This window comes from Kitasatospora sp. NPDC033851 (assembly GCF_055576085.1).
On the sequence record NZ_JBVIRL010000004.1, the window covers coordinates 281,700 to 337,965 of the forward strand.

Genomic DNA, 56,266 nt, shown 5'->3' on the forward strand with positions numbered 1-56,266 from the left:
GTGCGTCCCAACAGGGGGAGGAAGCGGTCCGGAGCGTGGAACTGCCCTCGTCCGAAGCGGGCAAGGACGTCCGGGTCCAGATGTTCGGGATCTCCGATCAGCAGCCGTTCCGGCCCGCAGTGCACCAGTAGTGCCCGGACGGTGTCGGGGTCGTCCGCCCACCAGCCGCCGTGGGCACTCCGCGCGACGTGGGCGGGCAGGACGCTCGCGCCCGGCTGCTCGGGGGTGAACCAGTCATGGGAGGGCAGAACGGTGACGGACATCCGTCCAGTACGGCAGACCGGGGTGGGTTGATGTCGGCTCGTTGACGAAAGCCTGGCAGCGACGGGGGTTCTTGCTGACGGAGCATTGGCGTGTGCCGAAAGCCCGGCCCGGTGCCAGGGGCACCGCATCAACAAGACGTCGAGAGCCCGTCAGGGGTTCGTCAGGGAGGGTGAACGAGCTTGCCCCCGGCATCGGGGGTGGCTTTGATGGGGGACATGCACCGCTCGACACGCCACCACGACCGCCCGCCGCATAGTCGGCCGCGGATCGTCGCTGTCGCGGTCGCCATCGCCGTCCGGTAGGACCGAGCTCCTTCCCGCTCGTCACCGGCGGCGTGCACGGGCCCGGTGCCGTTACGTCGTGCCCGTGCCGATCACCGCTGTCCGTCCCCTGCCCGACAGGCTCCGAGAGCAGGGGGCGGACGAGCGTTCTCATCGCATCACACCCTTTCGCACCGGTGGCCCCGTCTGCGCCGCGGCTTCATGCCGCCGTGCCTTCGCACCCCGCCGGTGCCTTTCCACCCTTGGATGGGTCATGTCCGACGCTGTTCTGTCCGCCCGCACCGCCCTCGTCACCGGCGCCTCGTCCGGGATCGGCTGGGAGACCGCCCGGCTGCTCGCCGGGCACGGCGCGACCGTGCTCGTGCACGCGCGCACCACCGGCGAGGCCGAGGCGGCTGTCGCCCGGCTGGTCGACGCGGGTGTCCGGCGCGACCAACTCGTCGAGCTGGCAGCCGACTTCACTCGCCTGTCGGAGGTCGCGGTGCTGGCCGGCACCGTCGTCAAGCACTACCCGGCGCTGGACCTGCTGGTCAACAACGCCGCCACGGTGGCGCCCGAACGCTGCACGCTGACCGACGACAGCAACGAGGTCTCGCTTCAGGTCAACTTCCTGGCCGCGCACCTGCTTTCCAAGCTGTTGCGCGCCCCGCTGTCGGCGGCCGGCGATGCCCGGATCGTCAACGTGTCGTCGTCCCTGCACCGCACCGCCTCGATGAACTGGTCGGACCCGCACCGGGTGAAGAAGTACTCCCGGGTCGCCGCCTACGCGCAGTCGCAGCTGGCGCTCACCATGGCGACCGCCGACATGGCCCCGGCCGGTTCCGGCATCACCGCCGTCAGTGTCAACCCCGGCCTGTGCGACACCGCGCTGCTGCCGCTGTACGGGCGAGCCGGTGCACCGGCGGCGGAGGGGGCGGCGGCCGTGGTCAGGCTCTGCCTGCCGGAGACGGTTGTCGCCAACGGCGCCTACTTCGACGGTGGCGTCATCGCGCCGACCGCGCAGGCCGCCCAGGAGGAGCGCTCGCTGAAGCGGCTGGCCAAGCTCGCCGACCAGCTGGTCGGCCAGGCGGTCTGAACCGCACCACCCGATGCGGCAACCCGACGATCACGAGAAAGAACACGATGTCCAAGCGCGCCCGTAAGAAGAAGGCCCGGCGGAAGAAGAAGTCGAACCACGGCCGCAAGCCCGGGCAGTAGCCCGACAGACCACCCGGTGCCGCGTGCCACCGGCACCGGGTGCACACCTTCGGCCCCTGAGGCCCGCCGTCCGGCTGTGCGGACGGGCGGTGCCTCAGGGGCCGAACCGCTGTACGGGTCATCAAGAACGCGTCAAGGGCGGTGCCGCCGGCATCAAGAGTGCGTAGGAAGCGGAGGGAGGTGCCCCGGGCGGCTTCACGATCGATCAGCATCACGATCGAGGAGCCACGAATGCCAGAAAGCACGATTCCGACTGTCGCGGCCGATCCCGAGCCGCCGGATACCGGCGCGGGCGACGAGCGGCACCTGCTCAGCGCGCTCGGCGGACTGGCGGCGCGTACGCGGTCGCCAAGGCGCACCTGGGCCGCCGGACGGCGCTGACGGCGGCCGCCTTGCTTGTGATCGACTATGTCCTGAATGCCGCGGTCTCGGTCACCGCCGGCGAGGCCGCGCTGACAGGCTCATCGAAACGTTCAGGACAATCCGCGGTCTCGAGTGAATGACGCCGATATAAGGGCCGCGTCAATGTTTCCGGATCACCCGTATGGACGGCATCAGGGACGCGCTGCGCGCCCCTGACGGCTGGTTGGCTGCTCCCGCCGGTCTTCCGCCGGTGCCGTGAGCGGCCCTCGGCCAGGTCGCGGCATCTCCCGAACCACGCTGGTGGAGCCCATGTCCGATCTCATCTACGTCGGTGTCACGGTCGCCGTGTTCGCCGTCATCGCCCTGATCGCGCGGGGGGTGGAGAAGCTGTGAGTGCCGAGAACATCACAGGTCTCATCGTGGCCGTCGCGCTCGTCGGCTACCTCATCCTCGCGCTGATCTACCCGGAGAAGTTCTGACATGAGCTCCACTCTCGCGGGCTGGCTGCAGGCCCTGGCCCTGGTGGCCGCGTTGGTCCTGTGCTACCGCCCCCTGGGCGACTACATCGCCCGCATCCTGACCACCTCGAAGCACCTCAGAGCCGAGCGCGGCATCTACAAGGTGATCGGCGTCGACGGTGACGCCGACCAGCGCTGGCCGGTGTACCTGCGCTCGGTGCTGGCCTTCTCGGCCGTCTCCGTCCTCTTCCTGTACGGCCTGATCCGGCTCCAGGGCTACCTGCTGCTGAACCTGGGCGTCCAGCAGATGGAGGGCCACCAGGCCTGGAACACCGCGATCTCGTTCGTCACCAATACCAACTGGCAGTCCTACGGCGGTGAGTCCGCGATGGGCCACCTGGTGCAGATGGCCGGCCTGGCGGTGCAGAACTTCGTCTCCGCGGCCGTCGGCATCGCCATCGTGGCGGCGCTGATCCGGGGCTTCACCCGCAACAAGACGGACCGGCTGGGCAACTTCTGGGTCGACCTGGTCCGGATCAACCTGCGACTGCTGCTGCCGATCTCGATCGTCTTCGCCCTCGTCCTGGTGGCCAACGGCGTGATCCAGAACTTCCACGGCTTCCACGAGATGACCAACCTCGCGGGTGACGTGCAGAAGATCCCGGGCGGCCCGGTGGCCTCCCAGGAGGTCATCAAGGAGCTGGGCACCAACGGCGGCGGCTTCTTCAACGCCAACTCCGCCCACCCGTTCGAGAACCCGACCGGGTTCACGAACTGGCTGGAGATCTTCCTGATCCTGCTCATCCCGTTCGCGCTGCCCCGGGCCTTCGGCCGCATGGTCGGGGACAACCGCCAGGGCTACGCGATCGCGGCCGTGATGGCGATCTTCTGGGTCGCCTCGGTGGCGCTGATCACCCTCGCCGAGTCGCAGCACTCGGGCTCCGCCCTGCAGGCCGCGGGCGGTGCGATGGAGGGCAAGGAGCAGCGGTTCGGTATCGCCGCCAGCTCGCTGTTCGCCGCGTCGACGACGCTGACGTCGACGGGTGCGGTGGATGCTTTCCACGACTCGTTCACGCCGTTCGGCGGCGGCATCACGATCTTCAACATGATGCTGGGCGAGATCGCGCCGGGCGGTGTGGGCTCCGGCCTGTACGGGATGCTGGTCCTCGCCATCGTGGCGGTGTTCGTGGCCGGTCTGATGGTCGGGCGCACCCCCGAGTACCTGGGCAAGAAGCTCGGCGGCCGGGAGATGAAGTTCGCCTCGCTGTACATCCTGACCACGCCGACGATCGTGCTGGTCGGCACGGGTGTGGCGATGGCCCTGCCGGGTGAGCGGGCCGGGATGCTCAACTCGGGCGCCCACGGCTTCTCCGAGGTGCTGTACGCGTTCACCTCGGCCGCCAACAACAACGGCTCGGCCTTCGGCGGGATCACCGTCAACACCGACTGGTACGACACCGCGCTCGGACTGGCGATGGTCTTCGGCCGCTTCCTGCCGATCGTCTTCGCCCTGGCGCTGGCGGGCTCGCTCGCCCAGCAGCAGCCGGTCCCGGCCACCCCGGGCACCCTGCCCACCCACAAGCCGCTGTTCGTGGGCCTGCTGTCGGGCGTCGTCCTGATCGTCGTCGGCCTCACCTACTTCCCGGCCCTGGCTCTCGGGCCGATCGCGGAAGGTCTCACCTCCTGATGTCCACCCCCACCCTTAGTCCTGCACCGGTCGACAAGACCGAGAACGCGGCACCGCACAGAGTCTCCAGCGGATTGCTGGACCCGAAACTCCTCCTCTCCTCGCTGCCGGACGCGGTGAAGAAGCTCGATCCCCGGGTGATGGTCAAGAACCCGGTGATGTTCGTGGTCGAGGTCGGCTCGGTGGTCACCACGGTCTCCGCGATCGCCAGCCCGTCCGTGTTCGCCTGGTCCATCACGGTGTGGCTCTGGCTGACCACGATCTTCGCCAACCTGGCCGAGGCCGTCGCCGAGGGGCGCGGGAAAGCCCAGGCCGACACCCTGCGCAAGACCAAGACAGAGAGCGTCGCCCGCCGGCTCACCAACTGGCCCGCCACGCAGGACGAGGAGGAGGTGCCCGGCACGGCCCTCCAACTCGGCGACCACGTGGTGGTCGAGGCGGGGCAGGTCATCCCGGGCGACGGTGACGTCGTCGAGGGTGTCGCCTCGGTGGACGAGTCGGCGATCACCGGTGAGTCCGCGCCGGTGATCCGCGAGTCCGGCGGCGACCGCTCCGCCGTGACCGGCGGCACCAAGGTGCTGTCCGACCGGATCGTGGTGAAGATCGCCTCGGAGCCCGGCAAGTCGTTCATCGACCGGATGATCGCCCTGGTCGAGGGCGCCGCCCGGCAGAAGACGCCGAACGAGATCGCGCTCAACATCCTGCTGGCCTCGCTGACCATCGTCTTCCTGGTCGCGGTCGTCACGCTCCAGCCGATGGCCACCTACGCGGGCGCCCCGCAGTCGATGATCGTCCTGGTCGCCCTGATCGTGGCGCTCATCCCGACCACGATCGGCGCGCTGCTCTCCGCGATCGGCATCGCCGGCATGGACCGGCTGGTCCAGCGCAACGTGCTGGCGATGTCCGGCCGCGCCGTCGAGGCCGCCGGCGACGTCAACACCCTGCTGCTCGACAAGACCGGCACCATCACCCTCGGCAACCGCCAGGCCGCCGAGTTCCAGCCGGCCGAGGGCGTGACCGTCGAGGAGCTCGCGAGTGCCGCGCAGCTCTCCTCCCTCGCGGACGAGACGCCGGAGGGCCGCTCGATCGTGGTCCTCGCCAAGACCGAGTACGGTCTGCGGGCCCGCGCCCAGGGCGAGCTGACCCACGCCACCTGGGTGCCGTTCACCGCCCAGACCCGCATGTCGGGCGTCGACCTCGATGAGGCGGACGGCGTCCACTCGGTGCGCAAGGGTGCGGCGGGTTCGGTCACCAACTGGGTGACCGAGAACGGTGGCACAGTCGGCAAGGACGTTGCCGAGCTCGTCGACGGCATCTCCGCCGCGGGTGGTACCCCGCTGCTCGTCGCGTCCCGGATCGGCAGTGCGGCCCCGAAGGCCCTCGGAGTGATCTACCTCAAGGACGTGGTCAAGGAGGGCATGCGGGAGCGGTTCGACGAGCTGCGCCGGATGGGCATCAAGACCATCATGATCACGGGCGACAACCCGCTGACCGCCAAGGCGATCGCGGAGGAGGCCGGCGTCGACGACTTCCTCGCCGAGGCCACGCCCGAGGACAAGATGGCCCTGATCAAGAAGGAGCAGGAGGGCGGCAAGCTGGTCGCGATGACCGGCGACGGCACCAACGACGCCCCCGCCCTCGCCCAGGCCGACGTCGGCGTCGCGATGAACACCGGGACCATGGCGGCCAAGGAGGCCGGCAACATGGTCGACCTGGACTCCAACCCCACCAAGCTGATCGAGATCGTGGAGATCGGCAAGCAGCTGCTCATCACCCGCGGCGCGCTGACCACCTTCTCCATCGCCAACGACGTGGCCAAGTACTTCGCGATCATCCCCGCGATGTTCGCCGGGGTCTACCCGGGCCTGAGCCACCTCAACATCATGGGCCTGCACAGCCCGCAGTCCGCGATCACCTCGGCGATCATCTTCAACGCCCTGGTCATCATCGGCCTCATCCCGCTCGCCCTGCGCGGCGTCAAGTACCGGCCGTCCGACGCCAGTTCGCTACTGCGCCGCAACATCGGGATCTACGGCTTCGGCGGTCTGGTGGTCCCGTTCGTCGGCATCAAGCTGATCGACCTGCTCGTCCAGTTCATCCCCGGCCTCAGCTGAGAGAGGAGTCCACCGCCATGTCCAAGCCCCTGCCCGCCGCCGTGCGGACCCACTTCACGGCCCTGCGAGTACTCCTCGTGCTGACCGTGATCCTCGGAGTCGTCTACCCGCTGCTCGTCACCGGGATCTCCCAGGTCGCGTTCAGCGACAAGGCCAACGGCTCGATCGTGACGTCCGACGGCAAGGAGGTCGGCTCCAGCCTGATCGGCCAGAACTTCAACTTGCCCAAGGCCAATCCGGACGACCAGAAGGAGGAGGCCCAGCCGGACCCGAAGTGGTTCCAGCCCCGCCCCTCCGCGGCCGGGACCGGCTACGACGCCTCCTCGTCCGCCGCCTCCAACCAGGGGCCGAACAGCGAGGACCTGCTGAAGGCCGTCAACGACCGCCGTGCCGCCGTCGCCGCGTTCGACGGCGTCGACCCGGCGAGCGTGCCGGCCGACGCGCTGACCGCCTCCGGCTCCGGCCTCGACCCGCACATCTCGGTGGCCTACGCCAAGGAGCAGGTCAACCGGGTGGCCAAGGCCCGCAACCTGCCGGCCGAAAAGCTGAACCAGCTGGTCGAGAAGTACACCGAGGGCCGCTCGGCCGGCTTCCTCGGGCAGGACGGCGTGAACGTCGTGCTGCTCAACAAGGCGCTCAGCGAGCAGAAGTGATGACACTCCATCGATCTGCCGAGTGACCAGACCGACCCGGGTACGGGGGGCACGCCCCCGCGCCCGGGTCGGTCGCCCATGTCTGCGCACCACCAACCTGCCAGCCACACAAGGAAAGAGCAGCGCCCATGGCTCGCGACCTCGCCCCCGGCACCATGCACCGCCGCGGCCGGCTGAGGGTCTATCTCGGCTCGGCCCCCGGGGTCGGCAAGACCTACCGGATGCTGGACGAGGCCCACCGCCGACAGGACCGTGGCGCGGAGGTGGTGGTCGGGTTCATCGAGTGTCACGGGCGGAGGTTCACCGAAGGGCTGGTGGACGGGCTTGAGGTGATGCCGCGCACCAGACGGACCTACCGGGGGGCCGAGTTCGAGGAGATGGACCTCGACGCGGTGCTCGCCCGCCGCCCGTCCGTCGTCCTGGTCGACGAGCTGGCGCACACCAACATCCCCGGCGGCCGGCACGCCAAGCGCTGGCAGGACGTCGAGGAACTGCTCGCCGCCGGGATCGACGTCATCACCACCGTCAACATCCAGCATCTGGAATCGCTGAACGACGTCGTCCAGAAGATCACCGGCATTCCGCAGCGCGAGACCGTCCCGGACGAGGTGGTCCGCCGGGCCGACCAGATCGAACTCGTCGACATGGCCCCGCAGGCGCTGCGCCGCCGGATGGCCCACGGCAACGTCTACAAGGCGGAGAAGGTGGACGCCGCGCTCTCCAACTACTTCCGGGTCGGCAACCTCACCGCCCTGCGCGAACTCGCCCTGCTGTGGGTCGCCGGGCGGGTGGACGAGGGCCTGCGCGACTACCGGGCCACCCACAGGATCGACCGGGTCTGGGAGACCCGCGAACGCGTCGTTGTGGCGCTGACCGGCGGCCCCGAGGGCGAGACCCTGATCCGCCGCGCCGCCCGGATCGCCGACCGCACCGCCGGCGGCGAGCTGCTGGCCGTCCACGTCTCCCGCAGCGACGGCCTGGCCGGCGCCTCCTCCGGCGCGCTCGCCCAGCAGCGGCAGCTGGTGGAGACCCTCGGCGGCAGCTACCACGTGGTCGTCGGCGACGACGTCCCCACCGCGCTGCTCGCCTTCGCCCGCGCCCACGACGCCACCCAGCTGGTGCTCGGCACCAGCCGCCGCGGCCGGATCAACCGCTTCCTGACCGGCCCCGGCACCGGGCAGACCACCGTGGACGCCTCCGAGGACATCGACGTCCACATGGTCACCCACGAGTTCACCGGCCGCGGCCGGCTGCCCGCGCTCGGCCGCCGCCACTCCCGCCGCCGCACCATCGCCGGCTACACGGCGGGCCTGATCGTTCCCCTGCTGCTCACCGTCGCGCTGTCGCCGTTCCGTAGCACACTCAACCTGACCACGGACGCGCTGATCTTCCAACTCGGTGTCGTAGCCGTGGCGTTGCTGGGGGGTGCGCTGTCAGCCTTGCTGGCCTCGGTCATCGCCTCGGTGCTGCTGAACTACTTCTTCATCCCGCCCCTCCACACCCTGACCATCGACGAGGCCAACAACATCGTCGCCCTGGTGGTCTTCGCCACCGTCGCGCTGACCGTTTCCACCGTGGTCGACCACGCCGGCCGGCTCACCAGCCGGGCCGCCCGGGCCACCGCCGAGGCCGAGACCCTCTCCACCCTGGCCGGCAGCGTGCTGCGGGGCGCCGACGCGGTGCCCGCCCTGCTGGAGAAGTCCCGGACGGCCTTCGGGATGGACTCCGTCGCCCTGCTCGACAGCCTCACGGGAGAGACCATCGCGCGCAGTGATGCCGAGACGGACGGAGACGTCGAGACCGGAAGCCCGGAGGAGGCCACCGAGGTGGCCGTCGGAGAGCGGGCCGTCCTGGTGCTCACCGGCCGCCGGCTGCCCGCCGCCGACCAGCGCGTCCTCACCGCCTTCGCCGCCCACGTCGCCGCCGCCCTGGAACGCGACCGGCTGGCCGTGGTCGCCGCCGAGGTCGAGCCGATCAAGGCCGCCGACCGGATGCGTACCGCCCTGCTCGCCGCCGTCAGCCACGACCTGCGCACCCCGCTCGCCGCCGCCCTCGCCTCGGTCGGCTCGCTGCGCAGCCCCGACGTCGAGTTCTCGCCCGAGGACCAGGACGAACTCCTCGCCACCGCCGACGAATCACTCGTCAAACTCACCCGCCTGGTCGACAACCTGCTCGACATGAGCCGCCTCCAGGCCGGCGCGCTCACCCTCCACATGGCGCCCACCCTGCTGGAAGACGTCCTGATGCGTGCCGTGGACTCGCTGACCGACCCGTACGCGCCCGTCCAGCCGCTGGACCTGGACACCGCCCCGGCGGTGCTCGCCGACCCGCCGCTGCTGGAACGCGTGCTCGCCAACGTGATCACCAACGCGCTGCGGTACAACGCCCCCGGCGCACCCGTCCTGGTCACCGCCAGCCACCACGCCGACCAGGTCGAGATCCGGGTGATCGACCGCGGCCCCGGCATCGACCCCGAGGACCGCGACCGGGTCTTCCTGCCCTTCCAGCGCCTCGGCGACACCGACAACACCACCGGCGTCGGCCTGGGGCTTGCTCTCTCCCGCGGCCTCGCCGAGGCCATGGGCGGCAGCCTGGAGGTCGAGGACACCCCCGGCGGCGGCACCACCATGCTCCTCACCCTGCCGGCAGCACCGGAGACTCGGACCGGGGAACCCGGCATCGCCCTGCTGGAGAGGAGCGCGGACCGGTGAGCCACATCCTCGTCGTCGACGACGAACCGGCACTGCTGCGCACCCTGCGGATCAACCTCCAGGCCCGGCACTACTCGGTGCTCACCGCGGCCACCGGCCAGGAAGCCCTGGACTCGGCGGGCCAAGCGCCACCCGACGCCATCGTCCTGGACCTCGGCCTGCCGGACTTCGACGGCGTGGACGTGATCCACGGCGTCCGCTCCACGCTGACCGTGCCGATCATCGTACTGACCGGCCGGGCCGACATCGAGGACAAGCTCCGCGCGTTCGACGCGGGCGCGGACGACTACCTGACCAAGCCCTTCAACGTGGACGAACTCCTCGCCCGGCTGCGGGCCGTTCTGCGCAGGCCGCTGGGCGGCGTCCCGTCGGCGCCCGAGCCGTCGGCACGGATCGGGCCGCACGAGATCGATCTCGGTGCGGGCACGGTCACCGGTCCGGACGGCCCGGTCCGATTGACCCCGACCGAGTGGCGGATCCTCGCCCTGCTGCTCGCCAACCCCGGCCGGCTGGTGCCCGGCCGGCAGATCCTGACCGAGGTGTGGGGCCCGGAGGCGGAGGGCAACGGCAATTACCTGAGGGTCTACTTCTCCAGCATGCGGCGAAAGCTCGAACCCGAGCCGGGCCGTCCGCGCCACCTGATCACGGAACCCGGGATCGGCTACCGGTTCCAGCCCTGACCCGGAGGTATCCGGGACGGCCGGGACTCGCGTTCCGGTCGATGTCCCAAGCCTTTCGGTCCATGGCTCCTGCACTGGTCAACGGCTCATCCGGGAAGGGGAGTTCAACGGAATTCGCGGGTTCTTGATCGGCCTCGCATGGATCCCGTCAGGATCACCGGCCGAATCGCGGAATCGACGTCCTCCCCTGCCATCGTGCTTTCCGACCGGATCCGTTCGGGTCCGAATTCGAAGGAGAGTACGTGTTGTCGAGGATCAAGCCGGCGGCCGCAGCCGTGGGTATCGCCGCCCTGGCCGTCGCGGGCCTGGCGGGGCCGGCGGCGGCCGACGGGAGCTACGACCCCGCGAAGGAGAACTGCAACGCCGCGAACGTGGTGACGCCGGGCTCCACCGCCTTCGTGTGGTGCATCCAGCAGGCCCAGAAGAGCGGTGAGGCCAAGCGGAGGGCCCGCGAGGACTTCGTCAAGGGGCTGCTCGACATGCTGGTGAACAAGACCGGTGGCTACTACAACGTGATGATCTTCGACATCAAGGGCAACAACGCCTTCGGGGATCCGTGGTACGTCCACAACTACGAGGAGCACTTGGAGGACGTCGACTTCACCTACGACGTCACGTACCACGACCAGACCTCGCGCGAGGATCAGACCTACCGGATCTGGATCTTCCACGGCGGCGGCATGTTCGCCAACGGCTTCGACGGCGGCTGGGGGAACTGGGCGTTCTACGGCCTGTTCGACCGGACCAGCCGTGAGCACAACTGGGCCTACCCGCCGGGTACCAGCCGACCGGGCCAGCGGTACAACCACACCGACGCGGTGGTGAACTTCCGGCGGACGCTGACCAGCGCCATCCCGTCCGGCTCCCCGGCCAATCCGGGGCAGATCGCCTCTCCGGCGGTGCCGGCCGTGCCCGTGGTGGTGCCCGGAGTGTCCGTCGGCGAGCCCGCGACCCCGGGCGTGCCCGCGACCCCGGGCGTGCCCGCCAAGCCCGGCAAGCCGGGAACGCCCGCCCAGCCCGGCAAGCCGTCCGGCTCGGGCCGCCCGCCGCTGGACACCCCGGTGTACGTGCGGACGGTCAACGGTCTGGGCGCCGTCGCCACCGGCGACGCCGCGGGCTCGGCGGTGATCGCCGGCAAGCTCGGCGGCGCCGACTCCCGCTGGACCTTCAAGGACGCCGGTGACGGCCGCTACCGGATCACCAACGGCCTCGGCCCGGAACTCACCGAGAACACCGGCACCTACTTCGCCGATGTCAACGGCTGGAAGGGTGGCGCGGAGCAGAGGTGGGAGGTCCTCAACGTCACGGGTGACCGCTTCCAGATCAGGATCAGCGACCAGGACTGCCTGACCTATCACGAGGACCGGAAGACGCTCGGCGTGTGGACCTGCGACGGGTCCGCCGAGCAGCAGTGGACGATCACCCGCTGAGGGGGAGCCCCGCCCGGGATGCACCCCGGCCGCTCACTCGGACGGGTCTTGCGCCAACGCCTCGTCAAGATGGCCGCCGGCGGCGTCAAGGACTCGTCAGAGCGGGCGGACAGCTGTTCGGCCACACCTAGTGTGAGCTGCGAGGAAACGGTTCTCCGTCCGGGCGTGGGGCCTGGCGGAGAACCGTTTGCCGACACCGCCCCGGAGGTTCCTCCGGGGAAGTTCGGCGGCCAGTGAGAAACAGGGTGAGGGGGCGCGCGGCGATGCCAACGGGTACGTCGGGCGGTACGGCTGTCATGGGGAAAACGGTCGCGTCGGAGACGGCGCGCCAGGAGACAGCCGCACCGCCTCCCGGGTCGCGCGCTCCCGGTCACTGGCTCGGCCGCGCCTGGCGCAGCCGGGCCTGGTGGAACACCCCGCGCCTGGTGCGCGGGCTCACCGGCCTCTGCCTCGTCGCGCTGCTCGTCGCCGGAACGGCGGCGGCGACCGTCCTGGGCGGGGCCCGGGACGGCGCGGACGTGATCGGTCACCGGGCCGCCCCGCAGGTGGTGCGCTCGGCGGACCTGTACTTCGCGCTCAACGACATGGACGCCCAGGCCGCCAACCTGTTGCTGTTCGGTGCCGACCCGGACTACACGGCACTGCGCAAGCAGACCCTGGACACCTACGAGCAGCGCCGCACCCAGGCCGACACCGACCTGCAGCGCGTCGCCGAGGCAGTGACCGGTGATCCGGCCGGGCAGCGGGCGGTGCAGACCGTCATCGGTGAACTCGGCCGCTACGAAGCCCTGGTGGCCCGCGCCCAGCTGCTGGAAGAGCAGGCCCACGCCCCGGCCGGCCGCCCCTCAACGGACGCCCTCGTGGCCTACCGGCAGGCCACCGACCTGCTGCGCCAGCAACTGCTGCCGGCCGTCGACGAGGTGACCAAGGCCAACGCGGCCGTCGTGGAGCGCAACTACGCGGACCAGCGCGACGCCCTGGCCGGCGGCTGGTGGGAGATCCTGCTCACCGGCCTGACCGCCCTGGTCGCGCTCGGGCTGCTGCAGCGGCTGCTGGCGGTGCGCTTCCGGCGGCTGGTGAACGTGCCACTGGCCGTCGCCACCCTCCTCACCGTCGTCGGCCTGGTCACCGCGCTGGCGCTGGCGTCCCGCTCGGACGACCAGCTGGTGGTCGCGAAGAGCAACTCCTTCGACTCGGTGATCGCCCTCAGCAGGGCGCGCGCGGTCGCGTACGACCTCAACGCCGACGAGAGCCGGTACCTGACCGACCCCGCCCGGGCGGCGGCCTACGAGCAGAGCTTCCTCGACAAGACCCAGGCCTTCGCCCGGGTCGACGGCGCCACCCTCACCACGTACAACGACCGGCTCGCCGCACTGGCCGACCGGCACCGGGCCGACCACGGCCAGGTCGGGTTCGGCGGGTACCTCGGCGACGAACTGCGCAACATCACCTTCGCGGGGGAGCAGGACGCGGCGGAGCGGGTGCTGGCGGCCTTCCAGCAGTACCAGCGCGACGACCGGAAGATCCGCGAGCTGAACGCCCAGGGAAAGCTCAAGGAGGCCGTCACCTACAACACCGGCCTCACTCCGGGCCAGTCCAACGCCGACTTCGGCGTGCTCAGCGCCGCCCTCGACGACAACCAGGCGATCAACCAGCGCGCCTTCGAGGCCGCGGTCGCCACCACCGACGACGACCTCGACGCCACCACCGCCGGCCTCGGCGCGGCGGCCCTGGCGGCGGCACTCGCCCTGACCGCGCTGGGAGTGCGGCCGCGCCTGCGCGAGTTCGCCTGACCGGGAGAGGCCGACGGCAACCGGCTCGCCTCCGTCCGCTACCCGCAGCCGGAGGAGTACGGCCAGTGACCGCCAGGCGCGGGCGGAGACGGCCACGCCCTGTTCGCACCGCTCGCGCTCCGATGTCCGTGATCCCGAGCCTGCCTGCCCCCGCTAATGCTCCGATAAGATGACGACAGGTGTGCCGGGAAGCCTGGTCGGCGCGGGGGACGACTGCGGCATCGGCCACGGTGACCCCGATTCTTGCGATGGGGTCCTTTCCACCGATGCACGTCGTGGCGATCGTTCTCGTCCTGGTGGTCCTGGCCACGGCCGTGGCCACCTTCGCCGGGCGGCTGCGCGTTCCCGCGCCGTCGCTGCTGGTCCTGGCGGGCATCGGGGTGGCACTGATACCCGGCGTCCCCGCCCTGCACGTACCGCCGCAGGTGATCGGCATGGTGGTCCTGCCCCCGCTGCTGTACGCCTCCGCCGAGGAACTGTCGCTGCGCGACCTCCGCACGGTCTGGCGCCCGGTGACCATCCTCTCCTTCGGCCTCGTCTTCGCCTCCGCCGCCGCCGTCGGCTTCACCGCCGTCGCCGTCGCCGGGCTGCCGCCCGCGATGGCCTTCGTACTCGGCGCCGTCCTCTCCAGTACAGACCCGGTGGCCGTCACCGCGCTCGGCCGCCGCCTGGCCCTCCCGGGGCGGCTCCAGGTGCTGGTGCAGGCCGAGAGCCTGTTCAACGACGCCACCTCGCTCGTCCTGTTCAAGGTCGCCGCCGGCATCGCGGTGGCCGTCGGCGCCTCGGTGAGCCTGCCGGCGGCGGGCGGGGAGTTCCTGCTGCTCGGCGGGGGCGGAAGCCTGGTCGGTGCCGCCGTCGCCGGCCTGGTGTGGCTGGTGCGCCGCCGCACCACCGACCCGGTGCTGGAGACGGTGATCGCCCTGGTCACCCCGTACGCGGCCTACGTACTGGCCGAGTCCGCGCACACCTCGGGCGTCACCTCCGTGGTGGTCGCCGGCGTGCTCCTCGGCCGCTCCGGCCACCGGCTCACCGACGCCCACATCCGGCTGCAGCTCAACGCCGTGTACGCGGTCGTGGTGTTCCTGCTGGAGAGCGTCGTCTTCTCCATCGTCGGCCTGGAACTGCCCACCCTCGTACGGGACCTGCCCGCCGGCACCGGCTGGTGGCCCCTGCAGGCACTCGCGCTCGCGGCCGTCCTGATCGCCGTGCGCGTGCTCTCCACCCTGCCGCTGACCCGCGCCGTCAAACCCAACCGCGGCCGGCTCTCCTGGCGCGTCGCCGGGGTCGTCACCTGGGCCGGCACCCGCGGCGTCATGCCACTCGCCGCCTCCCTCTCCATCCCCCTGCTCGCCGACGACGGCACCAAACTCACCGGACGCCCCCTGGTCCTGGTACTCACCACCGCCGTCGTCGTCTTCACCCTCGTCGTCCAGGGCCTCACCCTCGCCGCCGTCGTCAACCGCTCCGGCCTCGCCCTCGAACCCGAACACACCACCCGCGAAGAAGACGACGCCCGCGACACCCTCAACCGCGCCGCCCTCGACCACATCGACCACCTCACCGAACTGGAAGCCCTCCCCGACACCGCCCTCGACCGGGTCCGCCGCGCCCTCACCGCCCGCCTCGACCACACCCCCGAAACCCCCGACGGCACCACCGCCGACACCGCCTACCGCCAGCTGCGCCGCGAGGTCATCGCCGTCCAGAGCACCGAACTGCGCCGTCTCTACGACGAACACCGCATCAGTGACACCACCCGCCGCAGCCTCCAGCACGACCTCGACCGGGAGGAAGCCGCCCTCGGCACACCCTGAAGACCGGCCCGGCCCCCGGCCCGCGGCCTTCGGGCGGCGGGCCGGGCGGACGGGTGGTGCCGGGTGGTCCGCACGGGGAGTCGAGAGCGAGCAGAGGCCCGGTGAGGTCGCGCAGTCATCTCGCGCTGAGCGGCAGGCTCAGCGGTTGGGGCGGGCGCGAGGACGAGGTGCGCGAGCGGACCGGAGTACGAGGCGGGCGATCAGGGCGTTGCAGTCGGCAAAGGTCAGCAGCGCTGCGGGGGAGTCGGCCTCGCCGGGGAAGGCCGAACCGTGATCCAGCGAGGAGGGCATTCACCAGCTCGCGTTCCGCGGAGGAGGTTCAGCGCCGGCGTCGCGCCGGGACGAACGCGGTGAGCACCGCACACACGGTCGAGCCGAACAGCATGCCGACCCACGGCACTTCGCCGCCGGGGCGATGCGTCACCAGCGCGCAGACGAGGAAGCCGATCCCGCCGCCGACGAAGAGGAATGCGAAGGCGCGAAGCGCGCGCTGCCACCTTCGGCGGTCTGTTCCTGAAGTCACGGTAGGGATTATCCACCCGAGCCGTCGGGCATCGACGGGCCGTGCCGGACTTCCGGCCCCGCCGCGGGCCGGGGGTCAACCGCCCGCTCGGTAGCGGTGGATGAGGGCTACGGCCATGGCGCCTTCGCCGACGCCCGACGCGACGCGCTTGATCGAGCCGGCGCGCACGTCTCCGGCCGCGAACACGCCTGGGACGCTGGTCTCCGGCGGGTAGGGGTCGCGTGCCAGTGGCCAGGAAGCCGGCCGTTCGCCGGTGCCTCTCAGGTCGGACCCGGTCAGGACGAACCCGTGGTCGTCGCGGTCCACGACGCCGTCCAGCCAGCCGGTGCGGGGCCGCCCGCCGATGAAGGTGAAGACGAACCCGGCCGTCTCCTCGGTCCGTCGACCGGTGGCGTCGTCCTGGAGCGTGATGTGCTCCAGCCGTTCCGATCCGTCCAGGGCGAGGACCCGGGTGCCGAGGCGCACCTCGATGTTCGGGGTCCGGTGGATCTCCTCGACGAGGTACCTCGACATCCCGGCCTCCAGCGAGTCGCCCCGCACCAGCACGGTGACCCTCGCCGCGTACCGGGCGAAGTGGATCGCGGCCTGTCCGGCCGAGTTGGCGCCGCCGATGATGTGGACGTGGTGCGAGAGGCAGGAACTGCTCTCGGTGGTCGCGGCCCTGTAGTACAGGCCTGCGTCCTCGAACCGCTCCGCGCCCGATACCTCCAGGCGGTTGTACGAGATGCCGGTGGCCACCAGCACGGTCCCGGCACTGACCTCGGAGCCGTCGGCGAGCGTCAGGATCCGGGCGGGGTCGGCCCGTCGTAGCCCGACGACATCCACCGGATGGAGCAGTTCCGCGCCGAAGCGGGTGGCCTGGCTGACCGCGCGCCGGGCGAGGTCGGCGCCCGACAGGCCGGCGGGGAAGCCCAGGTAGTTCTCGATCAGGCTCGACGTACCGGCCTGTCCGCCGGGCGAGTCGGCGTCCAGCAGCAGGGTGGACAGGCCCTCCGAGGCCGCGTACACGCCGGCGGCGAGCCCGGCCGGGCCGGCGCCGACGATGACCGTGTCGTAGTGCGGCCGGGAGGCGGTGGTGACCAGGCCGAGGCGGCCGACGAGCTCGGCGGTGCCCGGGGCGGAGAGCGTTCCGGCGGAGACAAGGTGCCCGACGACGCGGATGCCCTGGTAGGCGGGGCGGTACGAGGCGGTCCAGTCGGAGAGCAGGTCGTCCAGCACGGGGAAGAGCCGCTCGGTGGGTGGGTCCCAGGGCTTCATCAGGTAGTCGTCGAGCCGCACCTTGTTGATGGCGGTGATCGTGGTGTCGGTCTCGGCGAACGCGGTGAGCAGTACCCGTTTGGCGTCCGGGAATCGGCTCACGGCCTCCAGGAGGAAGTCGATGCCGGTCATGTCCGGCATCCGATGGTCGACCAGGAAGAGCGCCGGGTCCTGGGCACGCTCGTCGAGGGCGTCCAGGATGCTGAGCGCGTCGGCGGCGGAAGCGGCGCTCAGCACACGGTAGCGGTCGGCGTACGCGGAGCGCGGCGGACGGCGCGGAGCACCTGGGGGTCGTCGTCCACCGCGAGGATCACCGGCCTCCCGGCCGGGCCCTTGTCACGGGAGCGAAGCGGAACGAATCCGGCGCTGGAAGCCTGCGATACGAGTTACCACAACAACCCGGCGCGGCCGAGCCGTTGTTCCGTGCGACGCTCCGGACTGCCCGCGGCAACAGTAGCCGTCGGCCGTCGCAGAGGAGAGTCGTGGCCGAGCAGTTCATGAGCGTCAAAGAGACCGCGGAGTACCTGAACATGTCCGTACCGTGGGTGTACCGCGAAGCTCCTCAAGTTGGCCTCGTCCCCTACAGGTTCGGGCGGGGACGCAACGCGAAGCTGCAGTTCAAGGTGTCCGAGGTGCAGGCGTGGGTGAAGCAACAGCGCCTGTCAGCGGTGTGACGTCGACCAGAAGACGAGGAGGGCCCGCCCCAACCGGGGGCAGGCCCTCCTCATTCGTTCAGGCGGCGAGGCCGAGGTCGAGGAACTGGGCAGCACGGCTGATCGAGCCGGGCATCAGGTGGCGGTAGATCTTGAAGGTGACGTCGATGGTCTTGTGACCCATCCACTCGGCGACGTCGGTGATCGGGATGTTGTGGGTGAGGCAGTTCGAGGCGAAGAAGTGGCGGAGGCCGTAGAGGGTCATGCCCTCGGGGATGTCGATGTCGTCGGCCTGCTTGACGAGGCGCTGCCAGCGGTTGTTCAGGATGTGGTACGGGAAGGGCTTGCTGAGGTCCCGGGGGTGGCGGAGGAGGTAGCCGTCGACCGTGCCGTACTTGTCGGCGTACCACTCGACGGTCAGCTTGACCCGGGCCGGCAGCGGGACGTCGCGGTAGTCGCCCGCCTTGCGGTGCTTGAGCGGGGCGTAGTCCTTGGTGGTCTGGTTGACCTGCTCGGTGACGCGGTAGACGTCGTCGGCGACGATGTTGTTGATGTTGACCGCGGTGGCCTCGCCGTTGCGCAGACCGCAGCCGCTCATCAGGTCGGCAATGACGCGGAAGGCATCGTCGCCGGCGGTGCGTATCCCCTGGAGTTGGGAGAGGGAGGGGATGACGGCGCGCTTCGGGTCGTACTGGGGCGGCTTGACGCCGTCGAACGGGTTCTCGTCGTAGAGGCCGAGGCGGTGGGCGTCGAGGAGGACCGACTTCAGCTTGTCGAAGGCGTTGAACTGAGTGGCGAGGCCGACACCGTTGCGCTCCATGGTCTGGATGAAGGTCTCGACGACCTTGTGGTCGAAGGTGCCCATCCGGCGGCTGCGGAAGGCGGGGTACAGGTGGTGTTCCAGCAGCGAGTCGAGGTGGCGGAGGGAGGCGGCGCCGAGGTGGCGCTGGCCGGCCTTCCACTCCTCGACGTACGGCTCGAACTGCATCGGGCCGTACTTCTGGATCCGTTCCGCCTTGCGCTGGCTCTGCGGGGCGCTCTTGCGGGCCTGGTACACCTCGATGAGGCGAGCCTTCGCCTTGTCCTGCGTGGCGAAGCCCGACCCCTCCGTCTGCCGCCCGGCCGCGTTGCGGTAGCGGACCTTGTACTCGTGCGGGCACCTCGGCCACCGGCTCTCGGGGTGCTCGCACTCCTTGAAGAAGCTGCCCATGCCGCGGACGAGGTTGATGGTGGCCATGGTCGTCGACTCCCGGGCGTCTTGCTGACCTTTTGCTGACCCCGGATGGTCGATCAAGCGCCTGAGCTGGGAAGAAACGGCAGAGCGGTGGTATGTGGTGGAACTTCATCGGGCGATCCGGTGACGAGATCGTGCAGGCGCGAACCGCGCGTGGGCTCGTTCAGGGTCGGGCACCTTCAGGCCTGGCCGGTCCCGACGGGGCCGGTGTAGACGAGGTCGGCGGCGGCGTGCTGGGCGCGGCGCAGGTGGGTGGCGGCGTTCTGGAGTGCGGCGATGGTGGCGCCGAGTTCGTGGGTGACGTCGTCTCGTCGTCGGGCGGGGGTGGGCGGATCGTCGTAGATCGCGAGGTTCTCGGTGGGTATGGCGTTCAGCCCGGCGGCGAGCTGGTGCAGGGTACGGGGCAGCTGTTCGAGCAGGCCTGCCAGGGCGCCGGCGGTGTGGTGGACGTCGGTGGGATACGGGTACGCGTCGGTGCGGGTGGTGCGTGCGTTGAGTCGGCGGATCTCGTCGGCGGCGGCCACCGCGATCTGCTGCGGGGTGCGATCGGTTGTCATCGCCGGCCTTCCTTCGGCGGATGTGCGCGGGGTTCGAGGTCAGGCGTGTGCCGCGACCGGGCCCGGCCGGCGCCGGCGTCGGCGACCGGCCCTGCCGGGTGGGGCCGGTGGAGCGGCGGGGGCCTCGGGCGCGGGCGCCTGGTGGGTGGCGGTGGCGGTGGCGCGGCGAATCGCGGTCCGCAGGTCGGCCGCGGTCTGCGGGGCCCGGGTGGCGTGGGCGGCGATGCGGGCGTAGGGCGCGGGAGGGCGCAGGTCGATGCCGACCGCGCTCGCGCCGAACGGGCGAAGGGCGACGAGGTCGCGTCCGCGGGAGTGGCGCCAGATGCCGGCGCACAGTCGGCCGGGGATGAGCAGGCCCCGCTCCCGGGTGCCGCGCAGAAGCCGCCACGGCTGCCGGGTCGCCGTCACGCTCTCCACCGCCGCCAGCGGGATGCGTATCCGGCCGGTGCCGGCGGCGAGGCGCTCCCACCATGCGAGGTCGACGACCAGGTCCTGGCCGTCGACGGTCAGTACGGCCATCGCCTCACACCTCCTCGGCAGGTGAGCGGTCGGGCCCGCCGGTTCGCGGCGGCTGGGGGTGGGCGCGAGCGCCGAGCCGGGGGGCGCCGTGGCGTCCGGGCCGGTGGCCCACGCTGTCGGTGACGTGCCGGCGCGGCGTTGCCGGGGTGCCGGGCGGGATCGCGGTGGGGCGGCGGGCGGCGATGCGGCCCGCCCGGCAGCGCCCGCGCCCGGGGCGGGCCGTGGCGGCGGACGGGGCGCAGGGGGAGGCGGGGGCGGTGTCGTCCCGGGAGAAGTACTCCCTCGTCGTCCCGTCGTCGTCGCGGTACTGCCGGACGTCGTAGTCGACGCTCCACAGGTGCCGGCAGTGCCTGCGGGTGAATTCCACGCGTTCCAGGGCCAGTTCCGTGATCATCTGCCATCACCTCATCGGCGGGCTCGGTCGGGGGCGGTGCCGCCGGGCTCCCTGGGAAAGCGCTGCGGCCCCCAGTAGTCCGTATACCTCGCCGCAGTGGTTCGCGACAACCGCCGTCAGGGCCTGCTGCGGCGGTTGTGTGCGGCGGGTGGGGCGGGGCTCTCGCGCATGGCGTCACTCCTTTGGTGACTCGCGTATTTGTCATCGGATGGATGACATGCTAGAACGGAATCAGGTGAAGCGCACTGGCCCCCTTTGATCCCTACTGGAGGTGTTTCGCGATGCTGATGCGCACCGACCCGTTCCGCGAGCTGGACCGCCTGGCCCAGCAATTCCTCAGCACGACCGGTACGTGGTCCCGCCCCACCCCGATGCCGCTGGACGCGTACCGCACCGGCGACGAGTACGTCATCTGCTTCGATCTGCCCGGGGTGGACCCGCAGGCGATCGACATCGACGTCGAGCGGAACATGCTGACCGTCAAGGCCGAACGACGTCCTCGCCGCGAGGGCGAGGACGTCAAGTGGGAGCTGTCCGAGCGCCCGCTCGGCGTGTTCTCCCGCCAGGTCATGCTGTCCGACACCCTGGATCCCGAGGGGATCAGCGCCGACTACGATTCCGGCGTGCTGACCCTGAAGATCCCGGTCGCGGAGAAGGCCAAGCCCCGCAAGATCGCGATCAGCCACGGCGGCGACCGCAAGCAGATCCAGGCCTGACCCCCTCACCCCTCCCCGGAAGCGGGGCTGTCCCGCGCGGCTTCCCCCCGGCCGCGCGGGACAGCCCACCCCGTTCCGCGCCGAGCCCCGCAGCACGCGCCCGCCCAGGTCGAGACCGCCGCGACGGGCCAGCGGCTGCCCGCCGGACACCCCGTACGCCGCACCAGCCGGCCCCGTGACCCGGAAAGGCCCTGATCCGTCATGACGTGGCACCACCTCGTGCAGCAGGTCCGCGACCTCGGCCGCTACGACACCGACCAGAAGGCGGAGCGCGTCCTGGACGCGGTCCTCACCGTCCTCGGCTCCCAGCTCACCGGCGACGAACGCTGCGACCTCGCCGCCGCCCTCCCCGACCGTGCGCGCGCCGTCCTCGCCGCCGCCTGATGGATCTGCCGCCCGGCCCACGCCCCCGAGTCGCGCGTCATCCTGTGCCTGGCCGGCCGTAGGGGCAGCCGGCGGTGACCGATGAGGGGCCAGGCTTGTTGGACCGTGGACGTGCTCGGCCGCAGCCAGAAGGCCGGTGCACGGACGTACCCCCCCCGTACCCCCGAGCGTCCGCCCTACGGCCGTCCTCCCCAGGCGTCTGCGGGCGTGACCTCGCAGGGTGGCCGGGTGGTTCACGGGCGTCGGCCGGGCTGCGGGCGGCCGAACAGGAGGTCGTAGCCGGGCGGCAGTTGGAGCAGGACGCGGCCCATGAGGTCCTCGCCGACCGCGTCGGCGGCGGTGGACAGGACCGCGCCGACGTCCCACAGGGCGGTGGTCTCGGTGGCGCCCTCGATCCACGCGGCGGTGGCGCGTACGAACCGCTCGGGAGTGAGCGGCTCGGCGGCTTGCAGCGGGTTGAGCAGGACCAGGGCGAGAGTCTCGGGCAGCCGGGCCGCGAGATGGGCCCGCACATCGCCGAGCAGGTGGGCGCCGAGCAGGGCCAGCACGACGCGGGCCGCCCGTTCGGCCTCCTGCGGGGTGCCGTACTCCCCGCGGTCCTGGACGGTCTCGAGGAATGCTTCCCAGCGCAGAGTCATCGCTTTTTCGTCCCTTCGCTCCGCCCGGGTTCGCCGGGCCGGGATTCGCCAGGTCAGGGTTCGACGGGCAGGCGCCGGTGCGGGCCGGTCAGGCGCAGCAGCCGCTTCACCCGCCCACCGGAGACGTGCAGTGGGAGGATGCGGCCTGCCCGCTCCGCCCGGTTGGCGGCGGCGACCAGGGCGCCGAGGCCGGCGCGGTCCATGAAATCGACACGTGACACGTCGACCACCGCCCGTGGGGCCCGCTCGAGGGCTGCGTCGATGCGCTCGCGCAGCGTCGGACCGGTGGCGATGTCGACATTCCGGCAGTCCCGAGAAACTGCTGGGCGAGGCGGTCCGGTTCAGGGAAGGGATCGGTGCGCATCACCATCACGGAACACCTCCGGTCGCTCCAGACACGTGCTGCCAGTGCGCCTGACCTCTTCACCGTTGTAGCAGGTCGTCGTAACGACGACAAGCGGCAGGTCGTCGGGAGGGTGACTGATGGATTCGCGGCGCTGACGACCACGTCCGCGGCGAGCGCCGTGCGCAGCGCCGGCGGCCCCGTCCGGATCGGTGACGTGCGTGAACAGGCCGATCAAGCGCCTGACACGGCTGTCACCGGCGGCGCGCACCGCCCCGACGGTCTCGAGCTTCAGCTGGCGGCGACCCACCGGGCGGTGCGTGTGTGCAGAGGAGAGACGACGGCGGCGTAGCAGTTGCCGGGCAGGTCGGCCACCCAGTCGAAGGTGTCGAGGGTGACGCCGTGCTGGGCGGCGGCGCGGAGCATGTCGGCGAGCAGGGCGGTCGCGGCGGCCCTGTCCTGCTCGGTGCCCTGCTCCGGGCGGCGCTCGGCGACGGCGTTGACGCGCTCGGACAGGGTGCGGTTCCTGCGGTCGGTGTACTCGTACACGCTTCGGTTTCCTTGATCGGTCGGAGAGGCGTCGACCGGGGCCGGCTTCCGTTTCCGACTGCCGGAGTGGGTGACCGCGGCGGTACCGGAGGGGGGTGGATGCCGGGCCCGGCGCGGCCCAGGCGTTCCGCCGGGGCCGGGTACGGCTCGTGGACCTGGCCCCGGCGGTGCGTGGTGGCTGGGCGGAGGTGGCGCCGAGCGGTGCGGGGTGCAGCCGGGCCGGCTGGGACGCCGGGCGGGCCGCACCCCGGCGCGGGCTACAGGGTGTTGGCGAGGCGGTCGGTCAGGAGGCGGGTGAAGCGGGCCGGGTCGGGCAGGTCGCCGCCCTCGGCGAGCAGGGCACTGCCGTAGACGAGTTCGGCGGTGTCCGCGAGTACCGGGCCCGTGGCGTCCTTCTCGTGCGCCTGACGCAGGGCGGTGATGAGGGGGTGAGCGGGGTTGAGTTCGAGGATGCGCTTGACCTGCGGGAGTTCCTGGCCCATCGCCCGGTACATCTTCTCCAGGGTGGGAGTCAGGTCGTGGGCATCGCCGACCAGGCACGCCGCGGAGGTGGTGAGCCGGGTGGAGAGGCGGACCTGCTTGACGTGCTCGGCCAGGACGGTCTGGAGCCAGGAGATCAGGGCGGCGAAGTCCTGTTCGCGCTGGGCCTTCTCGGCCTTCGCCTCGTCACTGCCGTCACCGTCACCGTCACCGTCACCGTCGTCGTCGAGGTCGACCTGGCCCTTGGCGATGGACTGGAAGCGGTGGCCGTCGAAGGCGGGGATCTGGTCGATCCAGACCTCGTCGACGGGGTCGGTGAGGATCAGGACCTCGTAGCCCTTGGCGGTGAAGGCCTCCATGTGCGGGGAGTTCTCCACCGTCGCGCGGTTCTCGCCGGTCAGGTAGTAGATGGTGTCCTGGCCGTCCTTCATCCGCGCGATGTACTCACGCAGCGTGGTCTGCTTCTCCGCATCGTGGGTGGAGGCGGCGCTGACCAGCTCGAGCAGTGCGTCGGTGTTGTCGCGGTCCTCGACCAGGCCTTCCTTGAGGACACGGCCGAACTGCTCCCACAGCTTGAGGTAGGCCTCGGTGTTCGTGGCCTGCATGTTCTTGAGGGCGGCGAGGACCTTCTTGACGAGGCGCCGACGCACGACGGTGATCTGGCGGTCGTGCTGCAGGATCTCCCGGGAGACGTTCAGCGACAGGTCGTGGGCGTCGACGACGCCCTTGACGAACCGCAGGTAGTTCGGCATCAGCGCGTCGCAGTCGTCCATGATGAAGACGCGCTTGACGTACAGCTGCACGCCCCGCCTGGTGTCGCGGGAGAACAGGTCGAACGGGGCGTGGGTGGGGATGAACAGCAGCGCCTCGTACTCGAAGGTGCCCTCCGCGCGCATGTGGATGGTCTCGGCCGGGGCCTGCCAGTCGTGGCTGATCTGCTGGTAGAACTCGTTGTACTCGGCCTCGCTCACCTCGCTTCGCGGGCGGGCCCACAGCGCCTTCATCGAGTTCAGCGTCTCCGACTCGCGCGCGGCCCCGTCCCCGGCGGCGGACTCGATGCCGTCCTCGGTGGCGGACTGGGTGGCGGACTTGGTGTCGGCGGGTTCGGTGGCCATGCGAATGGGCCAGCGGATGAAGTCCGAGTACTGCTTGACGATCTGCCGGATCTTCCACGCGGCCAGGTAGTCGCCGAGCCCGTCCTCACCGTCCTCCGGCTTGAGGTGCAGCGTGACCGACGTACCCACCGGCAGACCCTCGGCCTCCGCGATCGTGTACGTGCCCTCACCGTCGGACTCCCACACGGTGCCCTGCTCGGTGCCGGCCCGGCGCGTGTGGATGGTGACCTTGTCGGCGACCATGAACGCCGAGTAGAAGCCGACGCCGAACTGCCCGATCAGGCTCTGCGCCGCCTCCGCGTCCTTGGCTTCCTTGATCTTGGCCAGCAGGCCGGCGGTGCCGGACTTGGCGATGGTGCCGATCAGGTCGACGACGTCCTCGCGGGTCATGCCGATGCCGTTGTCCCGCACCGTCAGGGTGCGGGCCTGCTTGTCGACGTCCAGCGTGATGTGCGGGTCGGAGGTGTCGACGTCGAGGTCGGTGTCGGTGAGGGACTCCAGGCGGAGCTTGTCGAGGGCGTCGGAGGCGTTGGAGATCAGCTCGCGCAAGAAGATGTCCTTGTTCGAGTAGATCGAGTGGATCACCAGCTGCAGCAGCTGGCGGGTCTCGGCCTGGAACTCCAGCGTCTGGGTCGGGCTGGCCACGAGAGGTGTCTCCTTCGAGCGGTGGAAAGGGTTCGGTCGGGTCGCCCGGCATGCGATCGTCGCCGGGGTGGTCACGGTCCGGCTGGGGGCGTGCGGCGGTGCCGGTCACTGTCGGCGCGCAGCTGGTCGGTCCGGGCGGTGACCTGATCGAGGCGGTCGGCGAGCTTCGGATGGCCCGCCTCCAGGAGGGGCCGGGTTTCGGCGAGCGGAGCGAGCAGGCGGGCGGGGTCGTGGTGGCCGAGCGCGTCGAGGAGGCGTTCCATGGCGGGGGCCGCTTGGGTGCTCAGGTCGTCCAGGGCACCGATCTGACCGGCGAGGCGGCGCAGGTCGGCGGCGTTGTCACGGGCCCAGGTGGTCACCGCGCGGTCGGCGGCGCGCTGAGCCCGCGTGGCCTGGACGCGCTGCTCGCCGGTGCTGCCCGCCCCGGTGCCGGCCTCAGCGTTGGGACGCAGGCGCAGGTAGCGGCGCTCGGCCGCCTGGCGGCTCTGGACGCCCAGCGGTTCGGCGAGATCGGCCCAGGTGGCTCCCGCATCGCGGGCGGTCTCGATCAGGCCGCTTTCCCAGCCGACGAGTTCCTCACGAAGGTGGCGCAGCATCAAGAGCGCGGCCAGGGCCTGGCCCGGGTCGTTCTGGCCTGCGTGGTCCGGAGGGGCGTGGCGGGCGGTGCGGGCGGCGGCGTCCATCATGCCCAGCGCGGCGGCGGCGGCCAGGAACGAGGCCGGCCCCACCCCGGCCGCGCCGGTGTCCTGCACATCCATGTCGTCATTCTTTCGCTGACCATGCCGTTGTCATCGGATGGATGACATATTACAACGGCTGGTGTCGCGCCGCACCGGTGCGAACCACCCGAAGACCTTCCGGACCGGAGGTGTCAGGCGATGTCCGTGCGCACTGCGGTGACCTGCCAGGTGCCCCCCCGGGCTCCGGTCGAGGCCGACGGCGATCCCGACGGATGCCGGGCGCGCGGACGAGGGTTTCGTGATCGCGCTCGACCTGCCCGGAATCGCGCCGGAGGCGAGCGAGGTCGAAGCGCTGGGCCGGATCGTCACCGTGAAGGCCGAACGCCGTTTCGCCCCGCTGGCGGGGGAGTGCGCACCCGGCTCGCCGAGCGGGTCCACGGGGTGTTCGAGCGCCGGATCCGGCTGGCTGACACCCCCCGAGCCGGGCCGCGCCGCAGCTCACCTTCAGGGCGGTGTCCTGACCCTCGCCGTCCCCATCGCCTCGGCCTCCCGCCCCCGCGGGATCACCGCCCAGACCGGCGAGGCCGCCCCGTCGGCCGCCGGCAGCGGCCGGGCCGTTCCTGCGGCTGAGCCCGTCGGCGGCGCTTCGCGCCCGAGGCCGCCCGCCATTGCTGCTGCCCGGCGGGCGGCTGACCGCCGGCGAGCCCGAGCCGATCGACGGCTCCCCCGCCGGCACGCCCTTCCTGCGCGCCAGTGCGGTCGGGGTCGCCCGGACCGACGGCGTACGGGTGTGCCTGCCTCTGCTGGACGGCAGCGACCAGGTGGGGGTGCCGACCCTCATGGCCGCCGGGCCGCGGCACCGGCGAACCCGCCCCGGACGGGCCTCACTGGTCGGAGTAGCTGAGGTCTCCCACCGTCCAGCTGCTGATCTCGGCGATGGCGATCCGGTACATGCCTCCGGTGTGGGGCAGACCGTAGCTGCCCTGCAGGATGCGGGCGACATGCAGATGCAGATGCGTCGGCCTCACGACGGGCGCCGCCGCCGCGTCGTCGCCGCCCGCTCCGCCGTCGCCGGTGACGCGCGCCGTGAACAGCGCGGCGAAGGGCTTCAGGTGGTCGGAGGCGGCGAGGACTTCGGCCACCCGCTCGTTCCACAGGCTCTCCGGCGCCAGCCGGCCGGTGATGACCGCCCCCGGGACGACCACGGTCAAAGGCATCTGGTTACTGCGCTCGGACTCCACCATCGTGGCGATGTCGACGAGCAGCCCATCAGGGTTCGACATGAACCAGAGGATAGTGCCCGCCGGAAGCTGCTCGCACGGACACCCCCGACCCGCCGCCGGCCCATGACGCCGCCGGGCACGACGGATCACGAAAATTCCACTATCTGTGATCGCTGCATGGAAAAATATGGGATGGCCGGAAAAGGTATCGGGCGCGGTTCGGGCGCGACCCGCCCGATCGGGAAGGGGTGACCGTGGTCCTCAACGTGTCGGCCGTGGTGTTCTTCGGCGCGGTCCTTCTCGTGCTGGTGCGTCGGCGCGAGGCGACCGGGTTCACGGCCTGCGTCGCCGTCGTCTTCGGCTTCCTGCTCGCCTCCAGCTCGGCCGCGCCCGCCGTCCACGACGTCCTGGCCACCGCGCTCACCGCACTCGCCCCCCGCTGAACGACACCGCCGCGCAGGCCCCCGCAGGCCCTGGCCGCTGCCCAGCGGATATTCTCCCGCCCCGACCAGGGCGCCCCAGGGCGCAGACACGGCATACGCACCGCCCCCCGCCGGGGCGCGAAGGAGAGTGGAGATGCAGCAGCCCGCCCCGATCACCGACCGCTCCGTGCTCAGCGGAATCGTGGAGGCGGTCCGCGACGGCGACGAGAGGGTCCTGCGCCGGCTGCTGGCGCGCCTGGCCGAACAAGCCACCGTCGCCGACCTCTACGCCCTGCGCGACGCCCTGGCCCCGCATCCCGGCACATGCGCCGGGCCGGAGAGGTCACGCCGATAAGGTCCGGCGTCCAACCACGGAAACCTCCGGTGGCGAGAGTAGACATTGCCCCACGGTCTGTGTAGTGTTCCTGGTGTTGGAAGAGCAGGACCGCAGGGCAGGCAGACACGAACTGCCTGGGCAGTACCGCAGTTGGCGGTAACAGCAGAGATGCAGGAGGCGTGCAGGTCGTCGGTACGCGGGGCCCGGTCATGGCAGAAGGGTTTCCCGACGGAAGACGGGTGACCTGTCAGGCGTCTCGGGCCCGGTTGTACATGGGGCCCCAGGCGGTGGCGGTCGCGCACGCGCAGGACGCAGTACCGGCAGTACCCGGCAGTTCGCAGTGCCTGCAGTATCTGAAGTCCGCACCACGCAGTACCAGCAGGACGGGTGTTGCCAGCAGTTCGCAATACCGCATTACCGCAGTACGCACGATGCACACCAGAGGAGAAGGGAAGGGTTCACCCCGTCGGATCGCCCGCCACGGCACGCAGTACCAGCCGGGCGGTCACCGCAGCAGCCATCGTCATGGAACGTCATGGAAGAGGTGGTCCTCGGTCACGCATACGCGATCCCCGCATCCTGTCCCTCCCCGGGGCAGTGCGGACACCGCAGGCCGGCGAATCAGCCGGCAGCAGTAGTGCAGTAGATGGTGCAGTGAATCCACATATCCCTGGGCCCCGGCGCACAACAGCGCCGGGGCCCTCGACCCGTTTCCCGAGAAAGAAGGTGCCGGTGGAACAGACCACCCTCGCCACCGACCACGACCCGGCGGACCACATGAGCGCAGAGACCAAGTTCGACGACGACGACTACCCCGCCTACACCATGGGCCGGGCCGCAGAGATCCTGGGCACCACGCCGGGCTTCCTGCGCAGCCTCGACGAGGCCAAACTCATCACCCCCCAGCGATCAGCCGGCGGTCACCGCCGCTACTCCCGCTACCAACTGCGTATCGCCGCCCGCGCCCGCGAAATCGTCGACCAGGGCACCCCACTCGACGCCGCCTGCCGCATCATCATCCTCGAGGACCAACTCGAAGAGGCCCTGCGCATCAACGCCGAACTCCGGCGCGACCGCACCTGAGGAGAACGCGACCGCACCTGAGGAGAACCGGACTGCCGGCCCGCGACCTCTACGCCGCGTGCCGCGGTCCTTCCCTCTGGGCGGGGCCGCCACGCAGGGCGCGATGAGGTGGGAGCCCGACGCGCTCTGTCGGTGAGCTGCGCGGGACGATCGGCCGGCCGGGACCGGCGGCGCCCGGGGTCAGAGTTTGTGCATCGCGGTGTACGGCTGGGTGATGCGTTCCTGCCGTGTCCCGAAGTCGACGAGTACCGCGATGTCGCTGTCGCCTTCGACGCCGATGGCCCGGCCGAGGCCGTACTGGTCATGAGTGACCCGGTCGCCGACGGCGAAGTGCTTGCGCGGGGCCTCCACCCGGGCCTTGAAGGGGCTGGTGGGCAGGTGGCGGGGGACTGCTGCGAATTTGGTCATCAGCTCCAGTATGCGCCGGAAAGCGCAAGGTCGGACCTTCTCGCGCCGTCGATTCCCGGGGGGACCCGGAATGACGCGTGCGCTCGTGCGAGTCGGCCCCTCGGTGGCGCCGGTAGGCGCGATCCGTCCCCCTGGCGGCTGCACCGTGACGACGGACACTGCGCACCTGCGGTCATCGCGCCGCGGGGCGGCCGCCCGGGCGGAGTGATCCACTCGGCCAACCAGCCTGCTGTCCAAGCGACTTGGCGGACCCGTCGGCTCTGGGACGGCAGCTCTGGGGTGCGCTGCCGCGGAACTGGGGGCGGAAATATCCCACCGCGGCGGGCCGCGGCCTGCTACTGTCGTCTTAGTTGCAGTAGTGGTTCCCATGAACTTTGTGTGCGCCTGCTGATGTTTTGCAGGCGCATTTTTGTTTCCCGGCTCTTCCCCGGGTGGGTGCTCATCGCGGCGACTCGAAGTCCGCACTGTGCGTGCTTCGGACAGCCTCTGAAGGAGAATTTTTAATGGCTAATGGCACCGTGAAGTGGTTCAACGCGGAAAAGGGCTTCGGCTTCATCGAGCAGGAGGGTGGCGGCCCCGACGTCTTCGCCCACTACTCGAACATCAACGCCAACGGCTTCCGTGAGCTGCTCGAGGGCCAGAAGGTCGAGTTCGACGTCACGCAGGGCCAGAAGGGCCCGCAGGCGGAGAACATTCGTCCGCTGTAATTTCTGCCACGGCACCCGCCAAGCAGCGAGGGGCCCGCACCGCGCACACATGCCCGGTGCGGGCCCCTCGGCATTGCGCCACACGCATCCCCGGCCGTTCAGGCTCCTGGCTCCGCCACCGGCGACCATCCCCACGCGAGACGCACAGCGCCGCGTCCGGATCGGCGCCCTGCCGTGACAGCTCACGGTTCGAGGTTCTCCGCTCCCGCCCTCCGCGGTGGGCGCCGACCGTAGATGACATGCCGCACGGTTCTCAGATGAACCGCTCCAGTCGCTCCCTCGCCGCGTAGCACCGCCGGACCCGGCTCCCGACACGGACCTGGCCCGCACAGATCGCCGGGCCGGCGACACCGGATTCCCACGACGACCGCACGCGGAATCCTTCAGCAGCGCCACGGCCCGCTCCGCGGAGCCTGTCGGCCCGTCCGCCACCAGTGCCCTGATCATCACCGCCGGACTCGGCGGGAGAAACACGAAGGAGTCAGCCCTTGACCACCACGATCCAAAGCCCGCCGACCACCGCGACGGTCGGCGATCTCATGCAACACCCCGAGCTGCAGATCAGCGACGATGTCATGGTCGACGCCGCGATGGACATCCTGCAGAGCTCCGGCGCGGACCACCTCCTGGTCCGCGACGAGGACGGCCGCTGCGCCGGGCTGCTGACCCGCCTGCACCTGGCGCCGTTCCAGGCCCGATCCTGGTACACCGAGCGCACCCCGGTACGCGACGTGGCCCTCGACCGAGCCCCGTTCGCCACCATCGGCATGCCCGCCGCCACCGCGGCCGCCGCTATGCGCTCCCGCGGCCTGGACACCTGGCCGGTGGTGGACCACGACGGTCACGCCATCGGCCTGCTCAGCGGGTGCCCTGCCTCGCGGTTCGGGAGCTGATCAGCCCCACGGCCCGGGGGCGGCAGCGCTGACCTGGGGAAACGTGCTGGGGTGGGCGGGCTGCCGCTATGCCGTTCCGGACCAGGCGTTGGTGCCGAGCAGGGTCTTCACGTCGGAGGCGAGGCCGTTGTCGGGGTTCACCAGGAAGCCCAGCTCGTAGAGGGTGTCCTTGTCCCAGTTGGTGGTCAGTAGGCGGACCGGCACGTCTCCGGGGTGCGCCTGGAGGGCGAGCTTGAGTTCGGCCACCTTCTCCGGGGTGATCCGGGCGGCGGGGATGCTGATCTGGACGGGCGGCTTGGTGCCGAGTTCGGCGGAGGACATGTCCAGGGTGGTGATCTCCTGGCCGAAGATGCTCAGTGAGCCGTCGCGTTCGTTGAGCCGCCCGCGGACGGAGATGACGTTGTCCTCGATCATCTGGGCGGACATGAGGTTGTAGGTGGCGGGGAAGAACAGCACCTCGACCGAGCCGTCGCGGTCGGCGAGGGTGATGATCGCCCAGGCGTTGCCGGCCTTGTTGATCCGTCGGTCGACGGCGGTGATCAGGCCGGCCAGGCGGATCTCTCCCTCGGAGCGGCCGGAGCCGAGGAGTTCGGCGATCGAGGTGTCGCGGTTGCGCGAGAGGATGTGCTCGGCGCCGTCCAGCGGGTGGCTGGAGACGTAGAGGCCGAGCATCTCCCGTTCCAGGGAGAGGAGTTGGCGGCGCGGCCATTCGCGGTCGGTGAGCTGGAAGTCGAGACCGATCGCGGGGGTGTCGGACCCGGTCTCGAGGGAGCCGAAGAGGTCGTCCTGGCCGATCGCCTGTTGCTTCTTGACGCCCGTCACGGCGTCGATCGCGCTCTCGTGCACGGTGCTGAGGGAGAGGCGGGTGTGGCCGAGGGAGTCGAAGGCGCCCGCCTTGACGAGCGAGTCGACGGTGCGCTTGTTGCACACCACCAGCTCGACCTTGTCGAGGAAGTCGGCGAACGAGGTGTACTTGCCCTGCTCCTCGCGGGTGCGCACCAGGGATTCGATGACGGGCACGCCGACGTTGCGCACGGCCTTGAGGCCGAAGCGGACGTCGCTGCCGACGGCGGTGAAGTCGACGACGGACTCGTTGACGTCGGGGGAGAGGATGCGGATGCCCATCTGCCGGCACTCGGCCAGGTAGACCGCCATCTTGTCCTTGTCGTCGGCCACCGAGGTGAGCAGTGCGGCCATGTACTCGGCCGGGTAGTTCGCCTTGAGGTAGGCGGTCTGGTAGGAGACCAGGCCGTAGGCGGCGGAGTGCGACTTGTTGAACGCGTAGCCGGCGAACGGGACCAGGACGTCCCAGACGGCCTTGATGGCCTCGTCGGAGTAGCCGCGTTCGTGGCAGCCGGCCTGGAAGGGGATGAACTCCTTCTCCAGGACCTCCTTCTTCTTCTTGCCCATGGCCCTGCGGAGCAGGTCGGCCTGGCCGAGCGAGTAGCCGGCGAGCACCTGCGCGGCTCGCTGGACCTGCTCCTGGTAGACGATCAGGCCGTAGGTCGGGCCGAGGACGTCGGCGAGCGGGGCTTCCAGCTCGGGGTGGATCGGGATGATCTCCTGCTGGCCGTTCTTGCGCAGGGCGTAGTTGGTGTGGGAGTTCATGCCCATCGGGCCGGGCCGGTAGAGCGCGGAGACGGCGGAGATGTCGGCGAACTCGGTGGGCTTCATCAGCCGCAGCAGGGCGCGCATGGGCCCGCCGTCGAGCTGGAAGACGCCCAGGGTGTCGCCGCGGGCGAGGAGTTGGTAGGTGGTGGGGTCGTCGAGCGGGATGTTCTCGATGTCGACGTCGATGCCCCGGTTGGCTTTGACGATCTTGATGCAGTGGTCGATGATCCCCAGGTTCCGCAGGCCCAGGAAGTCCATCTTGATCAGGCCCATGGCTTCGCACGACGGGTAGTCGAAGCCGGTGATGATCACGCCGTCCTTGTCCCGCATGTGCAGCGGGATCAGGTCGAGCAGCGGGGTGGAGGAGAGGATGACGGCTGCGGCGTGCACGCCGGTGCCGCGGATCAGGCCCTCGATGCCCCGCCCGGTGTCGATGATCTTGCGGACGTCCGGCTCGTTCTCGTAGAGCCCCCGGATCTCGGCGCCCTCGTTGTAGCGGGAGTGGTTCGCGTCGAACAGGTCGGCCAGCGGGACGCCCTTGCCCATCACGTCCGGCGGCATCGCCTTGGTGATCCGGTCGCCCATGGAGAACGGGTAGCCGAGGATGCGGTTGGCGTCCTTGACGGCGGCCTTGGCCTTGATCGTGCCGAAGGTGTTCACCTGGGCCGTGTAGGCGGCGCCGTACTTCTCGGTGACGTAGCGCACCATCTGGTCGCGCTGGCGGTCGTCGAAGTCGATGTCGACGTCCGGGGGGTTGATGCGCTCGGGATTGAGGAAGCGCTCGAACAGCAGGTCGTGCTCCAGCGGATCCAGCTGGGTGATGCCGGTCAGGTAGGCGACCATCGAGCCGGCCGCCGAACCGCGGCCCGGGCCGACCGGGATGCCGTTGTCCCGCCCGTACTGGCAGATGTCGGCGACCACGAGGAAGTAGGCGTCGAACCCCATCGGGGTGATCACGCCCATCTCCAGCTCGATCCGGTCCAGCACCTCCTGGCTCGGGCTGTCGCCGTAGCGGTGCTGCAGGCCGGCGGCGATCTTCTGCCGCAGGAACGACGCCTGGGTCTCGCCCTCGGGGACGTCGAACTGCGGCATCCGGTCGACGTAGGTGAACACCTCCTCGTACGACTCGATCCGCTCGGCGATCGCCAGGGTGTTGTCACAGGCCTCGGGCAGCTCGCGGAACAGCTCCCGCATCTCCTCGGCGGTCTTGACGTAGTAGCCGGTGCCCTGGAACTTGAAGCGGTTCGGATCGTCCTTGTTCTTGCCCACGCCGACGCACAGCAGGCTGTCGTGGGCGTCCGCCTGGTCGGCGGTCACGTAGTGCGAGTCGTTGGTGGCCAGCAGGGGGATGTCCAGCTGCTTGGCGAGCCGCAGCAGGTCGTCGCGGACCTGCCGTTCGATGTCCAGGCCGTGGTCCATCAGCTCCAGGAAGTAGTTCTCCTTCCCGAAGATGTCCTGGTACGCGCCGGCGGCCTTGACCGCCTCCTCGTACTGGCCGAGCCGCAGCCGGGTCTGCACCTCGCCCGAGGGGCAGCCGGTGGTCGCGATGATGCCTTGCGCGTTCGCGGCGATCAGCTCGCGGTCCATCCGGGGCTTCATGTAGTAGCCCTCCATCGACGCGAGCGAGGAGAGCTTGAAGAGGTTCCGCAGGCCGGTGGCGTTCTGCGCCCACATCGTCATGTGGGTGTACCGGCCGCCGCCGGAGACGTCCTTGCCGCCCTCGCCGTCGGCGCCGCTCGGCCGCTGGCCGCCGGGGGACCAGAACACCTGCTTCTTCAGGAAGCGCGAGCCGGGCGCGACGTACGCCTCGATGCCGATGATCGGCTTCACGCCGGTCTTCGCGGCGGCGTGGAAGAACTCGTACGCGCCGAACATGTTGCCGTGGTCGCTCATCGCGATGGCGGGCATGCCCTGTCTCTCCGCCTCGGCGAACAGCTTCCCGTTCTTCGCGGCCCCGTCGAGCATCGAGTACTCGGTGTGGACGTGCAGGTGGGCGAAGCTGTCGGACACGGTGGGCAGGCTCCTTGCGTCGGGGCGAGATCGGACGGGGTCGGGCGCGGCGGGGGAGGGAACGCGGCGGGAAGGTGTCCACGCTAGCCGAACGAGGCGCCCGACTCGCCGGACGGGGGTCCGGAAGCACCCTGTTTGACGGCGCCCTGACGTGTGCGGCCGCGTTCGCGATGCGGCGGCGCACTGGCCGGCCATCCCCCGCTGATGCTCCGACAAGGTGGCCGTAGGTGTGTCGGGAAGCCTGGTCGGCGCGGGGGACGACTGCGGCGATCGGCGGCGGTGACCCCGACTGTCGCGACGGGGTCCTTCCGCCGATGCACGTTGTGGGGATCGTTCTCGTCCTGGTGGTTCTCGCCACGACCGTGGCCGCATTCACCCGGCGGCTGCGCGTGCCGGCGCCCTCACTGCTCGTCCTGGCGGGCGTCGCGGTGGCGCTGCTACCCGGCGTCCCCGCTCTGCACATCCCCCCCGCAGACGATCGCCACGGTGGTCCTGCCGCCGCGTGACGGACCGAGGAGCTGATGGCGGCAGAGGCGCTCAGCCGGCCAGGCCGGGCAGTTCGGTGGCCCAGTCGATCAGGGTTCCTTCCGTGCCCGGCGGGACCAGGGGGAAGCTCTCCCGGCGGAGCCAGCGCCGTAGTTGGCGGGCCGGCAGGTCGATGAGGACGGTTCCGTCGGAGCCCTGGAGCATGATGCGCAGGGCGGTGCGGCCGTGGCAGGGGCAGGGCGGCCAGATGCGGACGTCGCCGAGGCCGGAGGGCTTCTGCAGGCCTTCCCACAGGAGGTCGCGGGAGAACTGCCAGGTGCCCGCCTCGGCCGCGGGGCCGAGGAATTCGAGGGCGACGGCGAACGGGTCGTCGCCGCGGTAGCCGAAGCGCACCGGGATGCCGACGGACTCGTGTTCGCCGAGGACGAGTCGGGCGTCGAGGACGATGTCGGTGCTGGTGGCCTCCGGCCGGGGCTGGGGACTGGGCAGCGGGTGGGGCGCGGGCATGGATTCTCCTGGGTCGGTGCCGACGGCGGCGTGATGCTCGAGCCTCGGGCCCTGGGAGCTGCCGGGAACAGGGGGAGGCGGGTCGCTCTCCAGGCTAGGAAGGCGGTGTCGGCGGAGATGTTCCGGCGGTGTACCGCGACGTGACGGTCCGTGCACCGTTCGGTCGACGTGCGGGCGGGGGCGGGGGCTTCCTCCTGCCGGGTCCGTGCTGCCCGGTGGTCGGGGGCCGGCGTGTTCAGGGGTCTGCCCCGGCCGGGGTGAGCGTGCTGACCGATGGCCCAACTCCGCTGGAGTGAAGGACTGTTCGCGTGGCACCGGGGTTCCTGGGGCGTCGCGTACCGGGCTCTGCCGGGAGGGGGTGCCGCCCGGGCGCAGTGGTGTCCGGGCCGGGCGGGGTCGGGGAGTCCTCGGTCTGTCGAAGGTTTGTCCCTCTCGGTTCGCTCCTTGTATGAAGGGCGCCGGGAGGTTTTTGATCATGACGAGGTTGATTCAGCGCGCGCGTTCGGGAGGCGAGGCGCTCCAGGCGCTGGTGGACGCTCTGGCCGAGGAGCTGGGGCGTTCGGTCGTCCTCGACGACCCGCTGGTGCGGATGATCTGCACCAGCCGGCACTTCGGTGACGAGGACCGGGTGCGGGTACGGACGCTGCTGCAGGGCATCGCGGACGACGAGGCCATCCGCTACGTGCTGTCGCAGGGGGTCGCCGAGTGGAGGGTCCCGGGAGTCCTGCCGGGCCGCGACGACCTGGGGCTGCAGCCGCGCTACTGCGTCCCGATCCGCGAGCGGGGCCACCTGCTGGGCATCCTCATGGTCGTGGCGACGGGGGAACCGCTCACGGCGGCCGACACCGCGGCCATCGACCGGGCCGCCCGCGCCGTGGCAACCGAGATGTACGCCGAGCGCCTGGCCTCGGACGTCGACGAGGAGCAGACCCGCCGGCTGGTCAACCAGCTGGTCGGCCCGGACTCGGCGCTGCGCTGCGCCGCGCACCAGCGCCTGGTCGACGACGGCCTCCTCCCGGCGGGCCCCCACGTCGTGGTGACCAGCGTGGCCGCCTCCGGGCAGCGGGGGCCTTCCGGTCAGGTCTCGGTGGCGCTGCGCGCCGCGCTGGAGCCGTTCCGGCGGACCCGTACGGCCCGTGGCCTGTGGGCGGTGGAGCAGGACCGGGCGGTCCTGGTGCAGGTCTTCGAACGGGAACCGGCGGAGGACGACCTGGAGGTGCAGTGCCGCGGCGTCGTCCGCTCCCTGGAGACCTTCCTGGACCCGGGCTCGGTCACGGTGGTGGGCGTGGGCGGCCGCCAGACCGAGCTGGCCGGCGCGTGGATCTCCCACGACCAGGCCCGGGTGGCCGCCCGCGCGGCCCATCGGCTGCCGCGGCTGCGGGGCGTCGGCGACTGGGAGCGGCTCGGGGAGTACGCCGTCCTCCTCCAACTGCCCGCCGGCGCGCTCGACGGCACCCTCGTGCCGAAGCCGCTGCGGCGGCTGCTGGACGGCGGTGGCAGCTCCCGCCTGGAGGAGACCCTGCGCTGCTTCCTGGAGAACGCGGGCTCGGTGCCCAAGACGGCGGAGGCCCTGGAAGTCCACCGCACCTCGCTGTACTACCGCCTGCGGCAGATCCAGGAGATCACGGGCCTGGACCTGGACAACGGCGCGCACCGCCTCGTCCTGCACCTGGGGCTGCGGGTGTGGGACCTGCTGCAGGTGCCCCCGCAGAGGTCGGCCTGACCTGCGGCATCGTCGGAGCGCGCCGTTGGCTGCGTCGAAGCGCCTCGTTGCTACAGAGCGATGAAGCTCCGTCAGGCAATCCCTACGTCGGTCGGTGGTCAACGAGCGGGACGCGCCGCGAGAATCCTCCCTACGAGCTGCCGCTCATCCCCGGAGACCTGCGGGTTCCGGACTTCCCGAACGGACATGAACGAGCACCATGCATGAACTGATCACGAACGACGGTGTGCGCCTGGCCTACCGCGACAGCGGCGGCGACGGGGTCCCGCTGGTCATGCTCCACGGCTGGGGACAGACGCAGGAGATGTTCCGCCACCAGTTCGAGGCGCCGGCACCGGGCCGACGCCTCGTGACGGTGGACTTCCGGGGCCACGGCCGCTCCGGCAAGCCGCGCCACGGCTACCGCATCGCCCGTCTGGCCCGCGACGTCCTCGACCTGGTCGACCACCTGGGCCTGGACACCTTCGACGCGCTGGGCTGGTCGATGGGCGCCTCGGTGTGGTGGAGCTTCATCGACCAGCACGGCACCGGCCGCATCCGCCGGTTCGTCGTGGTCGACCAGCCGGCCGCCGTGGCGGCCGTGCCCTGGATGGCGGCGGCCGAACAGCGCGAATCCGGCGCCATCTTCGACATGGCCGGGCTCCTGGAGCTGGGCGCCGCCCTCGCCGGGCCCGACGGTGCGAAGGTCCGCGAGGACTTCGTCCGCTCGATGTTCAGCGGCGACACCGACCCCGAGCTGCTCGCCTTCGTGACCGAGGAGATCCGCTCCACCCCGGCGTACGCGGGCGTCCCGCTGCTCTTCGACCACTGCGCCCAGGACTGGCGCGACACCCTCGACCGCATCGACGTACCGACCCTGGTCCTCGGCTGCGAGGGAAGCCACGTGGACCCCGCCTCCCAGCGCTACCTCGCCGAGCGGATCCCCGCTGCCCGCCTCCACGTGTTCCCGGCGGACGTCGCGAGCTCGCACTTCCCGTTCCTGGAGAACCCCGAAGAGTTCAACGCCGTCGTCGAGAGGTTCCTCTCCTGAACGCCCCGCCGCCGGAGGTACCACCACCGACCGCCGAGCGGTGAAACACCCTTCCCAGCACCCGTACAGCACCACAAGAACCGGTCGGAGCCTCCCGTGATCCCGTCGGGTCCCTCACCCATGCCCGAAACCCCCGCGCCCGAAGCCCAAGTCCACCAGCCTGACCAGGCCGCCCACGGCGGCGGCAACGGCTGCATCGACATCCTCTCCCCACCGCCGGGCGCCGACCCCGAGGACTGCCTCTACGTCGCCCTGCACGTCCACGGCGCGGCCTCGGTCCGCCGCCACGGCGTCAGCACCGTCCTGGCCCCCGGGGACCTGCTGATCGGCACCACCCCGCACCCGGCCGGCCTGCTGCAGGACGCCGAATGCCGGATGGTCCGGTTCCGTGTCCCCTGCTTCTACCTGGGCGTCCGGCCCAGCGACGTCCGGCGCACGGGCGGTCTGATGGCCCGGGGAGTCGAGGGCATCGGCTCGCTCGCCTCCCAGTTCCTGCGGACCCTCGCCACCCAGGCCCGCGCCCACCGCGCCCGGCCGGGCAACCACCTCGCGCGCAGCGTCTCCGACATCGTCGCCATCCTGGTGACCGACCTGCTCGAACGGGAGAACCCGGAGCACCCGACCGGCGCGGCCGAGATCCTCGCCCGGATCCGCGCCCACATCGAGGAGAACCTCGCCGACCCGGACCTCTCGCCCGAGTCGATCGCCCGGTCGCAGCACATCTCGGTGCGCTACCTGCACAAGCTCTTCCAGCAGGACGGGACGACCGTGGGCCAGTGGGTACGGCAGCGGCGCCTCGACGCCTGCCGCCGGGAGCTGGAGCGCCCGTCCCGCCGACAGAGCAGCGTCTCCGCCGTCGCGCACCGGTGGGGCTTCGTCAGCCACTCCCACTTCAGCCGGACGTTCCGCGAGGCCTACGGGGTCTCCCCCCGGCAGTGGCAGGCCTACGCCGCAGAGACCGACGGCCGCCACCCGGCCTCCTGATCCGGAAGGCACTCATGCACTCCACCAAACCCACCGTCGTGCTCGTCCACGACGGCTGCTCCGACGCCACCACCTGGTTCGGTGTCATCGCCGAACTCCACCGGCGCGGCCTGACCGTCCTCGCCGCCGCGAACCCGCTGCGCGGACTCGCCCACGACGCCGCCTACCTGGCCTCCGTCCTCGCCGACATCGACGGTCCCGTCGTCCTGGTCGGCCACTCCTACGGCGGCGCCGTGATCACGGAGGCCGGAACCGACCCCAGCGTCGTCGCGCTGGTGTACGTGGCCGCCTACCTCCCCGACGTGGGCGAGAGCTACGACGCGCTCGCGGGCCGCTTCACCCCCTCGCCGGTCCTCGCGCAACTGCGGCGCACCGCGCTCACCACGACCGACGCCGGCCGGGCGACGGAGCTCACCGTGCCCAGGGAGTGCTTCCAGCCGCTCGTCGCCGCGGACCTCGACCGGGAGGTCGCGCAGGTGCTCGCCGCGATCCAACGCCCCGTCGCCGAGCGGGTGCTCACCGATACGCCCACGGCGGCGGCCTGGCGCACCAAGCCGTCGTGGGCCCTGGTGACCGGCGCCGACCAGGCACTGCCCCCGCCGGTCCAGCGGTTCACGGCGAGTCGCGCCGGCTCCACCGTCCTCGAACTGCCCGACGCCTCCCATGCCGTGGCTGTCTCCCAGCCGACGACGGTCGCCGAACTCATCCACGACGCCGTCAGGTCGGCTTCCGGATGCCGTAGCCGGTGACGGTCCGGGGGCTGATCACCGGTCGGTGTGGATCTCCGCCGTGTAGCCGCCCGGGAACTGGACGACGGCGCTGTCCCGGCCGCCCGCCGAGACCGGTCCCCACAGCACCGAGGCGCCGGCGGCCTCGGCCCGCTCCAGGGTGGCGCCGAGGTCGGGCACGCCGTAGCCGGTGAGCTCCCGGCCGAAGGGGCTCGGCAGGTGGCCGTCCGTCACCGTGACCGTGGTGGCGCCGAAACCGGAGGTGAGGCGGACGAGCCGGTACGTCGTCCCGGGCAGGCCGATCGCGGCGCCGTCGGCGCGCCGGTCGTCGGAGACGATGCGGCCCTTGGTGAAGGCGAGGTAGCTGTCCAGGAAGGCGCCTACGGAGTCCGGCGACAGGTAGAGCCGGTTCTCCGGCACGCTCGCCAGGCCGGGGTAGGACGGCGGGGTGGTGTGCACGTAGAGCTGGGCGTTGATCCCGCCGGGGAACTGGACGACGGCGTCGCGCCCGATCGGGTCGGCGAAGGGGGCCACGGTCACGGCCGCGCCGTCGGCGCGGGCGGCCCGGACCGCCTGGTCGAGGTCGGTCACCAGCCAGCCGGTGCGCTCGGTGCCGAAGGGGTACGGGACGGGCGTGGTGTAGTCGAACACCGACAGGGTGCCGACCGGGGAGACGACCAGTTCGGACAGCGTCCGGCTGGGCGTCGGGGTCACCTGGGTGGAGACGGGCCCGATCGTGGTGCCGCCGAAGGTGGACACCCAACTGGCCACGAACGCCTGCTCGGTGCCGGGTGCGACGTACACGTGGGTGGAGTCGTACTGCGGGCCGACGGCGAACTGCCGGTGCGAGCCCGGCGGCTTCGCGGGGCCGGGGGTGCTCTGGGCCGCCGAGGCGGTGGGGACCGCCGTGAGTGCGGCGATCGCCGCCACCAGCGGGACCATGCGGCGGGTGAAACGAAGCTTCACGGGTGACCTCCTGGTCGTGGTTCGAGACCCGCGCCCGGCGTCCACGGAAGGGGACGCCGGGCGCGGGTCTCTGGTCGGTCGGCCGGTCAGGCTGTGCTGTCAGCGGACCGGCGGGCGGGCGGACGGCCGCGGTCGGGGGAGCCGCGGCCGTCCGGGTCACTTGGCGAGGAAGGCCAGCAGCGCGGTGTTCACTTCCTCGGCGTGGGTCCACAGCAGGCCGTGCGGCGCGCCCTCGATCTCCACGTACTCGGCGGAGGGCAGGGCCCGGTGGAAGACGCGGGCGGTGTTCTCGATGGGCAGGGTGCGGTCGCCGGTGCCGTGCAGGATCAGGGCGGGCACGTCGATGCGGGGGATGTCACCGCGGAAGTCCGTGTACCAGGTGCTCGGTGCGGCCGAGGCGGCGTAGGAGCCGCCGGAGGCCGCGGTGTTCCAGCTGTTGCGGACGGCCTCCTCGCTGATCCGGGTGCCGAGGTTCTCGTCCAGGTTGTAGAAGCCCTTGAAGAAGTCGGTGTAGAAGGCATACCGGTCGGCCTTCACGGCGGCGACGATGCCGTCGAAGAACTCCTGCGGGGCGGCGCCGTCGGGGTTGTCGTCGGTCTTGAGCAGGAACGGCTCCAGGGAGGCCAGGAAGGCGACCTTGGCGACCCGCTCGGAGCCGTAGGTCGACACGTACCGGGCGACCTCGCCGGTGCCCATGGAGAAGCCGACCAGTACGGCGTCCCGCAGGTCCAGGGTCTCCAGCACGGTGTTCAGGTCGGCGGCGAAGGTGTCGTAGTCGTAGCCGGTGGTGGGCTGCGAGGACTGGCCGAAGCCGCGGCGGTCGTAGGTGATGACCCGGTAGCCGGCGTCGAGCAGCGCGGCGCTCTGCCGCTCCCAGGAGCGCCCGTCCAGCGGGAACCCGTGGATCAGGACGACCGGCTGACCGGTGCCGTGGTCCTCGTAGAAAAGGTCGATGGAGGTGGAGTTCTCCTGGCCAACGGTGATGAACGGCATGGGTTTTCCCGTTTCTCTCGGACAGCGTGTGGGCTGCTGATGGGCCTCACGTTAGGGGCGGCCGGTGGCGGTCGATGGCCTGTGAGAGCACACGGTGTCGTCCGAGAGTGCCGCAGACGGATCGACCGGCGTTGCAATGATCCAGCGCATATGACGCAGTGTCAGCCACTGTGCGCTGACCGGCTGTGGGCGGTGCGCCGTCGGAACAGGCCCCGGGCCGGGGCGTTCCTACGCTGATGCCGCCTCGCGCACGGCGTCGGACCTCCGGCGCGGTGCGCATGCCCCGAAGAAAGCAGCGATCTTGAGGATTCAGTCATGACGACGAATGACACACCCACCGTCGTGCTCGTGCACGGCGCCTTCGCCGATGCCTCCAGCTTCGCCCGGGTCATCCCCGAGCTGCTGGCCGAGGGGCTGAAGGTGGTGGCGCCGGCCGTGCCCAACCGCAGTCTGGTCGGCGATTCCGCCTACATCGCGTCGGTGGTCCGGCAGATCCCCGGGCCGGTCGTGCTGGTCGGCCACTCCTACGGCGGCGCCGTGATCACCGTGGCGGGCGCCGAGGAGAACGTCAAGGCGCTGGTGTACCTCGCGGGTTACGCGTTGGAGGAGGGCGAGAGCCTGGGTGAGCTGCAGGGCCGCTTCCCCGCGTCCGAGCTCGCCTCCGCCCTGGTGTACACCCCCTTCCCGCTGGAGGGCGGGGACGGCGAGGGCACCGACGTCTCGGTGGAGGTCGACCGTCTTCCGGCGATCTTCGCGGCCGACGTCGACCCCGGTCGGGCCCGGGTCCTCGCGGTCTCCCAGCGGCCGCTCGCCGCAGCGGCGTTCGGCGAGGCCGCACCCACCGCCGCGTGGCGGACCAAGCCCTCCTGGGGGATCGTGGCCGGCGCCGACCGGACCATCAACCCCGACGTCCAGCGGTTCGGCTACCGGCGCGCCGGGGCAGCCACGGTCGAGGTCGACTCCTCGCACCTGGTGATGCTCTCCCACCCCGGGCGGGTCGCCGACGTGATCCGCGAAGCCGTCCGGTCCGTGGACAACTGACACCCCCCCGAAACAGTGACAGGAGCACCATGACCAACCAGCCACGCCTCCACCAACACGGCCCCGAGATGCAGGAGTTCGGCACCGTCACCCAGCTGCCGATCGCGCTCTCCCACGACGCCCGGCAGTACTCGGCCCAGCGGCTCAACCGCGTCCTCGCGGACACCCAGTTCCTGTACGCGCTGTACAAGAAGTACCACTGGGGCATGCGCGGGCCGACCGCCTACCAGCTGCACCTGCTCTTCGACAAGCACGCCCAGGAACAGCTGGAGCTGGTCGACGCGCTCGCCGAACGGGTGCAGATGCTCGGCGGTGTCGCCGTCGGCGACCCCCGTCACGCCGCCGAGATCACGGGCGTCCCGCGCCCGCCGGACGGCATCGAGGGCGTGCCGTCGATGCTCTCGCGCCTCCTCGACGCACACGAGACCATCCTCGCCGACGCCCGCGACGCCGCCACCCGCACGGCGCGGCTCGGCGACGACGGCACCCAGGACCTCCTGGTCTCCCAGATCATCCGCACCGGCGAGACCCAGGTCTGGTTCCTCGCCGAGCACCTCGTCGTCACCCCCGAGACGGGGGTGTGACGGCAGGCCGGGCCCTCCGATGGCGGGCCCGGCCCCGGTCGGCGGCTGTGCGGGAACCGGGACCCGGCTGTGCGCGTACCCCAGGGGCGGGTGCGCGCACAGCCGGGTCCCGATGCGTTGCGTCACCGCCGGGTCCGGGCCCCTGCGTGGGTTTCCGGGTTCGTGGCGCCGAAGGGTTCGAACCGCAACGAGCTCGGGCCCCTGGACACGGGCGTGTCCAGGGGCCCGAGCTCGTCGGGGGTGCCGCTGCCGTCAGGCCCGGTGCAGGGCGAGCCGGGTGGCCAGGCCGCCGCCCACGCCGGCGAGGACAGCCACGGGCAACCACCACAGCGGCCAGTGCGCCAGGCCGAGGGCGCCGTCGACCGACCACTGTCCGGGGCCGGTGGCGGCCAGCGCCGCGCCGATGGTGATCAGGACGAACGGGTACTCGTACCCGTCGTGCTGCACCCACAGCCCGTGGGGCCACTTGACGGTCAGGGCGACCGTCATCACCCCCATGGCGCCGGCGGCGGCCAGCGGGGTGAGCAGACCGAGGGCCAGCATCAGCCCGGCCCCGATCTGGGTGCCGCCGGCGGCTATCGCGGTGAGCTTGCCGCCGCGGAAGCCGTCACCCCGGAATTCGGCCGTGCCGCCGTCCAGTCCGCTGCCGCCGAGGTGGAAGCTGACCTTCTGGACGCCGTGGCCCGCGATCAGCAGGCCGGCGACCAGGCGCAGCAGGAGAAGACCCGTGTTCATGTCGGACTCCGTCGGGGTCGGTGGCGGGCCGTCAGCCGGCGGCGTGCGGGTTGATCATGGACTGGGCGTAGACGATGCCCATGCCGTAGGCGCCGCCGTGCTCCTTGACCAGGTCCGTCACGGCGACGTAGGTCTCGGCGCGGGCCCAGTCACGCTGGAGTTCCAGCAGCACCTGCACCCAGGTGACGGGCACGGCGCCGGCGGCGGTCATCCGCTGCAGGGCGTGCTCGTGGGCCCGCGGGCTGACGCCGCCGGAGGCGTCGGCGACGACGTACACCTCGTAGCCCTGCTCCAGCGCCGAGAGCGCCGGCAGGACCAGGCAGACCTCGGTCCACAGGCCGGACAGGATGATCTTGTGGCGGCCGGTCGCCTTGACCGCCTCGACCAGCGCCTCGTCCTCCCAGGCGTTCATGCTGGTCCGGTCGATGACCTCCTGCTCGGGGAAGACCGCCTGCAACTGCGGGAGGATCGGTCCGGAGAAGGACTCGGCCGCGACGGTGGACAGCACCACCGGGACGTCGAAGATCTTCGCGGCCTTCGCCAGGCCGACGGTGGAGTTGATGATGGAGGTGCGGTCACCGCTGCCGGTGCCGAAGAACATCTGCGGCTGGTGATCGACGAACAGCATCATCGCGTTGTCCGGGGTGAGCAGGTCGGGGCTCGGAGCGGCGTGGACCTGGGTGAAGTCGACCATGGTTCTTCTCTCTTCTGAGGGATGCAGGGAATCGGCAGCGGATTGGCAGCGCATCTGCCGCGCATCTGCAGCGGGTCTGCGGGGAGTCAGCGGGGAGTCAGCGGGGAATTCGCCTGGGAAGGCGACTCATTGACGCTGCATCAGTTCCGGCTGTGTCAGCCGCGATCCGGATCATCCGGGGCGGCACGACAGCGACGTTAGTCGGCGATCGGCCGGTGGTTCTGCTCGCTGTGCGCCCTGGACTGTTCCGACAACGCACGGTAGGTCGGCGCCGCGTCCGGCCCCGACCGCAGTGCGCTGCGGGGCAAGTCGCGATGCGCTGCGAAGTGCGTCGGGTGCCGGTCTGCTGCCTAGGTTTCGCCGGGTGGCCCTGTCGGGCCGAGACCACCGCACGAAGGGACCCCTCGTTGTCCAGCATGCCCGTCGCCGGGATCCGTCCCGGCGCCCCCGCCCTGCCCGCCGACCTGGTCATCCGCAACGCCAAGGTGCACACCAACGACCCGCGCCGCCCCCGGGCCGGCGCGCTGGCCGTCCGGGACGGGCTGATCCAGGCGGTCGGTGACGACGCGGACGTGGTCCCGCTGGTCGGCCCCGACACCCGGGTCGTCGACGCGCTCGGCCGCCGGGCCGTCCCCGGACTCAACGACGCGCACCTGCACGTCATCCGCGGCGGCCTCAACTACGTGCTGGAACTGCGCTGGGACGGCGTCCCGACACTGCGCGAAGCCCTGGCCATGCTCCGGCTGCAGGCCGAGCGCACCCCGCCCGGCCAGTGGGTCCGGGTGGTCGGCGGCTGGTCCGCCGACCAGTTCGCCGAGCGGCGCCTGCCCACCCTGGCCGAGCTCAACGCCGCGGCGCCCGACACCCCCGTCTTCGTACTGCACCTCTACCAGTCGGCCCTGCTCAACAAGGCCGCGCTGCGCGCCGCGGGCTTCACCCGCGACACCCCCGACCCCGCCGGCGGCCAGATCGTCCGCGGACACGACGGTGAACCGACCGGCCTGCTGATCGCCGCGCCGGGCGCTCTACTGCTCTACTCCACCCTCGCCAAGGCGCCGACCCTGGACGAAGCCGACCGCGTCGGCTCAACGAGGCACTTCCTGCGCGAGCTCAACCGCTTCGGCCTCACCTCCGCGATCGACGCCGCCGGCGGCTTCCAGAGCTTCCCCGAGAACTACGGCACCGTCATGGAACTCGCCCGCCAGGGCCAGTTGACCCTGCGCATCGCCTACCACCTCTTCCCGCAGACCGCCGGGCAGGAACTCGACGACCTCAGGCGCTGGGTCGACACCGTGCGCCCCGGCGAAGGCGACGAGTGGCTGCGCCTCAACGGCGCGGGGGAGAACCTCACCTGGGCCGCCGCCGACTTCGAGAACTTCGCCGAACCACGCCCCCGACTCGGCTCCTATGAGACGGAGTTCGAGAAGGCCGTCCGCCTGCTGATGGAGCACGGCTGGGGATTCAGGCTGCACGCCACCTACGACGAGACCATCCGCCGTGACCTCGCCGTCTTCGAGAAGCTCGCCGCCGAAGGCCTCTTCCCACACGGCAACCGCTGGCTCTTCGACCACGCGGAGACCGTCAGCCCCGACAGCCTCGACCGGATCGCCGCCCTCGGCGGCGCCGTCTCCGTGCAGAACCGCCTCTCCTTCCAGGGCGAGGCCTTCGTCTCCCGCTACGGCGCCCCGGTGGCCGCCGAAGCGCCGCCGCTGCGCGCCATGCTGGACCGCGGCCTCACCGTCGCCGCCGGCACCGACGCCACCCGGGTCTCCTCCTACAACCCCTGGGTCGCCCTGCACTGGCTGGTCTCCGGCCGCACGGTCAGCGGGCGCCGCCTCGCCGCCGAGCACAACCGGCTCAGCCGCGAACAGGCCCTGGAGCTCTACACCCTCGGCGGCGCCCGCCTCACCGGCGAGGAGGACGTCAAGGGACGTCTGACAGTGGGAAGTTACGCCGATATCGCGCTGCTCAGCGCCGACTACTTCACCGTGCCCGAGGCCGACATCCCGCACATCGAGTCCGTCCTCACCGTCGTCGGCGGACGCATCGTCCACGGGACGCAGGAGCACCAGGGCCTGGCCCCCGACCTGCCCGCGGTGACGCCGCCCTGGAGCCCGGTCGTGCGGTTCGGCGGCTACCACGCCACCCCCACCCCCACCCCCGGCCCGGCCGGCGTCCACCAGGCCGAGAGCGTCCTGGAGGCCGTGGCGGCCTCCGGCGAACAGCACGCCTGGCGCGCGGCCCGAGGCCTCGCCACCCTCCCCGGGCAGCCCGCGCTGCCGACGGACCCGTGCTTCTTCTGATGGTTCGTCAATTCCATCAGTGGGCACCGCCGGACCGAGGCGGTGCCCTTGCCCACCTCCCCCTACTTCGACACGAGGAGCCGTCGTGACCACGCCCGCGCCCGAGTCCGCGCCCGAGCCTGCGCCCGAGTCCGTGCCCGAGTCCGTGCCCGCGCACGAGTCCCGCACCGCGTCGCCGCCGCAGCTGCCCGGGGCGCAGATCCGCGACCGCCACCCGCTGGCCCTGGCCCTGTTCGGCCTCACCATGGTCAGCGGCCTGATCGACGCCGTGAGCTACCTCGGCCTCGGCCACGTCTTCACCGCGAACATGACCGGCAATGTCGTCGTCATCGCCTTCGCCCTCGCCGGAGCGCCCGGCTTCTCCGTCGTCGGCTCGCTGACCTCCCTCGCCGCCTTCCTCCTCGGCGCCGTCCTGGCCGGGCGCCTCGCCGCGCGGCACGCCGGCACCCGGCGCCCGCGCCTGGTGCGCACGGCCCTGGTCCTGGAGGTCGCGCTGCACGGCGCGGCCGCCGCCGTGGTCTTCGCCTGGAGCGCGGACGGGCCCGCGCAGTACGGCGTGATCGCGCTGCTCGCCCTAGCGATGGGCCTGCGCAACGGCACGGTCCGCGGCCTCGGGATACCGGACCTCACCACCACCGTGCTCACCCTCACCCTGACCGGCCTGGCCGCCGACTCCCGCCTGGCCGGCGGCACCGCCCCCCGCCGGACCAGGCGGATCCTCTCCGTCGCCACCATGCTCGCCGGCGCCGCCCCCGGCGCGGTCCTGGTCCTGCACGGGCAGCTCGCCTGGGCCCTGGTGGCCAGCGCGGCCCTCGCCGGGGTCACCGTCCTGCTCTACCGCGAGTGAGCCGACGACGCCGGGGGAGACCGGGGCCGGCCGGCGCACCGGCTGCCGACGGTGCGGAGCCCCGCCCCCGTCCGGCGGACGGGAACGGGGCTCCGGGTGAACGCTACTGGCCGCGCGTCACGCACTTGTTGGCGCTGTTCGACCACAGGCCCTGAAGGTCGAAGGTGCCGGTGCTCAGGGCGACGTAGGCGTCGAGGTCGACGCACGCGTCGCCGATCTCCCCGCCGCCGCCGTTCCAGCCGATGCTGGGCCAGAAGTCGGTGACCGTCTCGGCGTACTCGTGCGTCTCGGTGGACTCGATGCCGGAGAGCAGCCGTCCGTCCGTGAACGTCGTGCAGGCGCCCGCCCCGTTGTCCGGGATGTACGGGAGGTTGGTGTAGGCCAGGGTGCCGTACGAGGCGCTGGTCTTGTCGTGCCAGGCGCAGAAGCCGGTGTTGGGGAAGCCGTCCGGGTGCGTGTGGGTGGGGGAGACGACCACGTACTGGGCGTTGAGGTTGGGCGCCTGGGTGGTGTTGCCGAAGTGGCCGGCGGCCTTCACGGCCTCGGCGGCGATCTGCGTGGAGGTCGCCTGGGTGGGTGCGGCGGCTGCGTTGTCGAACCACACGCCGGCCAGCGGCGAGGACGTGGGGTGCTGGACGTGGACGCCCTTGGTACCGCAGGTGACGGTGCCCTTGGCGACGCCCTCGCAGTACTGGTCGAGGATGGTGCCCCAGGTGTCCTGGCTGCCGTAGAGGCCCTTGAACATGTTCTGCAGGTCGGGCGCGACCCCGGCGGGGTCGGAGGACCACTGCGAGCCCCAGAAGACCAGGTAGACCTTGGGGGTGGGGGACACCACACCCTGGCCGGCGCTGGAGCCGACCTTCAGGGTGTTGCCGGAGGCGGCCGAGGCGGCCCGCTGCTGCGAGGCGGCGGCGGGGGCGGCGGGGACGAGCGGCTTGGCCCCGAAGTGGGCGGGCGCCGGGGCGGGTTGCGCCTCGGCTCCGGTGGCCAGCGAAGTGGTGCCGACGGCGGCCAGGGCCAGCGCGGCCAGGGTGTGGGCGGCGGCCTTGAACGACTTGCGCATGCGTGTGCTCCCGAGTGTGAGGGTGTGGGAGGTCCGTACGTGCGAGATCGGAGCCCCGACACCACATCAACCCGACGGTGGGCCCGTCCAGATGCGCGGAGGCGGCGGGGGGAAGTGTTTGCCGCGGTCATACCAAGTCCTTGTCCTTGCCCTTGTCTCAGCCCTTGTCCTGCTCCCTGTCCCGGCCCCGGGTGGCACTACGATGCGCAGCGGTACTTTCCGGCCGACTCAACGGGGGATCTGATGACAGGTCAGTGGCAGGAGCTGGGCACGCCCGGCGGGATCGAGGCGTACGTGCACCGCCCGGAGGGCGAGGTGCGCGGGGCGGTGGTGGTCTGCTCCGAGCTGTACGGGGTCAACGCGTACCTGCGGGGCGTCTGCGCCGAGCTGGCGGGCCTCGGGTACGTGGCGGTGGCGCCGGACTTCTACTGGCGCAACGCCCGCCGCACCGAACTCGGGTACAGCGCGGAGGAGCGGGAGGCGGGCCTGGTGCTGATGCGCGCCCTGGACCGCGACGAACTGGTCGCCGACGCCGCCGCGGCCCTGGCGGAGGCCCGGACCCTGGCCGACGGGCGCGGCGTGGCGTTCGTCGGAACGAGCATGGGCGGGCACATCGCCGTGCGCGCCGCCACCGAGCTGCGCTTCGAGCTGGCCGCGGTGTTCTACCCCGGCTGGCTGCTGAACTCCGGCTTCCCGCTGGTCGGCCCGGTGCCGCCGCTGGAGACGGCCGAGCGCATCGCCGCCAACGGCGTGTACCTGCTCGGCTTCTGCGGCGAGCTGGACCACATCCTCCCGCAGGAGGAGTGGCAGGCGGCCGAGCAGCGGCTGACCGACGCCAAGGTCGATCACGAACTGATCACCTACCCGGGCGCCCGCCACGGCTTCGCCGCCGACCGCCCGGCCGACCACGACGCCGCCGCGACCGCCGACGCCTGGCACCGCGTCCACCAGGCCCTCGCCGAGCGCCTGTAAACCCGCCGCCCGTAAGCCCGAGCGCCCGTAGACCGGCAGCCCAGGGGTCCGGCTGCCGCCCTGTCGCAGAGCTGTGACAGAGCGGTGCCGGATCCCTTACGAGTTCCTCATGACGTGCACGTAGGGTCCTCGTATGGCAGAGAAGCTGGTGGGGACGGGTATGCGGAAGTTCGGGCACGGGCTGCGGCTGATCGGGATCAGCGTGGTCGCCGGTGCCGTGGCGGCGGGGATCGCGCTGCCCGCGGTGGCGGCGGCCGGGCTGGGGGCCCAGTCGGCGGCGGACGACTTCCAGAACCTGCCCGACGACTTCAAGACGCCGGCGCTGTCCCAGGCCTCGACGATCCTCGACGCCCAGGGCGGCACGATCGCCACCGTGTACGACCGGGACCGTACCGTGGTGTCGGCGGACCAGATATCCCCGCTGGTGAAGACCGCACTGGTGGACATCGAGGACAACCGCTTCTACGAGCACGGCGCGATCGACCTCAAGGGGGTGCTGCGCGCCGTGGACAAGAACGCCTCCTCGGGCACCACCGCTCAGGGTGCGTCCACCCTGACCCAGCAGTACGTGAAGAACGTGTTCGTCGACGAGGCGGGCGACGACCCGAAGAAGGTCCAGGAGGCGCAGCGGCAGACCATCGGCCGCAAGATCCAGGAGCTGAAGTACGCGATCAAGGTCGAGGAGACCCTGGGCAAGGACCAGATTCTCACCAACTACCTGAACATCACCTTCTTCGGGGAGAAGGCCTACGGCATCGAGTCGGCCGCGCGGCGCTACTTCGGCGTCCACGCCAAGGACCTCACCCTGCCGCAGGCCGCGATGCTGGCCGGCCTGGTGCAGTCGCCCAGCGGCTACGACCCGGTGGTCGACCCGACGGCGGCCAAGGACCGGCGCGACACCGTGCTGCGCAAGATGGCCGAGTACGGGCACATCACCAAGGAGGAGGCCCAGCAGGCCATCGCCACCCCGCTGGGGCTCAACGTCCAGGCCCCGCAGCAGGGTTGCATTCTGGCCAAGCAGGGCGAGGGCTTCTTCTGCGACTACGTGCGCAAGGTGGTGCTCACCGACCCGGCCTTCGGGAAGTCGGCGGCCGAGCGGCAGGCCGTGTGGAAGCGCGGCGGGCTGCAGATCCACACCACGCTCGACCCCAAGGCGCAGGCGGCCCTCAACTCCTCGGTCACCAGCCACGTGAACGCGGGCGACCAGGCGGCGACCGCGATGAGCATCGTCGAGCCGGGCACCGGCAGGATCCTCGCGATGGGCCAGAGCCGCCCGTACGGTGTCGATGACAAGCAGAGCCAGACCCAGATCAACTACAACGCCACCAAGGCCATGGGCGGTGGGCTCGGCTTCCCGACCGGTTCGACGTTCAAGCCGATCGTCGCGGCGGCGGCCCTGGAGAACGGCCTCACGCCGGGCCAGAGCTACACCACCGACTACAGCATCCCGTGGCCGGCGATGAAGGACTGCTCCGGCGGGAAGTTCCCGTCGGCCGGGCAGGTGCACAACGACAGCCAGTCCCTCACCGGCCAGTTCACCATGAAGACGGCGATGGCCCAGTCGGTCAACACCTACTTCGCGAAGCTGGAGGCCGACACCGGGCTCTGCAACGTCGCCCAGATGACCAACAAGCTCGGCATCACCGAGCAGGCGGGCGGCGAGAAGCTCCAGGTGGTGCCGTCGATGACGCTCGGCAGCAACGACCTGACCCCGCTGGAGATGGCGGGCGTCTACGCGACCTTCGCCGCCCACGGCACCTACTGCGCGCCGACCGCCATCACCTCGGTGACCGGCCCCGACGGCAAGCAGCTGGCCGTGCCGCAGGCGAACTGCTCCGCCGTGATGTCCGCCGACACCGCCGACACCGTCACCGCGATGCTCAAGGGCGTCGTGGAGGACGGCACCGGAAAGGCGGCCGGCCTCACCGGCCGCGACAGCGCGGGCAAGACCGGCACCACCAACGAGAGCCGCCAGGTCTGGTTCGTCGGCTACACCCCGGAGATGGCCGGCGCCACCGTCGTCAGCGACACCGACAACCCCAAGCCGCTGGACGGCCAGCGGATCGGCGGCAAGGTCGTCGGCCAGGCCTTCGGCGGCACCCTGGCCGGCCCGATCTGGCGCGACGCCATGGACGGCGCCCTCGACGGCACCCCGGCCGGCACCTTCCCCGCGATCCAGCTGCCGTAGCGCGGCACGGGGGCGGGTGGACGAAGTGGGTGGACGAAGGGTGGGTGTGCGGCAGTAGGGTGCGGCGGTCGGTAGTCGGCCGGGTCTCCGGTCGACGGGGGCGACCGCGTGAGGACCTCGGCATGACCTACGGAGAGCAGAACCCGTACCAGCAGCAGGGCTACGGGTACGGGCAGGGCTACGGCCATGGGCAGGACTACGGCTACGGCCACGGTCAACAGCCGCGGGTGCCGCTGTGGCAGCGCTTCCGGGGCGAGGAGTGGCCCACGCTGCGGGAGTTGCTGGCGCCCGCGCGCAAGGCGACCGGCTGCTGGGTACTACCGCTGCTCTTCTGCCTGTGGCCGTTCCTGGTCTTCCTCGGCCTCTACCCGATGGCGCGCTCGGCGCGACGGCTGGCCCGGAGGGTGTTCGCCGTGCCGGGCCCGCGGGGGATCACCGACCCGGTGGTGCTGCGGGTGCAGCGGATACGGGGGTGGCTGGCGCTCGTGGCCGGTTTCCTGGTGCTGGCGGTCTACGGTTCGCCGGAGGACTGGAGCGAGGCCAACGACCAGTTCCAGCTCCGGCTGGTGATCACGCCCTGGCTGGTACTGGTGACGGCCCCGGTGGTGGTCGGCATCCTGTTCCGGCTCGCCGGCCCGGCCCTGCGGCCCGCGATGCGCGCCCAGGTGCGGCCGGCCGTGCTGAAGGCACTGCAGTACGTCGGCGCCTGCACGGTGGTGCCGGTGCTGCTCTGGCTCGTCGCCCAGGCACGCGGCTCGGTCCAGGTGGTGCTGGTCGGCGCGCTGGTCGACCTGCTGCTCCTGGCCGCGCCGATCTGGGCGCTGATGTTCGTGGCGTTCGCCTCGCCGACCGTCGTCCGCACGGCCTTCACCCTGGACCGGGTGCACGCCGTCTTCCCACCGGTGCTGACGGGCGTCCTGGTGTGGGAACTCGCCGCGATCGGGCTGCTGTTCGGAGGCCTGCCGCCCGGCCCGCTGCCCGTCGAGCTGGGCGCCGTCGTCGGCGGCCCGGCGACGGTGACCGCCGTCGCCTGGTGGGAGATCCGGCGGCTCCGCACCCACTTCGGGGTGACGCTGCGCGGGGCGCGGGCGGTGGGCGGCGAGGGCGGCAGGGGTGGCGCCGGCGCCCGGCGGCACGAAGAGGAATGAACCGGACGGAACGGGGCAGACGACCGCCGCACAGCCGTCGGCCCCGCCGCGTCCGCCACCGACCGATGGCTGGGCACCTGTCAGACCTCCGGGGTGCGCGCACCCCGGGGTGCCGGGCCGGGCTGTCGGCGGGCAGTCCGGTCCGGTGGAAAAGAAGAATCTGCGTGCCGGATAAGGTAAATGAGGTTTCGTCAGTTCTTGATGTCACATCAATTGTCGGGAACTCGGGATTTCGTGATTTTCCGTGGGTGAGGCCGAGCAAGGGTGCGCCGCAGGCGTCATTGAAACCCTTGATGGCCAGGGGTGATGGCCCTGGCGAAACCTTTCTGCTGCGTGATTTTCCTCAAAGGCGCAAGGGGGGGGTTCATCCGTTTTTAACAGGACTGATCCACCTCTGGATGGCGCGGTATCAGGGCCAGCCCCGTCAGGGTCTTCTGATTTACCTTTGACAGTCCTTTTAAATTTCCATTAAAATCCGCTCCAAACTTCGTCCACATACCCGAAGTCGGCGGCCCGGCGATCACCTCGGACGCCTACCCGGGCTCCAAGGACGCCACCGCGATGCTGCCGTGGACCGACGGCGTCGGCAAGAACGGCCTGTTCACCCTGAAGTCGGCCGCCACCGACGTGGTCAGGTACCAGTGGGCCCTCGACGGCTCGGTGCCGACCGACGTGGCGACCAGCGGCGGCGCCGCGCAGACCGTGCGCGTCCAGCCGCAGACCGCCGGAGTGCACATGTTCTCCGCCAAGGCGATCGACGGCGCGGGCAACGCCTCGCAGTCCGAGACGTACTACTTCAGCGTGCTCTCCGGGCAGACCCAGCGCATCGGTTGGGCGATGGACGACGCGAGCGGCACCAGCGTCTCCGGCGCCGGCGGCGGCTTCGAGGCCACCCCCGACTCCGGCGCCACCCCGGGCGCACCCGGTCACCTCGGCGAGGCCCTCGCCCTGGACGGAACCCCCAACGGCTACGCCGAGACCCAGGGCAACGTGCTGGACACCACCCGGGGCTTCGCCGTGTCCGCCTGGGTCAACCTCGCCGACACCACCCGTAACCGGGTCGCGGTCAGTGAGAACGGCAACTTCGCTGCTCGCTTCGCCCTCGGCCTGATGGGCGGCAAGTGGGCCATGTGGACCTCCAGCTAGGACACCAACGCCGTCTACACGCTGGAACCGGCCTACTCGGACACCCCGGTGGCGCTCAACCAGTGGACCCACCTGGACGGCGTGGACGACTACCTGCGGGGCACCCGCCCGCAGGTGGACGGCAGCCGGGACTTCTCCGTCTCCGCCTGGGTCAAGCTGCCCGCGCCCACCGCCGGTGACACCAACCCCAAGATGGCGGTCACCCAGATCGGCCAGCACAACAACGAGTTCTCGCTGTACTACTCGCCCTACTGGAAGCGCTGGATCTTCGGCCGCTACAAGGAGGACGCCTCCGCCGACACCCTGGTGCGCACCTGGCAGGCCGACTGCACCCCGAACACCCAGGTGAACGGCGTGCCGTGCTTCGCCGGCACCACCGGTGAGTGGACCCACCTGCTGGGCGTCTCCGACACCGCCGCCAAGAAGCTGCGCCTGTACATCAACGGCTACCTGGTCGGCGAGTCCGACTACACCCAGAACGCGCCGTGGGCCAACCCCGGCCCGCTGCAGATCGGGGCGGTCAACCGCGAGGGCGTCAACGCCGAGTTCTTCGGCGGCGACATCGACGACGTGCGGCTCTACGACCGGGTCGTCACCAGCCCGGAGGCCACCGCGATGGTGCAGCAGCGCCCGCAGCTGGCCGGCCGCTGGAAGCTCAACGCGGCCACCGGCACCCCGGCCACCACTCCGGACGAGGGCCCGGCCAAGGCCGGTGCCCAGCTCGGCGGCGGCGCCTCGATCAAGGCCGACGGCGGCGTGCTGCCCAACCCGGGCACCCTACTGCTCGACGGCTCCACCGGCTACGCCGCCACCGGCGCCGTCCCGCTGCACACCGGCCGGAGCTTCACCCTGGCCGGCTGGGCGAACACCGCGGGCATCCCCACCCGGGACATGACGGTCCTGTCGGTGGCCGGCTCCAACAACAGCGCGGTCACCCTGCGCTGGCACGCCTTGGGCAACGACGCCAACGGGCAGCCGACCGGCCAGTGGCAGGCCGAGGTGCGCGACTCCGACGCCAACGGCGCGGTGCGCACCCTGACCACTCACACCCCGGCCTCCTCCGTCCTGGAGAACTGGACGCACCTGGCGGTCAGTTACGACGCCTTCGCGGACCGGCTGGTGCTGTACGTCAACGGTCAGCCGGAGAACCAGCGCTGCGCGGACGGCGACAAGACCTGCACCTCGCACATCTCCTGGGCCTCCGGGTGTTCCGCAGCCCTACGAGGCGGGCGGCGGCGTGCAGTTCGGCCGGAGAAGCCGGTCAAGGGCTCGGACGCCAAGGTCAAGGGGCGCAAGGCCGAC

At 71.2% G+C, this 56,266-nt stretch carries 55 protein-coding genes (2 of these 55 only partly in view); 33 read left to right on the forward strand and 22 right to left on the reverse strand.

Annotated elements, in window-relative coordinates:
- Window positions 1-263, reverse strand: partial view of a hypothetical protein gene (locus ACZ51D_RS10790; protein ID WP_465662042.1) — the 5' portion only. 112 nt of this gene lie to the left of the window's left edge; 263 of the gene's 375 nt are visible here — the first part of the coding sequence; the start codon lies at window positions 261-263; the stop codon falls past the left edge of the window.
- 535 nt (window positions 264-798) lie between these two features.
- Here ACZ51D_RS10790 and ACZ51D_RS10795 point away from each other — a divergent pair.
- The 12 genes from ACZ51D_RS10795 (at window position 799) to ACZ51D_RS10850 (ending at window position 15,445) form a co-directional block, all read left to right on the forward strand.
- Window positions 799-1,620: an SDR family NAD(P)-dependent oxidoreductase gene (locus ACZ51D_RS10795; protein WP_465661900.1), complete on the forward strand. Its 822-nt coding sequence runs from the start codon at window positions 799-801 to the stop codon at window positions 1,618-1,620.
- A gap of 47 nt (window positions 1,621-1,667) precedes the next feature.
- Window positions 1,668-1,742 carry a 50S ribosomal protein bL37 gene (locus ACZ51D_RS10800; protein ID WP_465617425.1) on the forward strand — a complete coding sequence of 25 codons (75 nt, stop codon included), beginning with the start codon at window positions 1,668-1,670 and terminating at the stop codon, window positions 1,740-1,742.
- Between the two features lie 231 nt (window positions 1,743-1,973).
- A complete protein-coding gene (locus ACZ51D_RS10805) occupies window positions 1,974-2,123 on the forward strand; it encodes a hypothetical protein (RefSeq protein ID WP_465617194.1) in 150 nt (49 codons plus the stop codon).
- 371 nt (window positions 2,124-2,494) lie between these two features.
- Window positions 2,495-2,584 carry a K(+)-transporting ATPase subunit F gene (kdpF, locus tag ACZ51D_RS10810; protein ID WP_360508580.1) on the forward strand — a complete coding sequence of 30 codons (90 nt, stop codon included), beginning with the start codon at window positions 2,495-2,497 and terminating at the stop codon, window positions 2,582-2,584.
- 1 nt (window position 2,585) lies between these two features.
- Window positions 2,586-4,250 carry a potassium-transporting ATPase subunit KdpA gene (kdpA, locus tag ACZ51D_RS10815; RefSeq protein WP_465617196.1) on the forward strand — a complete coding sequence of 555 codons (1,665 nt, stop codon included), beginning with the start codon at window positions 2,586-2,588 and terminating at the stop codon, window positions 4,248-4,250.
- Complete coding sequence (gene kdpB / locus ACZ51D_RS10820; RefSeq protein ID WP_465661902.1) at window positions 4,250-6,364, forward strand: potassium-transporting ATPase subunit KdpB; 2,115 nt, start codon at window positions 4,250-4,252, stop codon at window positions 6,362-6,364. Before kdpA ends, kdpB begins: the two co-directional genes overlap by 1 nt.
- Window positions 6,365-6,381: 17 nt before the next feature.
- The gene (gene kdpC / locus ACZ51D_RS10825; protein WP_465661904.1) at window positions 6,382-7,017 is read left to right on the forward strand and encodes a potassium-transporting ATPase subunit KdpC; all 636 of its coding nucleotides are present in this window, start codon (window positions 6,382-6,384) and stop codon (window positions 7,015-7,017) included.
- A gap of 128 nt (window positions 7,018-7,145) precedes the next feature.
- A complete protein-coding gene (locus ACZ51D_RS10830; protein ID WP_465661906.1) occupies window positions 7,146-9,728 on the forward strand; it encodes an ATP-binding protein in 2,583 nt (860 codons plus the stop codon).
- On the forward strand, window positions 9,725-10,408 hold the full coding sequence (locus tag ACZ51D_RS10835; RefSeq protein ID WP_465661908.1) for a response regulator: 684 nt from the start codon (window positions 9,725-9,727) through the stop codon (window positions 10,406-10,408). Before ACZ51D_RS10830 ends, ACZ51D_RS10835 begins: the two co-directional genes overlap by 4 nt.
- A gap of 245 nt (window positions 10,409-10,653) precedes the next feature.
- On the forward strand, window positions 10,654-11,838 hold the full coding sequence (locus ACZ51D_RS10840; protein ID WP_465617206.1) for an RICIN domain-containing protein: 1,185 nt from the start codon (window positions 10,654-10,656) through the stop codon (window positions 11,836-11,838).
- Window positions 11,839-12,134: 296 nt separating this feature from the next.
- Window positions 12,135-13,631, forward strand: a complete 1,497-nt coding sequence (locus tag ACZ51D_RS10845; RefSeq protein ID WP_465661910.1) for a hypothetical protein — start codon at window positions 12,135-12,137, stop codon at window positions 13,629-13,631.
- A 266-nt stretch (window positions 13,632-13,897) separates the two neighbouring features.
- Window positions 13,898-15,445, forward strand: a complete 1,548-nt coding sequence (locus ACZ51D_RS10850) for a Na+/H+ antiporter (RefSeq protein WP_465661911.1) — start codon at window positions 13,898-13,900, stop codon at window positions 15,443-15,445.
- A 319-nt stretch (window positions 15,446-15,764) separates the two neighbouring features.
- On the opposite strand, the gene ACZ51D_RS10855 is transcribed toward ACZ51D_RS10850, so the two are convergent.
- Complete coding sequence (locus ACZ51D_RS10855) at window positions 15,765-15,968, reverse strand: hypothetical protein (protein ID WP_465617212.1); 204 nt, start codon at window positions 15,966-15,968, stop codon at window positions 15,765-15,767.
- Between the two features lie 75 nt (window positions 15,969-16,043).
- Entirely contained in the window at window positions 16,044-17,462 is a 1,419-nt protein-coding gene (locus ACZ51D_RS10860; protein ID WP_465661913.1) for an NAD(P)/FAD-dependent oxidoreductase, read from the reverse strand.
- Window positions 17,463-17,707: 245 nt separating this feature from the next.
- Between ACZ51D_RS10860 and ACZ51D_RS10865 the strand changes: the two genes are divergently transcribed.
- Window positions 17,708-17,899, forward strand: a complete 192-nt coding sequence (locus tag ACZ51D_RS10865; protein WP_465661915.1) for a helix-turn-helix domain-containing protein — start codon at window positions 17,708-17,710, stop codon at window positions 17,897-17,899.
- Between the two features lie 58 nt (window positions 17,900-17,957).
- On the opposite strand, the gene ACZ51D_RS10870 is transcribed toward ACZ51D_RS10865, so the two are convergent.
- From ACZ51D_RS10870 to ACZ51D_RS10885, 4 genes are all read right to left on the reverse strand, one after another.
- Window positions 17,958-19,115 carry a tyrosine-type recombinase/integrase gene (locus ACZ51D_RS10870; protein WP_465661917.1) on the reverse strand — a complete coding sequence of 386 codons (1,158 nt, stop codon included), beginning with the start codon at window positions 19,113-19,115 and terminating at the stop codon, window positions 17,958-17,960.
- A gap of 176 nt (window positions 19,116-19,291) precedes the next feature.
- Window positions 19,292-19,669, reverse strand: a complete 378-nt coding sequence (locus ACZ51D_RS10875) for a hypothetical protein (protein WP_465617222.1) — start codon at window positions 19,667-19,669, stop codon at window positions 19,292-19,294.
- 39 nt (window positions 19,670-19,708) lie between these two features.
- Window positions 19,709-20,188 carry a hypothetical protein gene (locus ACZ51D_RS10880; protein WP_465661918.1) on the reverse strand — a complete coding sequence of 160 codons (480 nt, stop codon included), beginning with the start codon at window positions 20,186-20,188 and terminating at the stop codon, window positions 19,709-19,711.
- Window positions 20,189-20,192: 4 nt separating this feature from the next.
- A complete protein-coding gene (locus ACZ51D_RS10885) occupies window positions 20,193-20,582 on the reverse strand; it encodes a hypothetical protein (protein ID WP_465661919.1) in 390 nt (129 codons plus the stop codon).
- Window positions 20,583-20,863: 281 nt separating this feature from the next.
- Here ACZ51D_RS10885 and ACZ51D_RS10890 point away from each other — a divergent pair, with 281 nt between their 5' ends.
- Together ACZ51D_RS10890 and ACZ51D_RS10895 are read left to right on the forward strand one after the other, a co-directional pair.
- A complete protein-coding gene (locus ACZ51D_RS10890) occupies window positions 20,864-21,298 on the forward strand; it encodes an Hsp20/alpha crystallin family protein (RefSeq protein WP_465617227.1) in 435 nt (144 codons plus the stop codon).
- 201 nt (window positions 21,299-21,499) lie between these two features.
- Entirely contained in the window at window positions 21,500-21,682 is a 183-nt protein-coding gene (locus ACZ51D_RS10895) for a DUF2267 domain-containing protein (RefSeq protein ID WP_465617229.1), read from the forward strand.
- Window positions 21,683-21,915: 233 nt separating this feature from the next.
- Here the strand turns inward: ACZ51D_RS10895 and ACZ51D_RS10900 are convergent, their stop codons facing one another.
- The 7 genes from ACZ51D_RS10900 to ACZ51D_RS10930 form a co-directional block, all read right to left on the reverse strand.
- On the reverse strand, window positions 21,916-22,320 hold the full coding sequence (locus tag ACZ51D_RS10900) for a DUF2267 domain-containing protein (protein WP_465617231.1): 405 nt from the start codon (window positions 22,318-22,320) through the stop codon (window positions 21,916-21,918).
- Between the two features lie 53 nt (window positions 22,321-22,373).
- Window positions 22,374-22,613 (reverse strand): STAS domain-containing protein, encoded by a 240-nt coding sequence (locus tag ACZ51D_RS10905; RefSeq protein WP_465617427.1) that lies wholly within the window; start codon window positions 22,611-22,613, stop codon window positions 22,374-22,376.
- A 48-nt stretch (window positions 22,614-22,661) separates the two neighbouring features.
- Window positions 22,662-22,973 carry a hypothetical protein gene (locus ACZ51D_RS10910; RefSeq protein WP_465661921.1) on the reverse strand — a complete coding sequence of 104 codons (312 nt, stop codon included), beginning with the start codon at window positions 22,971-22,973 and terminating at the stop codon, window positions 22,662-22,664.
- Entirely contained in the window at window positions 22,955-23,212 is a 258-nt protein-coding gene (locus tag ACZ51D_RS10915; RefSeq protein WP_465661923.1) for a hypothetical protein, read from the reverse strand. Before ACZ51D_RS10915 ends, ACZ51D_RS10910 begins: the two co-directional genes overlap by 19 nt.
- A gap of 257 nt (window positions 23,213-23,469) precedes the next feature.
- Window positions 23,470-25,452: a molecular chaperone HtpG gene (gene htpG / locus ACZ51D_RS10920; protein WP_465661925.1), complete on the reverse strand. Its 1,983-nt coding sequence runs from the start codon at window positions 25,450-25,452 to the stop codon at window positions 23,470-23,472.
- A gap of 71 nt (window positions 25,453-25,523) precedes the next feature.
- Window positions 25,524-26,210: a type III effector protein gene (locus tag ACZ51D_RS10925; protein ID WP_465617239.1), complete on the reverse strand. Its 687-nt coding sequence runs from the start codon at window positions 26,208-26,210 to the stop codon at window positions 25,524-25,526.
- Window positions 26,211-27,016: 806 nt separating this feature from the next.
- Window positions 27,017-27,415 (reverse strand): hypothetical protein, encoded by a 399-nt coding sequence (locus ACZ51D_RS10930; RefSeq protein ID WP_360492195.1) that lies wholly within the window; start codon window positions 27,413-27,415, stop codon window positions 27,017-27,019.
- 194 nt (window positions 27,416-27,609) lie between these two features.
- Between ACZ51D_RS10930 and ACZ51D_RS10935 the strand changes: the two genes are divergently transcribed.
- The 3 genes from ACZ51D_RS10935 (at window position 27,610) to ACZ51D_RS10945 (ending at window position 29,197) form a co-directional block, all read left to right on the forward strand.
- Window positions 27,610-27,798 (forward strand): hypothetical protein, encoded by a 189-nt coding sequence (locus ACZ51D_RS10935; RefSeq protein WP_360492192.1) that lies wholly within the window; start codon window positions 27,610-27,612, stop codon window positions 27,796-27,798.
- A gap of 133 nt (window positions 27,799-27,931) precedes the next feature.
- On the forward strand, window positions 27,932-28,132 hold the full coding sequence (locus tag ACZ51D_RS10940) for a hypothetical protein (RefSeq protein ID WP_360492189.1): 201 nt from the start codon (window positions 27,932-27,934) through the stop codon (window positions 28,130-28,132).
- Between the two features lie 759 nt (window positions 28,133-28,891).
- Window positions 28,892-29,197, forward strand: a complete 306-nt coding sequence (locus ACZ51D_RS10945; protein ID WP_329924752.1) for a MerR family transcriptional regulator — start codon at window positions 28,892-28,894, stop codon at window positions 29,195-29,197.
- Between the two features lie 180 nt (window positions 29,198-29,377).
- Here ACZ51D_RS10945 and ACZ51D_RS10950 read toward each other — a convergent pair whose 3' ends face one another.
- A complete protein-coding gene (locus ACZ51D_RS10950; protein WP_360492186.1) occupies window positions 29,378-29,605 on the reverse strand; it encodes a hypothetical protein in 228 nt (75 codons plus the stop codon).
- Between the two features lie 503 nt (window positions 29,606-30,108).
- Here ACZ51D_RS10950 and ACZ51D_RS10955 point away from each other — a divergent pair.
- Window positions 30,109-30,312, forward strand: a complete 204-nt coding sequence (locus ACZ51D_RS10955) for a cold-shock protein (RefSeq protein ID WP_030918248.1) — start codon at window positions 30,109-30,111, stop codon at window positions 30,310-30,312.
- 488 nt (window positions 30,313-30,800) lie between these two features.
- Window positions 30,801-31,205: a CBS domain-containing protein gene (locus ACZ51D_RS10960; RefSeq protein ID WP_465661927.1), complete on the forward strand. Its 405-nt coding sequence runs from the start codon at window positions 30,801-30,803 to the stop codon at window positions 31,203-31,205.
- A gap of 66 nt (window positions 31,206-31,271) precedes the next feature.
- Here ACZ51D_RS10960 and dnaE read toward each other — a convergent pair whose 3' ends face one another.
- Entirely contained in the window at window positions 31,272-34,826 is a 3,555-nt protein-coding gene (gene dnaE / locus ACZ51D_RS10965) for a DNA polymerase III subunit alpha (RefSeq protein ID WP_465617244.1), read from the reverse strand.
- A gap of 537 nt (window positions 34,827-35,363) precedes the next feature.
- On the reverse strand, window positions 35,364-35,819 hold the full coding sequence (locus ACZ51D_RS10970) for an SsgA family sporulation/cell division regulator (RefSeq protein WP_465617248.1): 456 nt from the start codon (window positions 35,817-35,819) through the stop codon (window positions 35,364-35,366).
- A gap of 475 nt (window positions 35,820-36,294) precedes the next feature.
- Between ACZ51D_RS10970 and ACZ51D_RS10975 the strand changes: the two genes are divergently transcribed.
- From ACZ51D_RS10975 to ACZ51D_RS10990, 4 genes are all read left to right on the forward strand, one after another.
- Window positions 36,295-37,542: a PucR family transcriptional regulator gene (locus tag ACZ51D_RS10975; RefSeq protein ID WP_465661929.1), complete on the forward strand. Its 1,248-nt coding sequence runs from the start codon at window positions 36,295-36,297 to the stop codon at window positions 37,540-37,542.
- A 199-nt stretch (window positions 37,543-37,741) separates the two neighbouring features.
- Window positions 37,742-38,572 carry an alpha/beta fold hydrolase gene (locus ACZ51D_RS10980; RefSeq protein WP_465617252.1) on the forward strand — a complete coding sequence of 277 codons (831 nt, stop codon included), beginning with the start codon at window positions 37,742-37,744 and terminating at the stop codon, window positions 38,570-38,572.
- Window positions 38,573-38,692: 120 nt separating this feature from the next.
- The gene (locus ACZ51D_RS10985) at window positions 38,693-39,556 is read left to right on the forward strand and encodes a helix-turn-helix domain-containing protein (protein ID WP_465661931.1); all 864 of its coding nucleotides are present in this window, start codon (window positions 38,693-38,695) and stop codon (window positions 39,554-39,556) included.
- A 14-nt stretch (window positions 39,557-39,570) separates the two neighbouring features.
- Window positions 39,571-40,305 carry an alpha/beta fold hydrolase gene (locus tag ACZ51D_RS10990; protein WP_465617256.1) on the forward strand — a complete coding sequence of 245 codons (735 nt, stop codon included), beginning with the start codon at window positions 39,571-39,573 and terminating at the stop codon, window positions 40,303-40,305.
- A gap of 15 nt (window positions 40,306-40,320) precedes the next feature.
- On the opposite strand, the gene ACZ51D_RS10995 is transcribed toward ACZ51D_RS10990, so the two are convergent.
- A complete protein-coding gene (locus ACZ51D_RS10995) occupies window positions 40,321-41,250 on the reverse strand; it encodes a VOC family protein (RefSeq protein WP_465661932.1) in 930 nt (309 codons plus the stop codon).
- A gap of 156 nt (window positions 41,251-41,406) precedes the next feature.
- A complete protein-coding gene (locus tag ACZ51D_RS11000) occupies window positions 41,407-42,243 on the reverse strand; it encodes an alpha/beta fold hydrolase (protein ID WP_360492174.1) in 837 nt (278 codons plus the stop codon).
- 315 nt (window positions 42,244-42,558) lie between these two features.
- Between ACZ51D_RS11000 and ACZ51D_RS11005 the strand changes: the two genes are divergently transcribed.
- Window positions 42,559-43,284 (forward strand): alpha/beta fold hydrolase, encoded by a 726-nt coding sequence (locus ACZ51D_RS11005; protein ID WP_465617260.1) that lies wholly within the window; start codon window positions 42,559-42,561, stop codon window positions 43,282-43,284.
- A 29-nt stretch (window positions 43,285-43,313) separates the two neighbouring features.
- Entirely contained in the window at window positions 43,314-43,868 is a 555-nt protein-coding gene (locus tag ACZ51D_RS11010; RefSeq protein ID WP_465617262.1) for a Dps family protein, read from the forward strand.
- Between the two features lie 252 nt (window positions 43,869-44,120).
- Here the strand turns inward: ACZ51D_RS11010 and ACZ51D_RS11015 are convergent, their stop codons facing one another.
- Window positions 44,121-44,603 (reverse strand): DoxX family protein, encoded by a 483-nt coding sequence (locus ACZ51D_RS11015; protein ID WP_465661934.1) that lies wholly within the window; start codon window positions 44,601-44,603, stop codon window positions 44,121-44,123.
- A 31-nt stretch (window positions 44,604-44,634) separates the two neighbouring features.
- Window positions 44,635-45,297, reverse strand: coding sequence for a hydrolase (locus tag ACZ51D_RS11020; RefSeq protein WP_465617265.1), 663 nt, complete (start codon window positions 45,295-45,297; stop codon window positions 44,635-44,637).
- Window positions 45,298-45,713: 416 nt separating this feature from the next.
- Here ACZ51D_RS11020 and ACZ51D_RS11025 point away from each other — a divergent pair, with 416 nt between their 5' ends.
- Window positions 45,714-47,600 (forward strand): amidohydrolase, encoded by a 1,887-nt coding sequence (locus tag ACZ51D_RS11025; protein ID WP_465662035.1) that lies wholly within the window; start codon window positions 45,714-45,716, stop codon window positions 47,598-47,600.
- 85 nt (window positions 47,601-47,685) lie between these two features.
- On the forward strand, window positions 47,686-48,447 hold the full coding sequence (locus ACZ51D_RS11030) for a YoaK family protein (RefSeq protein WP_465661936.1): 762 nt from the start codon (window positions 47,686-47,688) through the stop codon (window positions 48,445-48,447).
- 103 nt (window positions 48,448-48,550) lie between these two features.
- Here the strand turns inward: ACZ51D_RS11030 and ACZ51D_RS11035 are convergent, their stop codons facing one another.
- Window positions 48,551-49,510: a hypothetical protein gene (locus ACZ51D_RS11035; protein WP_360492160.1), complete on the reverse strand. Its 960-nt coding sequence runs from the start codon at window positions 49,508-49,510 to the stop codon at window positions 48,551-48,553.
- A 243-nt stretch (window positions 49,511-49,753) separates the two neighbouring features.
- On the opposite strand from ACZ51D_RS11035, the gene ACZ51D_RS11040 reads away from it, so the two are divergent.
- The 5 genes from ACZ51D_RS11040 to ACZ51D_RS11060 form a co-directional block, all read left to right on the forward strand.
- Window positions 49,754-50,482: a dienelactone hydrolase family protein gene (locus ACZ51D_RS11040; protein ID WP_465617267.1), complete on the forward strand. Its 729-nt coding sequence runs from the start codon at window positions 49,754-49,756 to the stop codon at window positions 50,480-50,482.
- A 133-nt stretch (window positions 50,483-50,615) separates the two neighbouring features.
- Window positions 50,616-52,670, forward strand: a complete 2,055-nt coding sequence (locus tag ACZ51D_RS11045; RefSeq protein ID WP_465661937.1) for a transglycosylase domain-containing protein — start codon at window positions 50,616-50,618, stop codon at window positions 52,668-52,670.
- Window positions 52,671-52,792: 122 nt separating this feature from the next.
- Window positions 52,793-53,818: a hypothetical protein gene (locus ACZ51D_RS11050; protein ID WP_465661938.1), complete on the forward strand. Its 1,026-nt coding sequence runs from the start codon at window positions 52,793-52,795 to the stop codon at window positions 53,816-53,818.
- Window positions 53,819-54,379: 561 nt separating this feature from the next.
- Complete coding sequence (locus ACZ51D_RS11055; protein ID WP_465617274.1) at window positions 54,380-54,964, forward strand: hypothetical protein; 585 nt, start codon at window positions 54,380-54,382, stop codon at window positions 54,962-54,964.
- A 48-nt stretch (window positions 54,965-55,012) separates the two neighbouring features.
- Window positions 55,013-56,266: the 5' portion of a LamG domain-containing protein gene (locus ACZ51D_RS11060; RefSeq protein WP_465661940.1), read on the forward strand. The gene runs 1,134 nt beyond the window's last position; 1,254 of the gene's 2,388 nt are visible here — the first part of the coding sequence; it begins with the start codon at window positions 55,013-55,015; the stop codon falls past the right edge of the window.

Bases quoted from the DNA above. Each gene is read 5' to 3' on its own strand.
- ACZ51D_RS10890 (WP_465617227.1), top strand. From the start codon at position 20,864: ATGCTGATGCGCACCGACCCGTTCCGCGAGCTGGACCGCCTGGCCCAG.
- ACZ51D_RS11050 (WP_465661938.1), top strand. From the start codon at position 52,793: ATGACCTACGGAGAGCAGAACCCGTACCAGCAGCAGGGCTACGGGTAC.
- ACZ51D_RS10880 (WP_465661918.1), bottom strand. From the start codon at position 20,188: ATGGCCGTACTGACCGTCGACGGCCAGGACCTGGTCGTCGACCTCGCA.
- ACZ51D_RS10970 (WP_465617248.1), bottom strand. From the start codon at position 35,819: ATGCCCGCGCCCCACCCGCTGCCCAGTCCCCAGCCCCGGCCGGAGGCC.
- ACZ51D_RS10945 (WP_329924752.1), top strand. From the start codon at position 28,892: ATGAGCGCAGAGACCAAGTTCGACGACGACGACTACCCCGCCTACACC.
- ACZ51D_RS10900 (WP_465617231.1), bottom strand. From the start codon at position 22,320: ATGACTCTGCGCTGGGAAGCATTCCTCGAGACCGTCCAGGACCGCGGG.
- ACZ51D_RS11000 (WP_360492174.1), bottom strand. From the start codon at position 42,243: ATGCCGTTCATCACCGTTGGCCAGGAGAACTCCACCTCCATCGACCTT.
- ACZ51D_RS10940 (WP_360492189.1), top strand. From the start codon at position 27,932: ATGCAGCAGCCCGCCCCGATCACCGACCGCTCCGTGCTCAGCGGAATC.
- ACZ51D_RS11040 (WP_465617267.1), top strand. From the start codon at position 49,754: ATGACAGGTCAGTGGCAGGAGCTGGGCACGCCCGGCGGGATCGAGGCG.
- kdpB (WP_465661902.1), top strand. From the start codon at position 4,250: ATGTCCACCCCCACCCTTAGTCCTGCACCGGTCGACAAGACCGAGAAC.
- ACZ51D_RS10870 (WP_465661917.1), bottom strand. From the start codon at position 19,115: ATGGCCACCATCAACCTCGTCCGCGGCATGGGCAGCTTCTTCAAGGAG.
- ACZ51D_RS11025 (WP_465662035.1), top strand. From the start codon at position 45,714: ATGCCCGTCGCCGGGATCCGTCCCGGCGCCCCCGCCCTGCCCGCCGAC.
- ACZ51D_RS11005 (WP_465617260.1), top strand. From the start codon at position 42,559: ATGACGACGAATGACACACCCACCGTCGTGCTCGTGCACGGCGCCTTC.
- ACZ51D_RS10975 (WP_465661929.1), top strand. From the start codon at position 36,295: ATGACGAGGTTGATTCAGCGCGCGCGTTCGGGAGGCGAGGCGCTCCAG.
- ACZ51D_RS10850 (WP_465661911.1), top strand. From the start codon at position 13,898: ATGCACGTCGTGGCGATCGTTCTCGTCCTGGTGGTCCTGGCCACGGCC.
- ACZ51D_RS10980 (WP_465617252.1), top strand. From the start codon at position 37,742: ATGCATGAACTGATCACGAACGACGGTGTGCGCCTGGCCTACCGCGAC.
- ACZ51D_RS11045 (WP_465661937.1), top strand. From the start codon at position 50,616: ATGGCAGAGAAGCTGGTGGGGACGGGTATGCGGAAGTTCGGGCACGGG.
- ACZ51D_RS10985 (WP_465661931.1), top strand. From the start codon at position 38,693: ATGCCCGAAACCCCCGCGCCCGAAGCCCAAGTCCACCAGCCTGACCAG.
- ACZ51D_RS10845 (WP_465661910.1), top strand. From the start codon at position 12,135: ATGGGGAAAACGGTCGCGTCGGAGACGGCGCGCCAGGAGACAGCCGCA.
- ACZ51D_RS10830 (WP_465661906.1), top strand. From the start codon at position 7,146: ATGGCTCGCGACCTCGCCCCCGGCACCATGCACCGCCGCGGCCGGCTG.
- ACZ51D_RS10925 (WP_465617239.1), bottom strand. From the start codon at position 26,210: ATGGATGTGCAGGACACCGGCGCGGCCGGGGTGGGGCCGGCCTCGTTC.
- ACZ51D_RS10930 (WP_360492195.1), bottom strand. From the start codon at position 27,415: ATGTCGAACCCTGATGGGCTGCTCGTCGACATCGCCACGATGGTGGAG.
- ACZ51D_RS11035 (WP_360492160.1), bottom strand. From the start codon at position 49,510: ATGCGCAAGTCGTTCAAGGCCGCCGCCCACACCCTGGCCGCGCTGGCC.
- ACZ51D_RS10895 (WP_465617229.1), top strand. From the start codon at position 21,500: ATGACGTGGCACCACCTCGTGCAGCAGGTCCGCGACCTCGGCCGCTAC.
- ACZ51D_RS10955 (WP_030918248.1), top strand. From the start codon at position 30,109: ATGGCTAATGGCACCGTGAAGTGGTTCAACGCGGAAAAGGGCTTCGGC.
- ACZ51D_RS11015 (WP_465661934.1), bottom strand. From the start codon at position 44,603: ATGAACACGGGTCTTCTCCTGCTGCGCCTGGTCGCCGGCCTGCTGATC.
- ACZ51D_RS10795 (WP_465661900.1), top strand. From the start codon at position 799: ATGTCCGACGCTGTTCTGTCCGCCCGCACCGCCCTCGTCACCGGCGCC.
- ACZ51D_RS11020 (WP_465617265.1), bottom strand. From the start codon at position 45,297: ATGGTCGACTTCACCCAGGTCCACGCCGCTCCGAGCCCCGACCTGCTC.
- ACZ51D_RS10990 (WP_465617256.1), top strand. From the start codon at position 39,571: ATGCACTCCACCAAACCCACCGTCGTGCTCGTCCACGACGGCTGCTCC.
- ACZ51D_RS10805 (WP_465617194.1), top strand. From the start codon at position 1,974: ATGCCAGAAAGCACGATTCCGACTGTCGCGGCCGATCCCGAGCCGCCG.
- ACZ51D_RS10950 (WP_360492186.1), bottom strand. From the start codon at position 29,605: ATGACCAAATTCGCAGCAGTCCCCCGCCACCTGCCCACCAGCCCCTTC.
- kdpC (WP_465661904.1), top strand. From the start codon at position 6,382: ATGTCCAAGCCCCTGCCCGCCGCCGTGCGGACCCACTTCACGGCCCTG.
- ACZ51D_RS11055 (WP_465617274.1), top strand. From the start codon at position 54,380: ATGCTGCCGTGGACCGACGGCGTCGGCAAGAACGGCCTGTTCACCCTG.
- kdpA (WP_465617196.1), top strand. From the start codon at position 2,586: ATGAGCTCCACTCTCGCGGGCTGGCTGCAGGCCCTGGCCCTGGTGGCC.
- ACZ51D_RS10885 (WP_465661919.1), bottom strand. From the start codon at position 20,582: ATGATCACGGAACTGGCCCTGGAACGCGTGGAATTCACCCGCAGGCAC.
- ACZ51D_RS11010 (WP_465617262.1), top strand. From the start codon at position 43,314: ATGACCAACCAGCCACGCCTCCACCAACACGGCCCCGAGATGCAGGAG.
- ACZ51D_RS10875 (WP_465617222.1), bottom strand. From the start codon at position 19,669: ATGACAACCGATCGCACCCCGCAGCAGATCGCGGTGGCCGCCGCCGAC.